The organism is uncultured Sulfitobacter sp., assembly GCF_947502895.1.
In the GTDB taxonomy this organism is placed as follows: domain Bacteria; phylum Pseudomonadota; class Alphaproteobacteria; order Rhodobacterales; family Rhodobacteraceae; genus Sulfitobacter.
This window is the reverse complement of the sequence record NZ_CANNBM010000002.1, coordinates 341,310-398,980: the sequence shown is the minus strand read 5'-3', so window position 1 is coordinate 398,980 and position 57,671 is coordinate 341,310. Positions and strand designations below refer to the sequence as shown.

The 57,671-nt window shown below is 57.1% G+C and carries 51 protein-coding genes (2 of these 51 cut by a window edge); 34 read left to right on the top strand and 17 right to left on the bottom strand.

The annotated features are described in order from the left end of the window. The 6 genes in view from Q0903_RS09925 to Q0903_RS09900 are tightly spaced (at most 12 nt apart) and all read left to right on the top strand, a layout consistent with a single transcriptional unit that may run on beyond the window. Nucleotides 1-1,178, top strand: partial view of a hydantoinase B/oxoprolinase family protein gene (locus tag Q0903_RS09925; RefSeq protein WP_299414942.1) — the 3' portion only. 532 nt of this gene lie to the left of the window's left edge; only the last 1,178 of its 1,710 coding nucleotides appear in the window; its start codon lies off the left edge, out of view; its stop codon occupies nt 1,176-1,178. Further along, entirely contained in the window at nt 1,178-2,395 is a 1,218-nt protein-coding gene (locus Q0903_RS09920) for an FAD-binding oxidoreductase (RefSeq protein WP_299414940.1), read from the top strand. Before Q0903_RS09925 ends, Q0903_RS09920 begins: the two co-directional genes overlap by 1 nt. Then, nucleotides 2,395-3,168: an aldolase/citrate lyase family protein gene (locus Q0903_RS09915; RefSeq protein WP_299414939.1), complete on the top strand. Its 774-nt coding sequence runs from the start codon at nt 2,395-2,397 to the stop codon at nt 3,166-3,168. The genes Q0903_RS09920 and Q0903_RS09915 overlap by 1 nt, the downstream gene beginning before the upstream one ends. Next, the gene (locus Q0903_RS09910; RefSeq protein WP_299414938.1) at nt 3,165-4,373 is read left to right on the top strand and encodes a pyridoxal phosphate-dependent aminotransferase; all 1,209 of its coding nucleotides are present in this window, start codon (nt 3,165-3,167) and stop codon (nt 4,371-4,373) included. Before Q0903_RS09915 ends, Q0903_RS09910 begins: the two co-directional genes overlap by 4 nt. Before the next feature lie 12 nt (nt 4,374-4,385). Then, nucleotides 4,386-5,222 carry an NAD(P)-dependent oxidoreductase gene (locus Q0903_RS09905; RefSeq protein ID WP_299414937.1) on the top strand — a complete coding sequence of 279 codons (837 nt, stop codon included), beginning with the start codon at nt 4,386-4,388 and terminating at the stop codon, nt 5,220-5,222. Between the two features lie 11 nt (nt 5,223-5,233). Next, on the top strand, nt 5,234-5,941 hold the full coding sequence (locus tag Q0903_RS09900; RefSeq protein ID WP_299414936.1) for an SDR family oxidoreductase: 708 nt from the start codon (nt 5,234-5,236) through the stop codon (nt 5,939-5,941). 20 nt (nt 5,942-5,961) lie between these two features. On the opposite strand, the gene Q0903_RS09895 is transcribed toward Q0903_RS09900, so the two are convergent. The 3 genes from Q0903_RS09895 to Q0903_RS09885 all read right to left on the bottom strand — a co-directional run bounded on the left by Q0903_RS09895 (nt 5,962) and on the right by Q0903_RS09885 (nt 10,508). After that, a complete protein-coding gene (locus Q0903_RS09895; RefSeq protein ID WP_299414934.1) occupies nt 5,962-7,533 on the bottom strand; it encodes a sulfatase-like hydrolase/transferase in 1,572 nt (523 codons plus the stop codon). After that, nucleotides 7,530-9,434 (bottom strand): TRAP transporter fused permease subunit, encoded by a 1,905-nt coding sequence (locus Q0903_RS09890; RefSeq protein ID WP_299414932.1) that lies wholly within the window; start codon nt 9,432-9,434, stop codon nt 7,530-7,532. Before Q0903_RS09890 ends, Q0903_RS09895 begins: the two co-directional genes overlap by 4 nt. A gap of 69 nt (nt 9,435-9,503) precedes the next feature. Then, entirely contained in the window at nt 9,504-10,508 is a 1,005-nt protein-coding gene (locus Q0903_RS09885; protein ID WP_299029396.1) for a TAXI family TRAP transporter solute-binding subunit, read from the bottom strand. A gap of 92 nt (nt 10,509-10,600) precedes the next feature. Between Q0903_RS09885 and Q0903_RS09880 the strand changes: the two genes are divergently transcribed. After that, nucleotides 10,601-11,524, top strand: a complete 924-nt coding sequence (locus Q0903_RS09880) for a LysR family transcriptional regulator (protein WP_299414930.1) — start codon at nt 10,601-10,603, stop codon at nt 11,522-11,524. Between the two features lie 172 nt (nt 11,525-11,696). Here the strand turns inward: Q0903_RS09880 and Q0903_RS09875 are convergent, their stop codons facing one another. The 4 genes from Q0903_RS09875 to Q0903_RS09860 are packed head-to-tail and all read right to left on the bottom strand — an operon-like array spanning nt 11,697 to nt 16,546. Continuing rightward, nucleotides 11,697-12,224, bottom strand: a complete 528-nt coding sequence (locus tag Q0903_RS09875) for a hypothetical protein (RefSeq protein WP_299414929.1) — start codon at nt 12,222-12,224, stop codon at nt 11,697-11,699. Further along, nucleotides 12,217-15,021 carry a 2Fe-2S iron-sulfur cluster-binding protein gene (locus Q0903_RS09870; protein ID WP_299414927.1) on the bottom strand — a complete coding sequence of 935 codons (2,805 nt, stop codon included), beginning with the start codon at nt 15,019-15,021 and terminating at the stop codon, nt 12,217-12,219. The genes Q0903_RS09875 and Q0903_RS09870 overlap by 8 nt, the downstream gene beginning before the upstream one ends. Beyond that, nucleotides 15,018-15,284, bottom strand: a complete 267-nt coding sequence (locus Q0903_RS09865; RefSeq protein ID WP_299414925.1) for a sarcosine oxidase subunit delta — start codon at nt 15,282-15,284, stop codon at nt 15,018-15,020. Before Q0903_RS09865 ends, Q0903_RS09870 begins: the two co-directional genes overlap by 4 nt. Nucleotides 15,285-15,295: 11 nt before the next feature. Then, nucleotides 15,296-16,546, bottom strand: a complete 1,251-nt coding sequence (locus Q0903_RS09860) for a sarcosine oxidase subunit beta family protein (RefSeq protein WP_299414923.1) — start codon at nt 16,544-16,546, stop codon at nt 15,296-15,298. A 126-nt stretch (nt 16,547-16,672) separates the two neighbouring features. Here Q0903_RS09860 and Q0903_RS09855 point away from each other — a divergent pair, with 126 nt between their 5' ends. From Q0903_RS09855 to Q0903_RS09820, 8 genes are all read left to right on the top strand, one after another. Further along, nucleotides 16,673-17,320 (top strand): TetR/AcrR family transcriptional regulator, encoded by a 648-nt coding sequence (locus tag Q0903_RS09855; RefSeq protein WP_299414922.1) that lies wholly within the window; start codon nt 16,673-16,675, stop codon nt 17,318-17,320. 128 nt (nt 17,321-17,448) lie between these two features. After that, the gene (locus Q0903_RS09850) at nt 17,449-19,851 is read left to right on the top strand and encodes an FAD-dependent oxidoreductase (RefSeq protein ID WP_299414920.1); all 2,403 of its coding nucleotides are present in this window, start codon (nt 17,449-17,451) and stop codon (nt 19,849-19,851) included. 13 nt (nt 19,852-19,864) lie between these two features. Then, nucleotides 19,865-21,412, top strand: a complete 1,548-nt coding sequence (locus Q0903_RS09845) for a trimethylamine methyltransferase family protein (protein WP_299414919.1) — start codon at nt 19,865-19,867, stop codon at nt 21,410-21,412. A gap of 29 nt (nt 21,413-21,441) precedes the next feature. Then, on the top strand, nt 21,442-23,079 hold the full coding sequence (locus Q0903_RS09840) for an ABC transporter substrate-binding protein (RefSeq protein ID WP_299414917.1): 1,638 nt from the start codon (nt 21,442-21,444) through the stop codon (nt 23,077-23,079). Nucleotides 23,080-23,486: 407 nt separating this feature from the next. Continuing rightward, nucleotides 23,487-24,512, top strand: a complete 1,026-nt coding sequence (gene dusA, locus Q0903_RS09835) for a tRNA dihydrouridine(20/20a) synthase DusA (protein WP_299416033.1) — start codon at nt 23,487-23,489, stop codon at nt 24,510-24,512. A gap of 31 nt (nt 24,513-24,543) precedes the next feature. Next, complete coding sequence (locus Q0903_RS09830; protein WP_299029428.1) at nt 24,544-25,368, top strand: sulfite exporter TauE/SafE family protein; 825 nt, start codon at nt 24,544-24,546, stop codon at nt 25,366-25,368. 2 nt (nt 25,369-25,370) lie between these two features. Then, the gene (locus Q0903_RS09825; RefSeq protein ID WP_299414915.1) at nt 25,371-26,126 is read left to right on the top strand and encodes a hypothetical protein; all 756 of its coding nucleotides are present in this window, start codon (nt 25,371-25,373) and stop codon (nt 26,124-26,126) included. Between the two features lie 145 nt (nt 26,127-26,271). Then, nucleotides 26,272-26,502: a hypothetical protein gene (locus Q0903_RS09820; protein WP_299029436.1), complete on the top strand. Its 231-nt coding sequence runs from the start codon at nt 26,272-26,274 to the stop codon at nt 26,500-26,502. A gap of 4 nt (nt 26,503-26,506) precedes the next feature. Here Q0903_RS09820 and Q0903_RS09815 read toward each other — a convergent pair whose 3' ends face one another. The 3 genes from Q0903_RS09815 to ccmI are packed head-to-tail and all read right to left on the bottom strand — an operon-like array spanning nt 26,507 to nt 28,455. Beyond that, complete coding sequence (locus Q0903_RS09815) at nt 26,507-26,743, bottom strand: DUF1289 domain-containing protein (protein WP_299029439.1); 237 nt, start codon at nt 26,741-26,743, stop codon at nt 26,507-26,509. 3 nt (nt 26,744-26,746) lie between these two features. Further along, nucleotides 26,747-27,232 (bottom strand): Holliday junction resolvase RuvX, encoded by a 486-nt coding sequence (gene ruvX / locus Q0903_RS09810; RefSeq protein ID WP_299414914.1) that lies wholly within the window; start codon nt 27,230-27,232, stop codon nt 26,747-26,749. Next, entirely contained in the window at nt 27,229-28,455 is a 1,227-nt protein-coding gene (ccmI, locus tag Q0903_RS09805) for a c-type cytochrome biogenesis protein CcmI (protein WP_366141491.1), read from the bottom strand. The genes ruvX and ccmI overlap by 4 nt, the downstream gene beginning before the upstream one ends. A 237-nt stretch (nt 28,456-28,692) precedes the next feature. Here ccmI and Q0903_RS09800 point away from each other — a divergent pair, with 237 nt between their 5' ends. Then, the gene (locus Q0903_RS09800) at nt 28,693-29,937 is read left to right on the top strand and encodes a sarcosine oxidase subunit beta family protein (RefSeq protein ID WP_299029444.1); all 1,245 of its coding nucleotides are present in this window, start codon (nt 28,693-28,695) and stop codon (nt 29,935-29,937) included. 5 nt (nt 29,938-29,942) lie between these two features. Here Q0903_RS09800 and Q0903_RS09795 read toward each other — a convergent pair whose 3' ends face one another. Then, entirely contained in the window at nt 29,943-30,143 is a 201-nt protein-coding gene (locus tag Q0903_RS09795; protein WP_299414913.1) for a hypothetical protein, read from the bottom strand. Nucleotides 30,144-30,187: 44 nt separating this feature from the next. Between Q0903_RS09795 and Q0903_RS09790 the strand changes: the two genes are divergently transcribed. From Q0903_RS09790 to Q0903_RS09770, 5 genes are all read left to right on the top strand, one after another. Next, entirely contained in the window at nt 30,188-30,508 is a 321-nt protein-coding gene (locus Q0903_RS09790) for a sarcosine oxidase subunit delta (protein WP_299029451.1), read from the top strand. Between the two features lie 64 nt (nt 30,509-30,572). Continuing rightward, nucleotides 30,573-33,590, top strand: a complete 3,018-nt coding sequence (locus Q0903_RS09785) for a sarcosine oxidase subunit alpha family protein (RefSeq protein ID WP_299414911.1) — start codon at nt 30,573-30,575, stop codon at nt 33,588-33,590. Then, entirely contained in the window at nt 33,583-34,158 is a 576-nt protein-coding gene (locus Q0903_RS09780; protein ID WP_299414910.1) for a sarcosine oxidase subunit gamma family protein, read from the top strand. Before Q0903_RS09785 ends, Q0903_RS09780 begins: the two co-directional genes overlap by 8 nt. A 201-nt stretch (nt 34,159-34,359) precedes the next feature. Continuing rightward, a complete protein-coding gene (locus Q0903_RS09775) occupies nt 34,360-34,647 on the top strand; it encodes a hypothetical protein (RefSeq protein WP_299414909.1) in 288 nt (95 codons plus the stop codon). Nucleotides 34,648-34,754: 107 nt separating this feature from the next. Then, nucleotides 34,755-35,354 carry a superoxide dismutase gene (locus Q0903_RS09770; RefSeq protein WP_299029463.1) on the top strand — a complete coding sequence of 200 codons (600 nt, stop codon included), beginning with the start codon at nt 34,755-34,757 and terminating at the stop codon, nt 35,352-35,354. Between the two features lie 152 nt (nt 35,355-35,506). Here the strand turns inward: Q0903_RS09770 and Q0903_RS09765 are convergent, their stop codons facing one another. Next, entirely contained in the window at nt 35,507-36,073 is a 567-nt protein-coding gene (locus Q0903_RS09765) for a TIGR00730 family Rossman fold protein (RefSeq protein ID WP_299414908.1), read from the bottom strand. A 123-nt stretch (nt 36,074-36,196) separates the two neighbouring features. On the opposite strand from Q0903_RS09765, the gene Q0903_RS09760 reads away from it, so the two are divergent. Beyond that, nucleotides 36,197-37,405 carry a LysM peptidoglycan-binding domain-containing protein gene (locus tag Q0903_RS09760; protein ID WP_299414907.1) on the top strand — a complete coding sequence of 403 codons (1,209 nt, stop codon included), beginning with the start codon at nt 36,197-36,199 and terminating at the stop codon, nt 37,403-37,405. Nucleotides 37,406-37,461: 56 nt separating this feature from the next. Then, complete coding sequence (locus tag Q0903_RS09755; protein ID WP_299029471.1) at nt 37,462-39,324, top strand: ABC transporter ATP-binding protein/permease; 1,863 nt, start codon at nt 37,462-37,464, stop codon at nt 39,322-39,324. 125 nt (nt 39,325-39,449) lie between these two features. On the opposite strand, the gene Q0903_RS09750 is transcribed toward Q0903_RS09755, so the two are convergent. The 3 genes from Q0903_RS09750 to Q0903_RS09740 all read right to left on the bottom strand — a co-directional run bounded on the left by Q0903_RS09750 (nt 39,450) and on the right by Q0903_RS09740 (nt 45,065). After that, entirely contained in the window at nt 39,450-39,911 is a 462-nt protein-coding gene (locus Q0903_RS09750; RefSeq protein WP_299414905.1) for a DUF302 domain-containing protein, read from the bottom strand. Between the two features lie 91 nt (nt 39,912-40,002). After that, complete coding sequence (locus Q0903_RS09745; protein ID WP_299414903.1) at nt 40,003-43,836, bottom strand: efflux RND transporter permease subunit; 3,834 nt, start codon at nt 43,834-43,836, stop codon at nt 40,003-40,005. Further along, nucleotides 43,833-45,065, bottom strand: a complete 1,233-nt coding sequence (locus tag Q0903_RS09740) for an efflux RND transporter periplasmic adaptor subunit (protein ID WP_299414901.1) — start codon at nt 45,063-45,065, stop codon at nt 43,833-43,835. Before Q0903_RS09740 ends, Q0903_RS09745 begins: the two co-directional genes overlap by 4 nt. Before the next feature lie 244 nt (nt 45,066-45,309). Between Q0903_RS09740 and Q0903_RS09735 the strand changes: the two genes are divergently transcribed. From Q0903_RS09735 to der, 3 genes are all read left to right on the top strand, one after another. Then, complete coding sequence (locus tag Q0903_RS09735) at nt 45,310-45,993, top strand: hypothetical protein (protein WP_299414900.1); 684 nt, start codon at nt 45,310-45,312, stop codon at nt 45,991-45,993. An 81-nt stretch (nt 45,994-46,074) separates the two neighbouring features. Beyond that, entirely contained in the window at nt 46,075-47,448 is a 1,374-nt protein-coding gene (locus Q0903_RS09730) for a PQQ-binding-like beta-propeller repeat protein (protein ID WP_366141490.1), read from the top strand. Nucleotides 47,449-47,527: 79 nt separating this feature from the next. Then, a complete protein-coding gene (gene der / locus Q0903_RS09725) occupies nt 47,528-49,000 on the top strand; it encodes a ribosome biogenesis GTPase Der (RefSeq protein WP_299414898.1) in 1,473 nt (490 codons plus the stop codon). Nucleotides 49,001-49,026: 26 nt separating this feature from the next. Here der and Q0903_RS09720 read toward each other — a convergent pair whose 3' ends face one another. Next, a complete protein-coding gene (locus Q0903_RS09720; RefSeq protein WP_299414896.1) occupies nt 49,027-49,743 on the bottom strand; it encodes a hypothetical protein in 717 nt (238 codons plus the stop codon). Nucleotides 49,744-49,806: 63 nt separating this feature from the next. Here Q0903_RS09720 and Q0903_RS09715 point away from each other — a divergent pair, with 63 nt between their 5' ends. Further along, nucleotides 49,807-51,003 (top strand): DUF2235 domain-containing protein, encoded by a 1,197-nt coding sequence (locus Q0903_RS09715; RefSeq protein ID WP_299414895.1) that lies wholly within the window; start codon nt 49,807-49,809, stop codon nt 51,001-51,003. A gap of 27 nt (nt 51,004-51,030) precedes the next feature. Here the strand turns inward: Q0903_RS09715 and serS are convergent, their stop codons facing one another. Then, nucleotides 51,031-52,323: a serine--tRNA ligase gene (serS, locus tag Q0903_RS09710; protein WP_299414893.1), complete on the bottom strand. Its 1,293-nt coding sequence runs from the start codon at nt 52,321-52,323 to the stop codon at nt 51,031-51,033. A 214-nt stretch (nt 52,324-52,537) separates the two neighbouring features. Between serS and yajC the strand changes: the two genes are divergently transcribed. The 7 genes in view from yajC to ccmB are tightly spaced (at most 32 nt apart) and all read left to right on the top strand, a layout consistent with a single transcriptional unit that may run on beyond the window. Continuing rightward, the gene (gene yajC, locus Q0903_RS09705; protein ID WP_299029499.1) at nt 52,538-52,816 is read left to right on the top strand and encodes a preprotein translocase subunit YajC; all 279 of its coding nucleotides are present in this window, start codon (nt 52,538-52,540) and stop codon (nt 52,814-52,816) included. Nucleotides 52,817-52,848: 32 nt separating this feature from the next. Beyond that, nucleotides 52,849-54,498, top strand: a complete 1,650-nt coding sequence (gene secD / locus Q0903_RS09700; RefSeq protein WP_299414891.1) for a protein translocase subunit SecD — start codon at nt 52,849-52,851, stop codon at nt 54,496-54,498. A gap of 1 nt (nt 54,499) precedes the next feature. Further along, nucleotides 54,500-55,468, top strand: coding sequence for a protein translocase subunit SecF (gene secF / locus Q0903_RS09695; RefSeq protein WP_299029505.1), 969 nt, complete (start codon nt 54,500-54,502; stop codon nt 55,466-55,468). Beyond that, nucleotides 55,461-56,216, top strand: a complete 756-nt coding sequence (locus Q0903_RS09690; RefSeq protein ID WP_299414889.1) for a sulfite exporter TauE/SafE family protein — start codon at nt 55,461-55,463, stop codon at nt 56,214-56,216. Before secF ends, Q0903_RS09690 begins: the two co-directional genes overlap by 8 nt. A gap of 3 nt (nt 56,217-56,219) precedes the next feature. Continuing rightward, nucleotides 56,220-56,573 (top strand): Mth938-like domain-containing protein, encoded by a 354-nt coding sequence (locus Q0903_RS09685; protein ID WP_299414887.1) that lies wholly within the window; start codon nt 56,220-56,222, stop codon nt 56,571-56,573. Between the two features lie 5 nt (nt 56,574-56,578). Continuing rightward, nucleotides 56,579-57,196 (top strand): heme ABC exporter ATP-binding protein CcmA, encoded by a 618-nt coding sequence (ccmA, locus tag Q0903_RS09680; RefSeq protein WP_299029513.1) that lies wholly within the window; start codon nt 56,579-56,581, stop codon nt 57,194-57,196. Further along, a protein-coding gene (gene ccmB / locus Q0903_RS09675) for a heme exporter protein CcmB (protein WP_299029515.1) crosses the window boundary here: on the top strand, nt 57,193-57,671 show its 5' portion. The gene runs 178 nt beyond the window's last position; the window shows 479 of its 657 coding nt (coding positions 1-479); its start codon is at nt 57,193-57,195; its stop codon lies beyond the right edge, outside the window. Before ccmA ends, ccmB begins: the two co-directional genes overlap by 4 nt.

Genomic DNA, 57,671 nt, shown 5'->3' with positions numbered 1-57,671 from the left:
AGTTGATCGGGGACATCTACGCGCTGGCAACTTGTAACGAGATTGGCCACCGCCGCCTGATCGAGATGATGACCGAGTTCGACCTCGACGATCTTGATGGCATCGCAGACTTTATCCTCGATAATTCCCGCCGTGCCACGATTGAGGCAATTGCCGCACTTCCCCGCATGTCTGCGGATGGCGAGATGACGGTGGACGGGTTCGACAAACCCATCACCTTGAAGGTAAAAGTAACGGTTCATGAGGACCGGATCGTGTCCGATTTCACGGGGTCCTCGGGGCTGGATAAAAAGGGCATCAATTGCCCGCTTGTCTATGCCAAGGCCTACGCATGTTATGCGCTCAAAGTCGCCATTGCGCCCGAAATTCCCAACAACGCTGCCTCGCTTGCGCCCTTCGAGATTGCAGCTCCGGTCAATTCTATCGTGAATGCCGTCCATCCTGCTCCGGTGGCGCTGCGCCATATCGTCGGACATTTTGTGCCGGATACGGTCTATGCCGCATTCGATAAAATCGTGCCTGGTCTGGTGCCTGCCGAAGGGGCAGGCTGCCTGTGCAACTTCCAAGTTTCGCTGCGCCCGCGCACCGATGCGCCTGCACCCGCAGATGCGCGGCGCTCCGAAGTGCTGACATTCAATTCTGGTGGATCAGGTGCGCGGCCCGCGTTTGACGGGCTGAACGCAACGGCCTTTCCCTCAGGTGTGATGACCATGCCGATTGAGGCGACGGAGCATGCAGGCCCCGTCATCATCTGGCGTAAAGAGCTGCGCCCCGACAGTGGCGGTGCGGGCAAGACGCGCGGCGGTCTGGGACAGTATATGGAAGTAGGCGCCATGGAAGGGCATGAGTTTGACATCCAAGCGATGTTTGACCGTGTGGATCATCCCGCACGGGGGCGGCGCGGGGGGATGGCAGGTGCGCGCACCACTATTGCCCAAGACGATGGCAGCGCCATGAACGGCAAGGGCAAGCAATTCGTGCCGCACGGGCGCCGCGTTGTCATGGCCTTCCCCGGGGGGGCTGGCTACGGCGATCCCGCCGAGCGATCCCGCGATCTGGTGCTGCGCGATCTGGCGCGGGGATACATCTCGGCCGAGACTGCGGCGCGTGACTACGGACTTGCGGCGGATGACATCAAAGCAGTGCAGGACGCTGTTGCAAAAGGGGAGGTTTCGTAATGTCGGGACACACACAAACACCGCAAAAGACCAGCTATGATGTTGTCATCGTGGGCGGGGCGATAATGGGAGCCTCGGCTGCGTGGTTTTTGTCGGATGACAAGGATTTCGATGGTTCTGTCTTGGTCATCGAGAAAGACACCAGCTATGAGCATTCTTCGACCATGCACACCAATTCTTGCATGCGGCAGCAGTTCTCAAGCGAGCTAAATGTCCGTATTTCGCAGTTTGCTGCGGATTTCGTCAAAAACCTGCCGCGGTACATGGGAAACGACGACCGCGTGCCCGATCTGAAAATCCAGAACTTCGGCTATATGTATCTGGCCGATAATAATGACTTTGCTGACGTTTTGCGCGAAAGCCATGCAACACAGATCGCGGCAGGTGCGGCGACACAGCTGATGACGCCCGAGCAGATCAAAGTGGCCTATCCGTTTTATAATGTCGATGACATTGTGCTTGGCTCGATCAATCTGGTGGACGAAGGGTTCTGGGACGCCACAGCGGTCTTTGACTGGTGGCGCAAATCCGCGCGGGAGCGCGGTGTGGAGTACGTGCAGAACGAAGTGGTCGCGATGACCAAAAACGCTTCAGGCACGCGGGTGGAAAGTGTCACGCTCAAATCAGGTGAGGTGATAGCCTGTGGTCAGGTGCTCAACGCTTCTGGTCCGCGCGCAATCGAGACGGCCAAGATGGCGGGGGTTACCGTGCCGGTTGAGCCGCGCAAGCGTTACTCATGGATATTTGCGGCGGAAACACCGCTGGACCGCGACCTGCCCCTGACGATTGATCCGTCAGGTGTTCACGTGCGCGAAAACGGCGGCGGCACTTATCAATGCGGGGGCCACTCCGCGATTGATCCAGCCGTGGACTACGATGATTTCCAGATGGATCATTCAATCTGGGAAGAACATGTCTGGCCCATTCTCGCCACGCGCATCCCGCAGTTCGAGGCGATCAAAGTGCAGTCTGAATGGGGCGGCCACTATGCCTATAACACCTTTGATCACAACGCGATTATGGGGCCGCACACGACTGTTGAGAACTTCTTTTTCCTCAACGGGTTCTCTGGTCACGGCTTGCAGCAATCGCCCGCGATGGGGCGCGGCACGGCCGAGATCATGGTGCATGGAGCTTACCGAACGCTAGACATGCGGCCCTTCAACTTTGAACGGATCGAGCTGAACAAACCAATCATCGAAAAGGCGATTATCTGATGAAACTGGCCTCAAACGCCTTCACAAAAGCAATTGCTGACAAGCAAAAGCAGATCGGTCTTTGGGTCTCGCTCTCCAGCCCCTTTGCCGCCGAGGTAACGGCACCTGCGGGATACGACTGGGCGTTGGTGGATATGGAACATTCGCCAAACGATTATTTCAGTGTGCTTGGCCAGTTGCAGGCGTTTGCCGCGACGGACACAACCGCCATCGTGCGCCCCGAGTGGAATAATCCGGTAATCGTGAAACGTCTGCTTGATCTTGGCGTTCCCGGCCTGTTGTTCCCGATGATCCAAAACGTCGAAGAGGCTGAGAAAGCCGTCGCCTCAACACGCTATCCACCCCACGGAATTCGCGGCGTGTCTGGTGGCACGCGTGCGACGAAGTTTGGGCGCGTCACTGATTATGTCGCGCGTGTCGAGGATGAGACAACGATCATCCTCCAACTTGAAACAGCGGCAGCTGTTGCGCAGGCCGAAGAGATTGGCGCAGTCGATGGTGTAAGCGGTATTTTCTTTGGTCCAGCGGATATTGCAGCTGATATCGGCCTTGTTGGACAGCCGATGCACGCGGATGTCTGGGCGCTGATAAAACCAGCAGCACAGGCTTTGATCGCCAAGGGTATGCCCGTTGGAACGCTGGTAATGGACACTGCGTTTGCGGCTGAATTGCTGAACGAGGGCTTCACATTTGTGGCTTGTGCTGCGGATACGTCCCTTCTTGCCAAAGCGTCTGATGCAGCTCTTGCTGCTGTCAAAGGCGCATTGAAATGAAGTTTGCCGCATCTCGGCTGGCGCAAGTAAAACCCTCAGCTTCGGCTTGGGTGTCGCAAGCGGCCAAGGCGGCAAAAGCGGCGGGGGAAGATGTGATTGACCTTGGGCTTGGTGAGCCCGATTTTGACACGCCCAGGCATATCATCGAGGCAGCACATCGAGCCGCATTGAACGGCGAAACACGCTATCCGCCGACAGATGGCACTGTGGCGCTAAAGCAGGCCATCGTGGATAAACTCGCCCGCGACAATAACCTGACCTACGCCCCTAACGAAGTGATCGTGTCGAATGGTGCAAAGCAAGTGCTGTTCAATGCGATGATGGCCACGTTGGAGCAGGGTGACGAGGTGCTGCTTTGTGCGCCTTACTTCGGTCAGTATAAAGATATTGTGCTGATTTTGGGCGGCACGCCTGTTACCTTGCCTTGTCCGGCCAGTGACGGCTTTCGCCTGCAACCAGATGCACTTGAGGCGGCAATCACGCCCAGGACGCGTTGGATCATACTGAACCTGCCGTCGAACCCTGCTGGTGCTGTCTTTTCGGATGACGATTTGCGCGCGCTTGGCAAAGTGCTGGCACGCCACCCTCATGTGCTGATCCTGTCGGATGAAATTTATGAGCATATCCTGTTTGACGGGCGCACATTCTTGTCGTTCGCAGCAGCCTGTCCTGACCTCAAGGACCGCACGCTGACGGTGAATGGCGTGTCAAAAGCCTATGCGATGACGGGCTGGCGGATTGGGTATGGTGCTGGACCCCAGCCCCTGATTGCGGCGATGACCAAGGTGCAAAGCCAGATTTCATCTGGCGCGTGTGCGATAGCTCAAGCTGCGGCCGCCGCTGCGTTGAATGGCCCGCAGGACGATGTACGCCGCTTTTGCGCGGCGTTTGAAGAACGTCGCAATCTGGTGGTGGATCGGATCGCACAGATTGAGGGGCTTACACTCGATCCGCCCGGGGGGGCCTTCTATGGCCTCATCGGATGTTCTGCGTTGATTGGGGCTGTGACCCCGAACGGTGAGACACTCAGCGATGATGCCGAAGTCACAGCCTATATCCTGCGTGAGGCGGGTATCGCTGCTGTTCCAGGTAGTGCTTATGAGCTGTCGCCCTTCTTTCGTATCTCAACTGCGGCGTCCACAGAGGTTTTATCCACAGCGATGGACCGGCTGGACGCTGCGATCCAAAAACTCACTTTGGCATAAAGGTCCAAACCGATGAAAAAACTTGTACTTACGGGCGCTGCGGGCCGGCTCGGCTCTTACCTGCGCGAACCTCTCTCGCAAATGTGTGATGAACTGGTCTCGACGGATATCGTCAATGAAATCGGTACGCTTTATGCAGGGGAGACATATGCCAAGGGCGATTTGGCAAGCCTCGATGACATGATGCGCGTGCTGGAAGGTGCAGATATGGTTGTCCATATGGGTGCTTATGCGGACGAAGGTCCATTTGAAAAGCTGCTCGGCCCGAACTTTGTCGGGGCTTATAACATCTGGGAGGCGGCATATCAAAACGGTCTAAAGCGGGTCGTTTATGGCAGCTCAATCCATGCGGTCGGTATGCATCCGAAAAACGAATTTATCGACACTGAGGTCCGCCACCGTCCTGATACGTTCTACGGATTGGCCAAGTGTTTTGCCGAAGACCTCGGCTCTATGTATTGGGACAAGCGCGGCCTTGAGAGCGTTCATATGCGGATCCTGTCTTGTGCGCAGGTCACCAATGCGCGCGCTTTGGGCTCGTGGTTGTCCTATGATGATCTGATCCAGCTGACACAGCGTTCGATCGAAACACCTGTAACGGGATTTTCCGTGGTTTACGGCGTTTCCAACAACGACCGCGTGCCTGTAGATAATGCCAAGGCGAGCTTTCTTGGCTACCGTCCCAAGGACAACGCTGAGCAATTTGCAGAGCAGATTCTGGCCGAGACAGCACCGATGGATAGTCAGGACCCCGGTAACATGTGCCACGGTGGGCCGTTCGCGGCAGTTGAGCTGGGCAATAGCGGCGTGGCCACGATGAACATCATCGACGATACCAAGAAAACCTGAGGGAGATAGATATGTCTGACGTAAAAGTAGCACTGATCACAGCAGGCGGCAGCGGCATGGGCGCAGATAGCGCGCGTGCCTTGGCCGCAGACGGGTTCAAAGTGGGCATATTGTCCTCCTCGGGCAAAGGTGAGGCCCTGGCGAAAGAGCTGGGTGGCGTCGGTATCACTGGTACGAACAAATCCGAGGCTGATATACAAAAGCTGGTGGATGCAGCGATGGATCACTGGGGGCGTGTGGACGTGCTGGTCAATTCTGCGGGCCATGGCCCGCGCGCGCCTGTACTGGAACTTACCGATGAAGACTGGCACGAGGGCATGGAGGTATATTTCCTCAATGCGGTTCGGGCTTCGCGTTTGGTTACGCCGATCATGCTCAAACAGGGCGGCGGCGCGATCATCAACATCTCGACCTTTGCAGCCTTTGAACCGAATGCTGTTTTCCCGACATCGGGTGTCATGCGCGCAGGGCTTGCTGCCTTTAGCAAGCTGTTTGCGGATAAATATGCCGCCGAAAACGTGCGCATGAACAATGTACTACCGGGTTTCATCGACAGCTTGCCCGAGAAGGACGAGTTTCGTGCGCTTATCCCGATGGGGCGCTATGGCAACTCCCTAACCGAGATCGCAAGCGTGGTTGCTTTCCTTGCCTCTAGTGGTGGTGCCTACATTACGGGGCAGAACATCCGCGTTGATGGTGGCATCACCCGCTCCGTCTGAAATACTTCTGCGCGCCCTTATCAGGCCCGATAGGCGGGTAGGGGCGCGCGGTCCTGTAGATCAATCATACGCCGTAACATGCGCTCTGTGACGTCCTTTTGCACGTCTTGTGCGGCTGGATCATCATAGAGATTGCGCAGCTCTTGCGGGTCTGCCTTCAGGTCATACAGCTCGTCCCAGTCCTCCGCCTGCCGCAGGGACATGCGGTGGGTTTGGGTTACGACGGTTCTGATCCGCTGCGGCCGCTCGAACCCAGTCATGGCACGTTGGCTGTCTTCCTCGACGATGATTGCTTCGGGCGGGTCGCTGGCAAAAAGATCGCGCCCTTGAATGCCGTTGAAGGCCTGAATACCCGCACGCGCCAATATGGTTGCGGAAATATCTATGCTGGAAGCCAAGCCACTGTCGACCTTGCCCTGCGCAGGCGCGCAAGGATCATGCCAGATGAATGGCACGCGAATGATGCCCTGATAGTGCAACAGGAGTTTCAGCATGAGGCCATGATCACCCATGTAATCACCGTGGTCCGTAGTGAATATCACGACGGTATTCTCGGCAAGGCCACTGGCCTCAAGCTGTGCCAAAACACGGCCAATCGCATCGTCGATCATGGTGATGGAGCCATAGGTCAGCGCAATAATGGCGCGTGCCTCGTCTTCGGTCACATAAAACGGGTTCTGGTTGTCACGTGGGTCAGTGCCCTTTTCCAAAGCCTCGCGCATTGCCTTGATGGGGGGCGTTTCGGATTTGCCAAAGCTGGGTGGAAGGGGGATGTTATCGGGCTCGTACATATCCCAGTACTTGCCTGGCGGGGTGAAGGGATGGTGTGGATCGGGGAAGGACATCTGCAGAAAAAACGGTGCCTCCCCTTTTGCTTGCTCTTGCAGAAATGCGCCTGCACGCTCGGCTATCCAGCTGGTCGAATACAGTTCCTCCGGTACGGCGGTGCGCCATGCCTGTGGCGCGTTGATGCGGTTGTCGGGGAGGGCGTTTTCGGGGCCAACGAGATTGTCAAAGTCGGGGTTCTTCTCCCGCGCCCAAAGCAGATAGTCGCCACTGGCCGCATCTGCGTGATCGGCTGCGATCTCGACATGGTCAAACCCGTAAAAATGGTTGTCCATACGCTCGGCCAGGGGCGTGTTCCACTTTGGCACGACCTCCAGATCATAGTCTGCTGTATGACGGTTGCGCTTGTAAGCATCCCGCAGGCCCTCGCTGGGCGTATGCAATGCGGGGTCAGGCGCGTATTGGTTCGTGGCTGGCAGGCCGGTAAAGCTCTGCAGGTGCGACTTGCCAATAAGTCCTGTGCTGTAGCCTGCGTCACGCAACAGCTCTACAAAAGTCGTGTGGTCATGCGAAAGCGGTATGCCGTTGTGGCGCGCACCGTGCAGGGAAGACATGCGACCTGTCATAATTGATGCGCGGTTTGGCATGCAGATCGGGTTGGCCACATAGAATTTGTCCCAACGGGTGCCTTTGGCTGCGATGCCATCGATGTTTGGTGTCTGCACAATCGGATTGCCGTAACAGCCCAGATGATCGGCACGATGCTGGTCGGTAATGATAAACAAAAAGTTCGGTCGCTTGCTCATGCGACGTCTCCCTTGTGCTGGTGTGGTGTTTCCCCACGCCGAATGTCCCGTGCAATCAGCAGCATGCCAGCCACGATGGCAGGGCCGTAGACAAGCGGATCAAGAAACAGGATCGCGAAGGCTGCGGTAAATCGCAGGATGACCTCGATCCATGTCAGTTTGCCTCGGTCATATGCCGAGAGGGCAGAGGAGAACAACCAGATGCAGAACAGCGTGCGTGCGACGATCCAGAGGAAAGTCGTCAAATGGAATTCTTCTACGATCAGTATGGTCGGGTAAAAGGCAAAGATGAACGGGATGATGAACTTTGCCATGCCAAGTCTGAAAGCCATAAAGGCCGTCATAAGTGGGTTTGATCCTGCGATTGGGGCGGCGGCATAGGCTGCAATAGCGACTGGTGGGGTGAGGGACGAAGCTACGCCGTAATAGAACACAAACATATGCGCGGTCAGCATAGAGATGCCGAGCGCCTGAATGGCAGGGCCCATGACGAGGATGATAATCAGGTAAGCGGGAAGCGTCGGCATCCCCATGCCCAAGATCAGCGCGCCGATCATTGCCACAAGCAGGGCCGAAAACAGGCTTTCGCCGCGCACGGATGCGATGACATTGGCAAGTTTGAGGCCAAGGCCCGTAGTGTCCAACGATCCAACTAGAATACCGATGGCAGCGATTGCGATCAGCAGTGTTGCACCCGACATGCTGCCCGAAATGAACGAGCGCCACACGCGCATCGGATCACGGCGGACTTCGGGGTTGATGACGGAGAGGGCGAGCAGCACGACAACCGCGTAGAACCCTGCGCGAGAGGTTGACAGGCCAGCGAGGAGAGAGGCGATAACCGTGATGATGGGGCCGACGAAGAGGATGGAGTTGATCATATCCACTTTTGTGATCTTGTCGTCGGTTTTGAGCGGTTGCACCTCGATGCCTTGGCGACGTGCCTCGACGGTGACGGCGCAGAACAAGCTGAAGTAATAAAACATCGCGGGGAAGAGGGCCGCGATGATAATATTGAGGTAACCCGCACCCGTAAGGTCCGCCATCACAAGTGCTGCTGCCCCCATGATAGGTGGCATAATCTGGCCGCCCGAAGATGCAGTCGCCTCGATCCCCGCTGCGAAGGTGGGGGAGAAGCCGCGCTTTTTGATCATGGGGATCGTGAAGGTGCCGGTGCCGACGATATTGGCGACAGTGCTGCCTGACATTGTGCCGAAAAGCGATGAGGCGAGGATTGCGGCATGTGCTGGGCCGCCACGCGTGCGGCGGGTGGCAAGGAAGGCGAATTTGAGCAGGGTGTCGCCCGCGCCTGTGCCTTCGAGCAAAGCACCGAAGATGATGAAGATGAAAACCGTGCTGAGAACGATATTCGTGATGGAGCCGAACACCCCTTTATTGGTGTTATACCATAGCGCCTCGGCTACTTCTTTTATGCTAAAGCCTGAATGCTCTAGGATGCCAGGCATGTCCTTGCCAAAAAGAAGATAGAGTACGGCGAGCGCACCCACGGTGAACAAGCCCCAGCCCCAAAGGCGGCGGGTCAACTCAAGAAAAACAACCAGTCCCGCCAGAGCGGGCCAAGCATCTTTGTTGGTGACATCATACAGCGCCGTCTCCATCTCGTTTTGCACAAAATGAAATGACCAGATCGACCACATACCAAGCGCAATGAGCGCCAGATCAATGCCTGTGTGAAGCGGCCCTGACTGCGCCCGTTTTGCCCGCGCAGCTGCGACACCGACAACCAGAGCCAATGCAAACCCGCCCGCTCGGTGCAGCTTGGCATCCAGCAACCCCATACCGGAGGTATAAAGTGCTATGGCCCCAAGGGCGGCGCAGGCCAGAACCGATACCATACTGAACACTGCATTCGTTTTGGACGAGAGGGCTTGTTCGGTCATGACCGGCTCCTGAATTGGTGAAAGACGGGCGAGGGCAGGGCGGATATTTTGCCGCCCTGCGTAGGTGCATCAGTTGCGCAAAGCGTCCGGCACAACAAATCCAGCTTCGTCATAGTAGCGCAGTGCACCGGGGTGCAGTGGCACGTTGACAGAAGTGAAGGCACTTTCCTTGGTCACTTCGCGCAGGAAGAAGGCGGTGGCTTGCACTTCTTCGATATTCTCCCAGAAGGCTTTGGTTGCGGCATAGACTGTGTCATCCGACACCCCTGCGTGGGTACCGATGAACTGTGTGAAGCCAAGTGCGGTAATCTCGCCCGTGGTCAGCTGCCCTTTGTACACACTGCCGTCAAACGCTATCATCCCACGGCCAGGACGCCCGAAAAGAGATTGCATTGCGTCACTGTCAACCTTGTCAGCAGGGATCGACAGCACACGAAATTCGCCAGACAGGCCGAACTGTTCGATATTGGCAGAGCCAACCTCGGCGGGGCGGACCATCATGTCGATCTTGCCATCAGCCAATGCAGCATAACCTTCACCCCACGACAGGCGAACTGCGTTATAGTCTGTGCCTGCTTCGTAGCCAGTTATGATCTTGATAAGCGCTTCGGATGTTGCCGAAGCGGAACCCGCGGGTGGGCCTGTGAAAATCGTTTTACCTTTGAGATCGCCCCAGTTTTCGATGCCCGAGCTGGCAAGTGTGACCGGATGATAGGCACCCGCCTTGAACCCGATGATTGCGCGCAGGTTCTTGGACAGTTCTGGCGCATCATCAATGTTTTCGTACATGCGTTTCTGGCCTGCCATCAGGTTGACCAGTGACGGCACGGAGGAAAAGAAGTCGATATCTCCCTTGGCCCCTTTGAGCATGGACTTGGTCAGGGTCTGGCCTGCGTTGACTTGAATAGTCACATCCGCCTTGCCGGCCTGATTGGCAAAAGCCACAAACATGGTGTGTACCGGATCACCGACACCAGCGGTTTCGCCCTTGAAAACCTGCGCTGTCGCGCCGCTTGCAACGCTGACTGCCAATGATAGCGCGGCCGTAAATGCTAATTTACCAAAGTTGAACATATCGTCCTCCCAAACTGATTGTTTGGGAGAACATAAGATCAAATGATGATAATAAATAATGCAAACAGGCTCTATTTACATTACAAAATGGTATGAGAATTGATCCAAGACATCTCGCGCAACTGTCGATGATTGTCGAAACAGGTTCGTTCAAAGGTGCCGCTGACCGACTTGGGTTGACGCAACCCGCGCTGAGCAGGAACATCAAAACCCTCGAAGCGCGTATTGGTGCGCCTGTTTTTGACCGCAGTGCGCGCAGGGCAGTGCCAACCGAGATCGGATTGAAGCTCGCCCAGAACGGGATTGCTGTGCGCGATGCAGAAGAGCAGGCATCCGCGCTCTCACAACTTGCCTCTTCAGGTGCTGTCGGAGAGTTGCGGATCGGGGCGCCCCCGATCATAGCAGGGCAATTTTTGACGTCCCGCATATCGGCTTTCATTCAGAACAGGCCGGACTGCAAAGTCACCCTGCGGGTAGGGCTGGTGCATGAGCTGCGGTCGATGTTGGATCGTGGCCAGATTGATATCGTCGTCGGCCCCCGAAATCTGGCAGATATTGCCGCCGAGACGCAGTTTTTGCCGCTCACGGATGATCGTGTCGGGGTGCTGTGCCGCAGGGGGCATCCGCTGACGCAGTCTAGCGCGCTTACGGCAGCTGACTTTGACGGGCAGCTTTGGGTGGCTCATTCTCGCGGCAGCATGTTGCGCCAGCAAACCGAAAGTGCGCTGCTTGCACTGGGGATCGAGCGCCTTCAGATTATGGTTGAAACGGATTCAATTCAATCTGTTCTGGAGATCGTGGGTGCGACCAATCTAATCTCTACAATGCCCATCGAGACATCCCGTTCTTACCTGAAGGATGATCTTGAATTTCTGGATTTCAGCCATGAACTGTTCTCGCGTCCTATTGGTGCAATATCGCGCAAGGCAGGGCCTGAGAATCGTATTCTGGATGCGTTTTTGACAGAGTTAGCGGCGGGCGTTGCGCATAAATCCAACGGCGAAGTTGCGCCGTAATTTCTCTGATGACGCCAGCAAAGAGCGCGCCGCGGTATTAATATATGACAGCGTGTTTGGCCGTCAGGTGGCGGTGGCGCGGGCCGGATGCTTGCAAACAAGCAACCTGAAACGCGGGCAATGTGGTGCTGGTCAGTTTGTCAGCGTGATGCGGTATATCTCGCGAAGCGGTCTATGGGCCGAACATCTGGTCTGCATATGATTGAAGCATCAACCACGCCGCGTGCTGCTGCGCTACATTTACATGGAGCCTTACACAATTCGCATTTTCGAAGTGATAGAGGATCACGCCGAGTTCTCCAAACCTGCGCGCAGCGGAACGCGACGGGAGGTCCGGATTGATTTCAGCACCCCGTTTCAAGACATCCTGCACACCGACGCCCGACAGCTCGATCACAGCGTATCCGCCCGTCATGTCCGATACGGCATGACCTGTTGTATCATCCCAGCCTTCTTGCAGTGCAGGGCCGTTAACCAGCAAGACGCGGTCCCGTCTGAGAGCCACTGCATAAGACGCTCCCTGCGCCACATCCGGCCAGCCGATAGCGGGGCCGCACGATTTCTCGAATGCCCGAAGAACGCCTGCGCCGCTAATTACTGTTTGGCGGGCAACTGCGCGTGATTGAATCGTTATGCCTGACGCGGTGACCAATGGCCCGCCGATATCAAACATGTCCCAATTGTCATTATCGTTACGCATGCAGGCGTTCTCCTTTCGGGTCAAAGAAGGTCGCACTGCACACCTCGGCCTGTCGGGTGCTACTGTTGTGCCAGACCGTAACCTGCTCTCCCAGACGGGTGGCACCGCCTGCGAGCAGCGCCAAAGCAATCGGATGACCAAGGGTTGGACTATGGTAACTCGAGGTGACAAAACCGACCGAGCTTTGCTTGCCCTGACTTTCCTCCACGATATGCGCGCCGATGGGCAGCGGCTTGGTATCTGCGGGAATACGAAGCCCGACCAGCTGTTTGCGATTTGGGTCATTGGCAACCGATGTGTGTAGTCCGCGATCTCCTACAAAGGCTGTGGTTTTTTTGAGCCTTGGCGCGGAAAAGCCCAGATCGTGGGGCATTGTCTCGCCGTCGGTATCTTTGCCGACCATGATATACCCTTTCTCTGCACGCAACACCGATAGGGCCTCGATCCCGACGGGGCCAGCGCTCAGAGGTCTGCCCGCCGCGTTCACTGCATCCCAAAGGGCTTCGATACGCGCTATGCTTGTGGAAATTTCATAACTGACATCACCGGTAAAGCTGACCCGCGCAATGCGCGCAGGTGCGCCTTTGAAGGACCCTGTTTGCAGGCTCATGTGTGGAAAGGCCTGCGCTGACAGATCAACTCCCAGATCAAGTGTACCCACAATTTCGCGCGCTTTGGGGCCTGCGATAGTGACCGTTGGCCAGTTTTGAGTGGTGTCGTGGATGAAAATGCGATCAGGATCGTTCCCGTCCTGCCGCCATGCCTCAAGCATGCCAAAGACGCCATCCACATGGCTGGAAGAACACGAGATGATAAATCGGTTCTGGTCCATGCGGGCGATTACGCCGTCGTCATAAACCACGCCTTGTTCTGTCAACATAAACCCATAGCGGATGTTGCCGGATTTCAGGGTTTTAATGGTGTTGTAATAGATGAAGTTCACAAAGGCTTCGGCGTCTGGGCCCATGACTTCGATCTTGCCCAAGGGAGAGGCATCGATGATCGCGGCGGCGTTGCGCGCGGTGGACACCTCATCAAAAATTGCCTCACTTGCGGGTTTCGTCCCGTACCAACCGGGGCGCAACCAGCCGCCGTATTCGCCTAACGCAGCCCCCGCTGCGCGGTGGCGTTCTTCCAAGGCGAGACGTTTGAGGGGATGGAACAGCTGGCCGCTGTTGCTTCCTTTGTACAAAGACATCGACACAGGCACGAAGGGGGGGCGGAATGTAGTCGTGCCGACCTCGGGGATCGGTTTGCCTTGCAACGCGGCCATAGCTGCAAGCCCTGCCATGTTCGATGTTTTGCCCTGATCTATCGCCATGCCCAGTGTGGTATAGCGTTTGAGATGCTCGACAGAGACGAAATTCTCCTTTGACGCGATCTCGATATCCTTGAGGGTAACATCGTGTTGAAAATCAATCCATTGCCGCCCTTTGCTGTGCGGTTTCGGCCAGATTGGAGCCATATGGTAGCTGCCGGGGCGAGGCTCATACCTCTTGTTCAATCCTGCGGCAGTGCCTTCCGCGATTGCGTGGTCGAGATCAAATGTACCGTTTGCAGCACCCACCGCAGTCATCCCGTCAGGGGCCGCGGAGGGCAGAAAAGCCGCTTTTCCCGCGTCCCACGCGAGTTTGCCGCCCGCATGTCGCCACAGATGTACGATGGGTGTCAGCCCGCCAGAGGCGAGCAATGTGTCGCAACGATGTTGTGATGTACCATAGGAGATGGCTGTGATGCCTTTGTGGCCGACCCCTCGTGCTGTTACCTTAGCGGCATCAAGATAACGTAATTTCGCGCCTGCGATCTCAAGCTGCGCGGCTGCTTGTTGTGCGACTGTATTGTTGCTTAGAACAGTGATTTCATCACCCGCCAGTACGCCATATCGCCCGAGATATTCAGCCGCTGCACAGGCCGACATAATACCGGGCAGGTCATTGTTTTCAAACGTGATGGGGCGGTCAAGCGCCCCTGTCGCCATAATGATCCGGCCTGCGCGCATGCGCCAAAGGCGCGGCGCCTTTCCGAATCCGAGATCCTGGGCCAGCGCCACCATCATGTGATCGTAGACGCCAATCGCCGTGGTTTTGGCCAGAACACGCCCGCCTGCTGCGATGATCGCATCCTTTTGCGTCGCTACCCACTTTGCAGGGGCGCACCCGTCTACGTCCAGACCCATCGCATATAGGCCACCACCAAGCGTTGCATGGTCTTCGACCAGCACAACCGATTGTCCGTTCTGTGCTGCGCTGCGCGCGGCTGCCAGCCCGGCAGCACCGCCACCGACAACCAGAACATCGCAATGATCGCTGACTTGGTCAGAAGAAAACGCGTCGGGCGCTTTGCCTTCAAGGCTGCCAAGCCCCGCCATTTTACGAATGCTCGGTTCAAACAAATGCCAGTCGGGCCAGATGAAGGTTTTGTAGTAGAATCCCGCGCCGAGGAAGCGGTGGAACAGGTCCAGTCCGCGTTTGACATCAAATTGTGCCGAGGGCCATGCATTGACCGCTCGCGCCTGCATCCCGTCTTCGAGCGGTGTGGTCGTAGCAGGGCAGTTGGGAAAAGATATGCCATTCAGCTTTACGTCAAATATTGCATTCGGATCATCGAACCACGCGCCCCAAACGCCGCGTGGGCGGTGATATTTGAAACTGCGCCCCATGATTTGTACGCCATTGGCCAACAAGGCAGACGCCAGCGTATCACCCTCGAAACCGGTGTAGGGTTTGCCATCAAAGGTAAAGCTGAGCGGCTTCGTGCGGTCTATCAGGCCTGCGCCTGCAATTCTGCGGCTGTTCATGGCGCATCCTTTCGCAAGGCGCGTGTTTCCAGCACCGTCATCGTCACGGTGTCGCGGCGCAGAATGAACATCTCGCGGCAGGTCAGGTGCATCCAGACTTCCGATGCCGCGCCTTTATCATTGCGACGCGAGAACAGGTATGCCCCCCAGTCCGCATCTGAAACAGGCTGGGTTGTGTCAGGGCGCTCTTTGCCTGCTTCGCCCGCAAAGTGGAATTCACGTTCGTTTCGGGGGCCGCAGAAGGGGCAGGTGAAAATTTGCATGGGTGCTGCTCCTAATGTGCGATGCCAGAGGCGGCACCCTCGTCGATCAACGCGCCGCTGGTGAAACGGAACAGATCGAATGGTGCGCTGATGGGGTGATGGCTGCCCTCGGCCAAGCAATGCGCAAACAGGTAACCGCCTGCGGGGATCGCTTTGAAACCGCCTGTGCCCCAGCCACAATTGACGTAAATTCCAGGCACAGATGTAGGCCCGATAATAGGAGAGCTGTCGGGCGTCACATCAACGATGCCTGCCCAATGGCGCAACAGTTTGACCTTTGCAATCGCTGGGATGTACTCGATCAGGCCGCCCAGTACGGCCTCTTGCATGGGCAGGTTCCCGCGCTGCCCGTAAGATGGCACACGGTCCAGCCCGCCGCCCATGACCAACCCGCCTTTGTCAGACTGGCTGACATAACTGCCATGCGCGGGGGAAAAGGCCACCGTGTCGATCATGGGCTTCAGCGGTTCGGAGACAAAAGCCTGCAAGGCATATGACTCAATGGGCAGACTGTAACCGCCGAGGGTGGCCATCTGCGAGGAATGGCCCGCAACAGCGACGCCAACGCGGCCGGCACGGATCGGCCCCTGGCTGGTTTCAACACCTTTGCACACGCCGCCCTCGGTGATGAAACCCGTGACCTCGCAGTTCTGGATAATGTCCACGCCCAGACGGTCGGCCGCACGCGCATACCCCCAAGCAACCGCATCATGTCGGCCTGTACCTGCGCGCCCTTGCCAGACGGCACTTTCAATCGGATAGCGCGCATCGCGGCCGAAGTTGAGCAGGGGGGCCTTTTTGCGGATCTGCGAACGGTCGAGTATTTCAGCGTCCACCCCGTTGAGGCGCATCGCGTTCACCGCTCGGGCGGCAAGCTCGCTTTCATGTTCGGAATGGTTAAGGATCAACATGCCACGTTGCGAGAACATGACATTATAGTTCAGTTCTTTGGACAGCCCTTCATAGAGCCTGACGGATAAATCATACAATGCCGTGCTTTCGGGATAAAAGTAATTGGATCGGATCACGGTCGTATTGCGACCGGTGTTCCCGCCACCCAGCCAGCCTTTTTCAATCAGGGCCACGCGTTTGATGCCATGGCGTTTTGCCAGATAATAAGCGGTGGCGAGGCCGTGCCCGCCGCCCCCTACGATGACAACGTCATATTCCGCCTGCGGTTTCGGACTGCGCCATGCAGGGCCCCAACCCGATTGGCCGCGCAATCCTTCGCGGAAAACTCGAAATGCGGAGTAGGTGCCCATCTTTGAGAAAATCCCGATCTTGTTGTTGGCCAAAGGGCGTTTTTACACGCTACAGTCGGTGCGTGACCCGTCGCGCTCGATTAAGTACATAGATGTACATGAGGGCGAAAAGCAAGCAATGGATAAATGATGGCGCAGCCAGACAGCTTTATGAAAAAGAACCCCAAAGGGCGTGGCCCCCAGCGCCATACCAAAGAGGACTGGATCCAGATCGCGCTTGATACGCTGATTTCGGAAGGGGTCGAGAATGTAAAAGTCATGCTGCTGTCTGCCAAGCTGGAGACTGCGCGATCCAGTTTTTATTGGTATTTCGAGAACCGTGAGGACTTGTTGGATAACCTGCTGGAACACTGGCGGGCGACCAATACCAAAGCGATTGTCGAAAGCTCCAAGCAGCCTGCCGATACAATCACGCAAGCTGTCGTCAATGTCTTTGCGTCTTGGGTGGGCAAGGGCCAGTTCAACACGCGGCTGGATTTTGCAGTGCGCGACTGGGCGCGGCGCTCGGGCTCGGTCCGGCGCGCATTAGACGATTCTGATGCAGAGAGGTTGCTGGCATTGACCCAGATGTTCGCGCGGTTCGGGTTTGTTCAGGGCGAGGCAGAGGTGCGCGCCCGCATCCTCTATTATACCCAGATCGGATATGAGGCACTGGATCAGCGCGAAAACTGGGAGACACGCATAAGCCGCGCACGTGACTATTTGTTTTGCATCACAGGACACATGCCTTGTGATGCCGAAGTGGCCCAACTGCACAATTTGCGCGAACGCTGATACAGATGTCCATGTTGCAATGGGGAAAGACGTGGCGCACCAGAAATTAAATACACCTGTGTATTTAATTATGGACAGTACTGAACTTTTTGTGTGACCTTCTGGAAAAGCCTGTTGGGAGTATTCAGATGAAATCGACATATAGAGCAGTAGTCATTGGTGGCGGGGTCGTCGGGGTTTCGGTGTTGTACCACCTTGCAAAATTCGGCTGGACCGATGTTGCCTTGATCGAGCGTGCAGAGCTGACTGCAGGTTCTACGTGGCACGCGGCAGCGGGGTTCCATGCGCTGAATGCTGATCCCAACATTGCGTCACTTCAGGACTACACGATCAATCTTTACAAAGAGATCGAGCGCGAAAGCGGCGTGAATGTTGGGCTGCATATGACTGGTGGTGTGAACATCGCCGCAGACCAGCAACGCTGGGAAATGCTAAAGGCTGGGTGGTCGACTTTTCAGGCAATCGGGATCGAAAGCTCCAAGCTGCTGACCCCTGAGGAGGTTCAAGAGCTAACCCGCGGGTTGATTAAGACGGACGATATCAAGGGCGGCCTTTACGATGTGAACGAAGGGCATCTGGACCCCAACGGCGCAACCTACGCCTATGCGGGTGCTGCGAAAAAGCTGGGTGCGGATGTAATTGTGCGCAACCGCGTGCTGGAGCTGAAGCAGCGCGGCGACGGCACATGGGATGTAATCACCGAGCAAGGCACAATCCACACCGAAAACGTGGTGAACGCGGGCGGTTTGTGGGCCAAGCAATGTGGCCATATGGCGGGTGTCGATCTGCCCGTCACACCTATGGAGCATCACTATCTGCTAACCGACGACATCCCCGAGATTGAGGCGATGGACGAGATGATGCCGCTGATCCTTGATCTGGATGGCTTTGTCTACACCCGCCAAGAGCGCAACGGCCTGCTTATGGGTGTGTACGAGTTGAACCCCAAGCACTGGCAGATGGACGGCGCCCCGTGGGACTACGGGATGGAGCTGATCCCCGAAGATGTCGAACGTATCTCGCCCGAGTTGATGAAAGGGTTTGAACGTTTCCCGTGCCTTGAGCGGACTGGCATCAAGAAATGGGTGAACGGTGCATTCACCTTTGCGCCAGACGGCAATCCACTGGTCGGTCCTGTTGGTCCGCGCGGATATTGGGTGGCCTGCGGCGTGATGGCGGGCTTTAGCCAAGGGGGCGGTGTTGGTAAATCGCTGGCCGAGTGGATGATCCACGGCCAACCCGAGGCAGATATTTACGGCATGGATATCGGCCGTTTCGGGATGCACCAATCGAACAAGGAATACATCCGACAGACCACTGGCCAGTTCTACAAACGCCGCTTCGTGATGACCTTCCCCAATGAGGAGCTGCCTGCGGGACGCGTATTACGGGTGTCTGGTGCACATGCGGATATGACAGCAGCAGGGGCGCGTTGGACCAATTCTTGGGGGCTTGAAGTACCGTCTTATTTCGCGCCATCCCCCGACTTTGAAGAACCGGGTGAGTTGCGCCGCAGCACGGCTTTCCCGCTGGTGGATGCGGAGTGCAAAGCGGTGGAGAAAGCCGCGGGTCTTCTCGATATCACAGGTTTCTCACGGTATGAGATCAGTGGAGCTGGCGCCGAGGCCTTCCTCGACAATCTGTTGGCGTGCAAACTGCCTGCCGCAGGGAAGGTCAAGCTCGCACCACTGTTGGCAGAAGACGGCCGTCTCAAAGGCGACCTGACCTGCTTTAACTGGGGTGATGGTACCTATTGGCTGATGGGCAGTTATTATCTGCGTGAATTCCACATGCGTTGGTTCCGCGATCACAATGAGGCGGGCGCCCTTGTGCGTGATGTGTCCGACGACATCGGGGGCTTTTCGGTCAACGGGCCAAAAGCGCGTGAGATTCTGGAGAGCGTAGCGCATACGGACCTGTCCGATCTAAAGATGATGAATTGTAAGACGGCCGATCTGGGTCTGTTCCGTGTCAAAATCGCTCGCCTTTCGCTGTCAGGGGAAATGGCGTTCGAGATTAACTGCCTTGCGGCAGAACACGCCCCCCTGCGCAAGCTGCTGCTAGAGGCAGGGGCCGCGCACGGGATGAAAGAGATCGGGTTCCGTGCCATGTTGTCACTGCGTCTGGAAAAGAGCATTGGCATTTGGAACGGTGAATTTACGCAAACCTACACGCCTGCGATGACGGGTCTGGACCGTTGGATTGCGTGGGATAAGGGGGACTTTGTCGGCAAGGGTGCCGCACAGGCCGCCCCTGCGCCCACACGCGTGCTGCGGATGCTGGAAGTGGCGGCCACAGACGCCGATTGCGTGGGGTTTGAGCCAGTATGGTTTAATGATACGCTGATCGGGATTACGACAACGGGCGGCTATGGTCACCGCACTGCGCGCAGCTTTGCCATGGCGCTGGTTGACGTGGCCTATGCGGATATCGGCACAGAACTTAGCGTGCATGTCATGGGCGAAAGCCGCGCCGCCAAGATCATTGAAATGTCGCCTTACGATCCCGCGGGATCGAAAATGCGCGCCTGATTGGATAATCAAAATGCTTGAGAACACAGCCGGAGACAAACCACGAAGGCGCGGTCGTAGCCAACGCACAGGTGCAACAAAAGCTGCCCGCCAGCCCAACTACCGACAGCTGAAACATCCGTTTGCCCAACAAATCATGTTCTCGGAGGATGAAATACATTCGATCCACGAGACAGCCCTTCGGGTGTTGGAGGAATTAGGCGTAAAGGTTCTGCTACCCGAGGCGCGCCAAATTTTTGCTGCCGCTGGGGCGCGGGTAGATGATGATGATATGGTTTTTATTGGCCGCGATATCGTGCAGGCCGCCCTTGCATCCGCGCCGCGCTCGATCCGCATGCGTGCGGTCAATCCCCTGCGTGAGCAGGATTATGAACTGGGTTCGATGATCTTTATGCCCGGTGTCGGCTGTCCTAACGCAAACGATGCCGAGCGGGGACGCAGACCGGGGTCACTGCGGGATTTTGAAGAAGCAATCAAGCTGGTCCAAAGCTATGATGTGATGCATACATTCGGGCCTCTGACCGAACCGCAGGATGTACCGATCCATCTGCGCCACTATGCCACCATGCGCACGCAGCTGGAGTTCGGCGACAAGCCGATGTTTCTTTTTGCGCGGGGCCGTGGGCAGGTTGAACAAGGGTTCGAGCTGATGCAAACGGCGCTGAATCTGTCGGCAGATGATTTTGAAGACGGCGTCTGGCTCACAACAGTAATCAACACCAATAGCCCGCGCATGCTGGATAACCCCATGGCGCAGGGGATCATCGATTTTGCGCGCGCTGGGCAGTTGTCGATTATCACGCCATTCTGTCTGGCGGGGGCTATGGCACCGATTACGCCTGCCGGCGCGCTGACGCTTCAGCATGCGGAATGTATGATGGGAATCACCCTGTCGCAGCTTGCACGTCCCGGCGCGCCCGTCAGCTATGGGGGGTTCAGCTCGAACGTGGATATGAAATCAGGCTCACCTGCTTTTGGCACGCCGGATCATTTGAAAATGCAGATCGGCGGGGGGCAGTTGGCCAAGCTTGTTGATCTGCCATGGCGCACGGCATCAGGGTCGGCTGCGAATACGCCGGACATGCAAGCAGGGCTGGAAACGGTCATGGGCCTGTGGGGCGGCTCGCTGGCCCATGGAACGCTGCTGGTGCATACGGCAGGCTGGCTCGAAGGTGGGCTGACATTTGGATATGAGAAATTCATCAATGATATAGAGGGCTTGCAGATTTTTGCAGAACTGTGCACCAGACCTATCGCGGATGACGCCGAGATCGGGTTCGAGGCCTTAGCCGATGTGCAGCCAGGCGGGCATTTCTTTGCGACACAGCATACAATGGACCGCTTCAATACTGCATTTTATGAACCGATCGTCGCAGATCTGAATAATTTCGGTTCATGGACCGAGGCAGGCGGGCTTACATCGGCACAGCGCGCAACCGCGGTATGGAAAAACAAGCTGAACGAGTTTGTAGCCCCTCCGACAGCGGCTGACGCAGTTGAACGGATGATACCATTTATCGAAAAAGCAACGGCAGACGGAGGCGCGCCGCCGCTTGATTAAACCAAGCCTCTAAAACTGGGAGAGAAAGAATGAATTCACCAAAGAATGATGTGCGGCCCATCGTGGCCGACCTTGCCAAACAGACCCGCGAAGGAAAGATGAGCCGTCGCGAATTCATCGCAACAGCCAGCACATTCGGTGCTAGCGCTGCCGTCGCTTACGGCTTGATCGGTGCTGCGCTGCCCACACCTGCAGCGGCGGATGGCCACGCAAAAAAGGGTGGCACGTTGAAAGTCGGGATGCGGATACTTGATCTCAAGGATCCTCGTACTTTCGACTGGACAGAGCCAGCCAACGTCGCGCGTCAATTTGTAGAGCCGCTTGTCCGTTGGGACATGGATTTCTCCTTCAAGGGCATGCTGCTGGAAAGCTGGGAGGTCAGCGACGATGCAAAAACCTATACACTCAACCTGCGCAAAAATGCCGTGTGGAACAACGGTGATGCCTTCACCGCAGATGATGTAATCTTTAATTTCAACCGCTGGTGCGAAAAAGACGCCGAGGGCAACTCTATGGCGGGGCGCATGACATCGCTGATTGATGCAGAGACAGGCGTTGCGCGGGAAGGCGCGATTGAACGTGTGGATGACCACACTGTGCGTCTGAACCTTGAGCAATCCGACATCACCTTGATTGCAGGCATGTCGGACTATCCTGCGTTGATCCTGCACCGCAGCTATACCCCCGAAGCTGGACTGAAAGACAACCCCATTGGCACTGGTCCCTTTGTTCTGGGTGATTATGAAGTAGGCACGCGTGCGACGGTAACGCGCCGTGACGGCGGCTGGTGGGGAGGGGAAGTCTTCCTTGATGCGGTTGAGTTCATTGATTATGGCACGGACCCCTCGGCAATGGTTGCTGCCTTCGATTCAGAAGAAATTCACGTCAACGACGAAACAAATGCAGACTTTGTCGAAGTTCTTGACGGGTTGGGTCTGGTGCGCAAAGAGAAAGAGACGGCCAGTACAATCGTCGCGCGCATGCGCGCAGATTCAGCACCCTTCGACAACGCGGATGTGCGCCGCGCAGTGCAGATGGCAGTCGACAATAACATCGTGCTGGAACTTGGCCTGAACGGTTTGGGTAAGCCTGCCGAAAACCACCATGTCGGCCCGATGCACCCTGAATATGCCAAATTGCCAGCGCAAAAAGTTGATCCCGCTGCCGCCAAGGCGATGTTGGACAGCGCAGGCCATGGGGACACAGAAATGGAGCTTATTTCCATTGATGGCGATTGGCGGACCGTCACGACAGATGCAATCGCAGGCCAGCTTCGCGATGCGGGTTTCAATGTCAAACGCACGATCATTCCCGGCTCGTCGTTCTGGAATGACTGGACGAAATACCCGTTCTCGACAACCAACTGGGGTGCGCGGCCTTTGGGCGTGCAGGTTCTTGGTCTGGCATATCGTTCAGGCGAGGCGTGGAACGAATCTGGTCATGCCAACCCTGAGTTCGACGCAAAACTGGCCGAGGCATCTGGTGTTGCGGATGCGGATAAGCGCGCTGTATTGATGGCTGAAATTCAGGAAATGCTGCAATCCAGCGGTGCGATTATCCAGCCGTTCTGGCAAAACCTCTTCTTGCATCATGTGGAGGCGGTCAAAGGCTATGAGCGTCATCAGTTCCGCGAAATGCATCTTGAGAAGGTCTGGATCGACGCATGATCTGATCTGCAAGCGGGACCGGTCTTATGTGTTCATAAATCGGTCCCGTTTTACCCGTTTGGACAAGCAGCTATTGATGGCTAGCCTGCCAAGCAGACATTCGTATCGTTGATAGCAAGTGCGGTTTTGTCCGCAGCTCGGACGCAAACCCAATCGCGTGATCCTGACTGGCGTATCAACCACAATGCCTTACAGTGATACGCAGCCCACTTCAAAACTACTAGACTGTCAGATGAAGCATAGTCTCTGCTCGGTCATGCCGTTTACGTCTTTTGCAAAATGGCCTATTCCACGCCTCACAAAGCCTGACCTCACCAGTCTGGGCGTCATAGATGACAAGAGCGAGAGTATTTCGGTATATGTCTGATGTAAGACACCCGGCAGGGCAGACGGGCTCCCACGAAAGAATGGGCAAATCCATGGTCACCCGGGCCGCCCGCCTGTCGGTCGCACCCATGATGGACTGGACGGATCGCCATTGCCGCTATCTGCACCGTTTGATGAGCGCGCATACGCTGCTGTACACCGAAATGGTGACTGCGCCTGCACTGGTGCGCGGTGGCGCGCTGCATCTGCTGGCGCATAGCGCCGCCGAACATCCTGTCGCATTGCAACTGGGTGGTTCCGACCCTGCTGAACTGGCTGAGGCCGCGCGTCTGGGGGCGCAAGCGGGTTACGACGAGATAAACCTGAATGTAGGCTGCCCGTCCGATCGCGTGCAATCCGGGGCATTTGGTGCCGTATTGATGAAGGATGCGGCATTGGTTGCGCGCTGTGTAACCGCGATGCGCCGCGCGGTGGATGTGGATGTGACCGTTAAATGTCGCATTGGTGTGGACGATCAGGATCCGAACGCGGTTTTGCCCGAATTTCTGAGCCGAATGGTTGGCGCAGGGGTCGAGAGGATGACAGTGCACGCCCGCATGGCATGGCTGGACGGTCTCAGCCCGAAAGAAAACCGGGATATTCCACCACTTGATTACCCGTTGGTTCACCAGATGAAAGAGCTGTTCCCAAACCTGCATCTATCCCTCAACGGCGGTGTTGCCACATTGGATGCGGCGATTGCTGCACTGGATGCAGGGATGGATGGGGTAATGATCGGGCGTGCAGCCTATCATCAACCAAGCGATATTCTGTGTCAGGCGGATCGGCGTGTTTATGGCGCGGGTGCAGATACCTCACCCGAAGAGGTCGTGCTTGCCATGCTGCCCTATATTGAAGCGCATCTGGCGACTGGGGGGAAACTTGCCTCGGTCACGCGACACATGTTGGGGCTGTTCGCGGGCCGTCCCGGTGCGCGTATCTGGCGGCGTGTTTTGTCAGAAGGCGCGCACAAGGATGGGGTGGGTCCTTCCTTGGTTCGTGACGCGTTGGAGCAGGTGCAGGTGCAGGCGCAATCTGCGCTGGCAGCGCAGGCGCGCGCGGTGTAGCACTCTCGCATCTTTCAGGAAGGGTGGGCGCATGCCAGATACGATATTGCTGATACAGATGGCAGGATTGCTGTTGGTTATCGGGGCGTTTGCGGGCGTGCTTGCAGGGCTTTTGGGGGTCGGGGGAGGCATTGTTCTGGTGCCTGCGTTTTTCTACGCCTTCCAGACACTGGGATATGGTGGCGATCAATTGATGCAGATGTGTCTGGCCACCTCCCTTGCGACGATTATTGTCACGTCGGTCAGATCGGTCATGTCGCACAATAAAAAAGGTGCCGTGGACTGGGATATTTTGCGATCCTGGGCGCCTGGAATTGTGATTGGAGCAGTGATCGGGATGTTGGTTGTTTCGGGCCTGCGGTCCTCTACTTTGCAGGCGATATTTGGCGTTCTGGCATTGATTGTCGGGTTGTATATGGGATTTGGCCGCGCGGATTGGCGGTTGGGGCAGGCGATGCCGCGCGGCGTTGCTCGTGCAGGGCTGTCGCCAGCCGTGGGCTTTCTTTCTGTCTTGATGGGGATTGGCGGGGGAAGTTTCGGTGTGCCATTGATGAGCTTGTTTAACACGCCGATCCACCGCGCTGTCGCTACTGCTGCGGGTTTTGGCGTGGTAATTGCGGTGCCTTCCGTTATCGGATTTTTGTTCGTTGCGGTTGACCCTGCAACGCGCCCGCCCTTTACCATTGGTGCAGTCAATCTGGTGGCATTTGTACTGGTGATCGCGATGACGCTTATCACCGCGCCGATGGGCGCGCGGCTTGCGCATGCGATGGACCCCAAGCCGTTGAAGCGTGTGTTTGCTGTGTTTTTGGTGCTGGTTGCCCTTAACATGCTGCGCAAGGTTTGGCTCGGCTGAGCATGCAGACAGATGCGGCAGGATTTCGGATATTCGACTATGATCCCGATACGGCTGCATGGGCAAAAGCAGCTATTGGTGTGGCGCGTGGTATCGCCGATGATCCTGCGAATAAAGGGCCGGACAATCTACGCCACGGGCGTACGTGGTTTGTCGGGGTAGATGCATTGCCCAATGATGCCAATGGCGCCATTGCAGGTGTTTCGCTGAAAGGACCGTGGCAAGCCTGTGTGCCCGATATACCGCTGCATCGGGCACAATTGTCGATCGTTTATGCGGGTTACCCACGCCAAGACACCGCAGAGAGTGACGCAAACCATCGCTACCGCCATAGACGCGCGGCGGCGCATGTGGACGGTTTATTGCCCGTGGGGCCAGAGCGGCGCCGCTTTGCCCAGGAGTTTCATGCATATATTCTATCCATCCCGCTGAACGATCAGCCTGCCGCACCTACTGTCGTCTGGCCAGGCAGTCAGCGGATCATGCAAGCCGCTTTGCGTGAGGCATACGGCAGAAATGACCCCGCGCAGGTCGATATCACCGATGTCTATCAAGCGGCTCGCAGACAGGTGTTCGAGACCTGTGAACCTGTTCCGTTAAGCATTGGTATCGGGCAGAGCGCGCTATTGCATCCGTTTGTCTTGCACGGGACGGCCCCTTGGGGCGATGCGCCTGATCCCACGGGCGAGGGGCGAATGATTGCGTTTTTCCGTCCCGAATGTATCGGTGGTGCGGCGGCTTGGCTGTCCATGCCATAGTGCATTTGATAAATTCTGCGTACCTGTCACCGTTTCGCCTCGCCCTACAATTATCTTGAGGTTGCCATATTGTTGCCCGAACTGATTGGCATCACAGTCGCACAAGTGCCCCCGCAAGAGGGGCTAACCGAGCGAAGAGGCAGACATGAATCAGATCATCACAGGACCGTTCGGGCGGCTTGCATATTTTGGCGCGGATGAAGGCGCATCAGGCCAGTATCCTGCACTTAATGCGCCATCGGTTGCATTTGCGCAGGGCCATGACCTGATCGGGGCCAATATGATTTACGCGCCAAATGTCGTGAGCTTGCCACGTCAGATGCGCACCCGCGCTGCCGAAGCAATGTTCGGCGTGCCCGCCAAGCGCGAAAGCTGAAAGTTTAACTGCCTCGGGCCAGTCGTGCCGCCCGTCCGCCACGCCTTTTTGAAAACTCCCCCGCGCGTGCAGGCAGTTCCTGCATCACAGCGCGCCGCACTTCGGGCGTCATCCGCGACCAAGCACCGATTTCGTCGATCGAGCGCAGGCATCCTGTGCACAGACGGCTTTCAGGATGGATCACGCAGATTTTGATACAGGGGCTTTCGATTTCCGCACGTTTCCAGACATCATCGCTCATTTTTCAATTCCCTTGTGTGCGGCGCAATACGTGCAGCCTGTCCAGAACTCCCTGCAAGATATAGCTTGCTGCGACGTGATCAATGACCTCGGCGCGACGCTTGCGTGACGTATCCGCCTCTAACAGCGCGCGTTCGGCGGCCACTGTTGATAAACGCTCGTCCCAATATCCGATGGGCAACTCGGGGTGAAGTCTGTCAAAATTTCGCGCGAACGCACGGGTTGACTGACAGCGCGGTCCTTCGGATCCATCCATATTAAAAGGTAACCCGAGGATAAGACCGCCGATCAAGCGGCCCGAAATGATCTCGCCCAAGCGTGCGGCATCCAATCCGAATTTACGCCGCTTCACTGTTTCCAGCGGGGTGGCAACCGATAGGAAACTGTCGGTGACGGCCACGCCAATTGTCTTTTCTCCCAGATCCAGCCCGATCAGCGCCCGCATGTCGGGCAAGGCATCGGAAAAATCATCGATGGTTTCAAATATCAATCGACCACCCCTGCATTGCGACCCGCATCGTTCAGCAGATCAATCGCAGCCAAATCACCGGCAAAGACTTCCATTGCGTTCGCGTGAATGGCTTGTGCCCGCTCCCATTCGCCCAACACGCCGAGAGAGGAGATCAAGCGCGCCCAGTCACGCGCAGGCCCGCCTTCGGTGGCCAAACGCTGCGACAGGCCGCTGACCATGCTGCCAATCATCTCCATCCGCTCGGCAGGGGTCATATCCCGTGCATTATCAATATCTTCGGCACTCGGTCCGCGTACACTACTTCCAATCTCTGGGATCGCGTAGCGGACACCCGCCAGACCGGCGAGTTCTTCTATCTGAGCAACAATGGGGGATATCCACGGCGCTTCCTCCGGCCCTTGGCGCAACAAGCTGTCCCAGATGCGGAACGCCTGATCGGGGCGACCTGTTTGCGCCAGCATCAGTCCGACGTAGTAACGCGCGGCTCCATTGCCAGGCTCTTGCGCCAGCGCGGCGCGCAAGCTCATCTCCGCCTCGGGGGATACATAGCCACCTGCGGCCAGAACCTGCAGCTCGCCCAGATCAGCAAGGTCTTGTGCGGTCACGCCATCGCCCTTCAACTCTACAATACGGGCCTGTGCTGTTCTGGCGGCTGGGAAATTGCCGATGCGGCGTTCTTGCTGGACCAGCAACTCATGGCCCTGGATGTCGTCGGGACGGTTTGCCACGGTATTGCGCAACTGGTCCAGCAGCGTCTGGTAACGCGGGTCCAGATCAGCAGGGTCAGCATGGGGCGGCAGTGAGTTTTCGGCAACCGATTGTGCGGGGCGGGACAGACGCACTTCCTCGGCAAAGGCAATCCGGTCTTTCAATGCCATATCACCATAGCCCGGTGCGCCTAGCCAGATGTAGCTGCCGACACTGGCCAGCAGGCCAAACGCGATAACAGCCATTGCCAATGTAGCAGGCGCGGTTTTTGATGCAGCGGTCTCAGCGGATTGGGCCTTGTCAGCTGCAATCAGGCGGCGCGCTACTTCGGCATGCACACGATCTGCGTCTGCTTGCTCGATTACGCCGCGGGCGACATCGCGTGCTACCTCGTCCAGCTGCGCACGGTACACATCTACGTCCGAACCTGCGCGCGATCCGATATCGCGCTGGGCGCCACGCACCACCGCGCGTGCCAGAACCGCACCCACCATGATGGTTATCGCCGTGGCCACAATCCAGAAACTCAACATGTCGGTCACTCTCCTCGTTTTTACCGATGTAATACGCGCAAGCGGCCGACAAAAGGGGGCATTGCCATCGGCGCGACGAATAGCCCTCCACATCCGGTGTCGGTTGTGGCCTATGTCGCAAAGATGATAAAGAGTGCCGCGCGGAGTATCCTCTTTTCCGGCTATTCCCCCATGAAGAAGTCAACGGGGCGCTTGCGCCACCGAATCCACGCCTCAGCCAGTTCAGGGAAACCCGTGATGAAAAAATACTCCGTATTTGCAGTGGCACGCGAAGCCATGCGCCACCACACAGGGTGGACCCGCGCATGGCGCGATGCGGCCCCCAAAAAGCGCTATGATGCAATCATCATCGGGGCAGGCGGGCACGGGCTGGCCACGGCCTATTATCTGGGCAAGAATTTCGGGATCACCAATGTTGCCATCCTTGAAAAAGGTTGGTTGGGCGGCGGTAATACAGGGCGCAACACAACGATCATCCGCTCAAATTATTTGCAGGATCCGTCGGCTGCGATCTATGAAAAATCCCGCTCTCTTTATGAGACGATGTCACAGGATCTCAACTATAATGTCATGTTCTCCCCGCGCGGGGTTATCATGCTTGCACAAACCGAACATGAGGTGCGCGGATACAAGCGCACGGCGCATGCCAACATGCTGCAAGGTGTCACAACCGAATTCATCAGCCCCGCAAAGGTAAAAGAGCTGGTTCCAATCATCAATCTGGCGGGGCCGCGTTACCCTGTTCTTGGTGGTCTGTGGCAAGCCCGCGGCGGCACTGCACGGCACGACGCGGTGGCATGGGGCTATGCGCGCGCGTGCTCCGACATGGGGATGGATGTGATCCAGCGGTGCGAGGTGACGGGCATCCAGTCCGAGGGCGGCAAGGTAACAGGCGTCACCACCACGCGTGGCGATATCGCGTGCGACAAACTCGGCATGGTCGTCGCGGGTCACTCGGGCCACTTGGCCGATATGGCAGGTTTTCGTCTTCCCATCGAGTCTGTGGCGCTCCAAGCGCTTGTGTCAGAGCCGATCAAGCCCTGCATGGACGTGGTTGTTATGGCCAACACAGTCCACGGCTACATGAGCCAGTCTGACAAGGGCGAGATGGTCATCGGCGGCGGCACCGACGGCTACAACAACTACACACAACGCGGCAGCTTCCACCATATCGAGGAAACCGTGCGCGCTCTGATCGAAACGTTCCCTATGGTGAGCCGCCTAAAGATGCTGCGCCAATGGGGCGGGATCGTGGACGTCACGGGCGACCGCTCTCCGATCCTGAGCAAAACACCCGTCGATGGAATTTTTATCAACTGCGGTTGGGGGACGGGCGGCTTCAAGGCCATCCCCGGTTCAGGCTGGGCCATGGCAGAACTGATGGCCAAAGGCCGCTCGCCGCTCACCGACGCCTTTGGCCTCGAGCGGTTCAACGAAGGACGGTTCATTGACGAAAGCGTTGCAGCAGGGGTGGCCCACTGATGCAATCAGCGATCAAATCCCGAAATTCTGTGTGCAATGACGTCTTCGGCGTGAACCTTTGCAGCGTGGGTATGCGGGTTGCCACAAGCCTGAAGATTCAGGTCGTGCTGCAAAAGCGTCCGCTTCTTTTTCCATTCGTAGATTGTCGCGGCTATGCCGATGACAGTCACCGCTGCGATAACGATAATAATGAATTCCATACGCATAACATACGCACTTTCCCCGAAATTTTCAAGCTTGGAGCGCTGCCATGCTGATCGTGTCCTGCCCCTGTTGCGGCGTTACGGCCGAGGAAACTGAATTCCACGCCCACGGCGAAGCACATATCACCCGCCACACCGTAGGCTCCTCCGATGATCAGATGGAGACCTATCTGTTCATGCGTAAAAACCCTAAGGGCGTGCATTTTGAACGCTGGCGCCACCAGAACGGCTGCGGCAAGTGGTTCCATATGGCGCGGGACACGATGACCCTCGAGGTCTTTGGTACCTATAGCGCGCAAACCTACGATCCGCCCGAGGAATTGCTACAGAAGATTGACGCGAAACGCCCCGGATGGCGCGACGCGTGATGGCCTTCTTTATTTTTCCCCTAAACTCAATCCCGCCCTTACACCCCGCGCCGGAGCATAGATCATGAGTACCCGTCTCGCCACAGGTGGCCGCCTCCTGAACAAATCCAAAACTGTCAAGTTTCGCTTTAACGGCAAACACATGAGCGGGTATGAAGGCGACACGCTTGCCTCGGCTCTGCTGGCAAATGACCAGATGCTGGTGGGCCGCTCGTTCAAATACCACCGCCCGCGCGGTATTGTAGCTGCTGGACCCGAAGAGCCGAACGCACTGGTTAATCTGGGCCGTGAGGGCAAGTTTGAGCCAAACGCTCGCGTGACCACGACCGAGTTGTTCGACGGGCTTCGCGCTGAAAGCCAGAACCACTGGCCCAGCCTTGAATTTGACGTTGGGGCTATCAACAAACACCTCAGCCGCTTTTTGCCTGCTGGCTTTTATTACAAGATGTTCATTCACCCGCGGCCCATGTGGAAACACGTCTATGAGCCGATTATCCGTCATTCTGCGGGCCTTGGTCGTGCGCCAAAAGCGCAGGACGAGGATACTTATGAGCATTTCTACGCTTTTTGTGACGTGCTGGTTATCGGTGGCGGTGTCGCGGGGCTGGAAGCGGCCCGCGCAACGGCTTTGTCAGGTGCGCGCGTTATCGTTTTGGAGCAGACGGCCCATTGGGGCGGCCGCACCCCTGTAGACGGCGGCGAGATTAACGGCGCACCCGCACAGCAATGGATCGACCAGACACTGGCTGAATTGGCCGCAATGGAAAACGTAACCCTGCGTACACGTACCATGGGCGCAGGTGTTTATGACCACGGATATGTGCTGGGTTATGAGCAACTGACCGACCATGAGCCGGAAAAGACAGGACCGCGTCACCGTTTGTGGCGTATCCGTGCGGGTCACATCATCACCGCGACTGGCGCAATCGAACGCCCGCTCAGCTTTGCGGGTAACGACATTCCCGGTGTGATGCTGGCGGCGGCTGTGCGTGATTACGTTGTGAACTTTGGTGTTTCAGCAGGGGACCGCACAGTTGTAGTTACCAACAATGACGATGCCTATTTGACGGCCATTGCGCTTAAACACGCAGGGCTGGACGTTCCAGCCATTCTGGACGCCCGTGTGCTGCCGCAAGACAGCGATGCAATGGCGCAGGCCAAGGCCCTGGGTATCCGCGTGCTGATGGGCCATGCTGTTTCCTCTGTCAAAGGGGGCAAGCGCGTAACAGGCGTTGCGATCTGTAGTCAGGCCGGCGAGGGCGCTGTACTGGAAGAGATCGACTGCGATGCGGTTGCCATGTCAGGTGGCTGGTCGCCGGTTGTGCATTTGTGGTCGCACTGTGGCGGCAAGCTGACGTGGGACACAACGCATGCGTGTTTCAGTCCAGATCCCGACCGCGCACCACAGGGTGCCGATGGCGCACAGTTTGTGTCCACAGCCGGGGCGGCCTCTGGTGCTTTTGCCCTTGATGATCTGCTCAATGATGCCTTCGCCTCCGCTGATGGCGTTTTGCGGTGTCTGGGTAAGAAGCTGCCCAAAGGCACCACTGCCCCCAAAGGCGAGCGTCGCGAAGAAGCGCCGATGGCACCCGTATGGCTGATGCCACAAGGGGCCACCGTCAAGCTGCGTGAGAAAGCATGGCTGGATTATCAAAACGATGTAAAAGTCTCGGATGTGCGGCTGGCCGCGCAGGAGGGATTTGTCTCTGTTGAGCATGCCAAACGCTATACCACTTTGGGTATGGCGACAGATCAGGGAAAATTGAGCAATATCAACGGACTTGCGACGCTTGCTAATGCGTTGGGTGAGGAAATTCCCGCCGTTGGGACGACTACTTTCCGCCCGCCGTATCACCCCATTTCGATGGCCTCTATCGGGGGCGAGGCGCGTGGCGATGCGTTTCAGCCGATCCGCCGCACACCCATGCACAACTGGCATGACACGCATGGCGCTGAATGGGAGCCTGTCGGTCAATGGCGTCGCCCTTATGCCTATAAAAACGGCAGCGAGAGCACCCATGACGCAGTGATGCGAGAAGTGACAAATACACGCAATAACATGGGGTTATTGGACGCTTCTACACTTGGTAAATTGGTGGTGAAGGGCCCTGACGCGGGCAAGTTCCTCGATATGCTCTACACCAATATGATGAGCAACCTGAAGATCGGCAAATGCCGCTATGGCCTGATGTGTAACGACAACGGATTCTTGGTTGATGACGGTGTTGTTGCACGCATCGATGACGACACATGGTTGTGCCATACCACCACAGGCGGAGCCGAGAGCATCCACGCCCACATGGAAGAATGGCTACAGACCGAATGGTGGGACTGGAAAGTCTACGTGGCCAATGTAACCGAGCAGTATGCCCAGATCGCTGTGGTCGGCCCCAATGCCCGCAAGGCGCTTGAAAAGCTTGGCGGTATGGACGTGAGCAAAGAAGCCTTGGGCTTTATGGAGTGGGCGGACGGCGAGATCGGCGGCTTCAAGGTCAGGGTCTATCGTATCTCCTTCTCGGGTGAGCTGTCATACGAGATCGCGGTAGATGCCAATCACGGGCAGGCCTTCTGGGATGCGCTGATGGCTGTCGGGGCCGACCTTGGCGTGATGCCATATGGGACCGAATGTCTGCACATCCTGCGTGCCGAAAAAGGCTTTATCATGATCGGGGATGAGACGGACGGGACCGTGATCCCTCAGGATCTTAACCTGAACTGGGCGCTGTCCAAAAAGAAAGAAGACTATTTGGGCAAGCGCGCGCATCAGCGCAGCCATATGGCCGACCCTGAGCGTTGGAAGCTGGTCGGTCTAGAGACAACGGATGGATCGACCCTGCCGGACGGTGCTTATGCGGTAGGCGAAGGCAAAAACGCAAACGGTCAGCGCAATGTGATCGGGCGTGTAACATCTAGCTATCACTCGCCAACCTTGGACAAGGGCATTGCGATGGGTCTGGTACACCACGGTCCTGATCGCATGGGTGAAGTGCTGGAATTCCCTGGCACGGATGGCAAAACCTACAGCGCGCGGATCGTCGATCCGGTGTTTTATGACAAAGAGGGGGCCAAGCAGAATGTCTGATCCGGTATCCGCATTGAAGAACGCATCATTTGCCGCTGGCATCGCCGAAATATCCGAAATGGGTGCTGTCGGCATGATCACGCTGCGTGGTGATCTGGGCGATAAGACCCTGCAGAAGGCGGCTGTGGCTGCTGCGGGTGTCAACATGCCCGACCAGCGTCACTGCCTGACCCAGGGGGCAGGCGGCATGGCGTGGATGTCACCCGATGAGCTGTTGATTATGTGTGCTTACGGGGATGCCCCCGCGAAACTCGCAGATCTGCAGAGCAAGCTGTCGAAATCTCATGCATTAGCCGTCAATGTCTCGGACGCGCGTGCGGTGTTCAAGGTGAGCGGCCCCAGAGCGCGTGAAGTGATGGCAAAGCTGGCCCCCGTTGATCTGGCGCCGCAACAGTTCACGCCGGGTATGTTCCGTCGGACACGCATCGCGCAGGTTCCGGCCGCATTCTGGATGCCAAGCGAGGACGTCTTTCACGTGGTTTGCTTCCGCTCGGTGGCTCAGTATGTGTTCGATGTATTGAGCGTGGCGGCGCAGGCAGGCTCCGAGGTCGGGGCGTTCGGCAGCTAACTGGCTGATCAAATTGACAAGCTGGGACGTACCACGCATGCTGGTGCGCTAAATGATCACGATTGGATTGCCGTTATGCTACGCCGTGCCTTGCTTGCCTCGTTTCTTGTTTCGACTCTTGCTGCTCCTGTCGCGGCAAAAGGGGTGCTTTATGATTGTGACTTGAAAGCCAATCGGGCCATGGGGTGGGTTTCAAACAAAATGGCGTTTGTTTTTGATGGCAAAGGCGATGTGCAGATCGTGGATAGCGTGGTGCTGCATTATGTCGGCAATCCTGTTCCCGCGCGGGTGCGGCGGACAGGCGATGTGGCGCGCTTGAACTGGACGCTTTCAGGAGCGGTCGACAGGGTAGGGCAGATCATTCCGACAATCAGCTATAGTGCCAAGTTGGATCTGAAAAAGCTGACGGTCGAGGTTTTGGCAAAGCCAGCAAGGTTTCCACAGCGTTTCACTGGCAAAGGGCGCTGCACCCAGCGCAAGAACCGCTAGACCTTCCACACACTTCGGCGGAATAATGCACATGCCAGCACTTGACGCGGCCGCTTTGCGCGCTTCATGTGCAACAGACCAATTCAACTTTTGAGGAGACATCCGAGATGGCTTTTGAACTTCCCGATCTTCCATATGCCCACGACGCCCTTGCATCCAAAGGGATGAGCGCCGAGACGCTGGAATTCCACCATGACAAGCACCACAACGCCTATGTCGTAAACGGCAACAAGGCGATTGAGGGCACCGAATGGGCGGGCAAATCTCTCGAAGAGATCATCAAAGGCACGTATGATGCATCAAGTGTTGCGCAGAACGGTATCTTTAACAACATCAGCCAGCTGTGGAACCACAACCAGTTCTGGGAAATGATGGGGCCAGGCGCGTCTTCTATGCCAAGCGAGTTGGAAAAAGCGCTGGTCGAGAGCTTTGGCTCGGTCGACAAATTCAAGGATGAGTTCAAGGCAGCGGGCGCAGGTCAGTTCGGCTCTGGTTGGGCATGGCTGGTAAAAGATGCAGATGGTGGTTTGAAAGTGACCAAAACAGAGAACGGCGTAAACCCGCTCTGCTTTGGCCAGACAACACTGTTGGGCTGCGATGTGTGGGAGCATTCCTATTACATTGATTTCCGCAACGCGCGCCCTGACTATCTGACCAACTTCCTCGACAACCTCGTAAACTGGGAAAACGTCGCCTCGCGTATGTAATGCTCAGAGGGGCTTTTCCAGCACAATACGCAAGCCGGGAAAGTCCTATGACGCAGACAGCGGGCGAAAGCTCACTTAGACGGCACTGATATGAAAAGCCCCGCAGGATAGTCCAGCGGGGCTTTTTCGTGTCAGCACGCTATCGCGTTCTCTTATGTGGACCGATTGCTGTCCAACACGGTTAGAACGCTCTGCGCATCGGGAACCCATGTTAAAAAATCCAACAGGCTTTTATCTGCAAACCCGTGGTCTGCAACATGATTCAACAATTGTTGTAGAGGATCCCAATAACCGTTGATGTTGAGAATGATGATGGGTTTGTCGTGCAGGCCCAACTGCCGCCAAGTGAGCACTTCGAACAGCTCGTCCAGTGATCCGGCCCCACCTGGGAGAACCACTACAGCGTCGCAGTTCATGAACATTACCTTTTTGCGCTCGTGCATGGTTTCGGTGACGATATAGGTCGTCAGGTCGGTTTTACCGACTTCCCAATCCACCAGATGTTGCGGGATAACGCCAAAGGTATCGCCGCCTGCATCTTGTGCTGCCCGCGCGACATTTCCCATCAGGCCCACATCTCCGGCACCGTAGACCAAACGCCAGCCGTTCGCGGCGATACCTTTGCCTACAGCATGGGCAGCTTTTGTGAATTCGGGATCATCGCCCGCGCGTGATCCGCAAAAGACGCAGACAGATTTCAGGGGGGTAGGTGCCGACATAGGGAACTCCTGCATCACATTTGAGAAAAGATGGTCTTCACGGATTGGTATTTTGACCCCTGTTACAGCCTTCGCTACAAAGGCTCAACGCGGGTGATGGCCGTGGCTATAGGGATTTTCGGCATGAGCAAGATTTTGGCAAGTCTTGGAGGGAACACAGGCGCGGTTGTCGCGGGGGGCGGCATGGTCGTAGCGTTGGCGGTTGGCGCGTATATCGGGTTCGGTTCGCAAAGCGGTACAGCACCTGCTGACGCCATACCAGAGCCGCTCACAGCTACAGCGCTAACGCAGCAATCGACAAGTGAGCCTTTGACCAAAGCAGAGCCCGAGACCGAGCCCCAGCCCGAGGCCGCAGTTGCGATCGCGCCTCAAGCTCCTAAATTTGATGAGCTACGCCGCGAAACGGACGGGACGACAATTATCGCTGGCCGCGCCGAGCCGTTGAGCGAAGTTGCGATAATCGTTGACGGAACAGAAGTCGCGACGACGACTGCAGACAGCAGCGGCGGCTTTGCCGCGATTACAACGCTGCCACCCAAAGACACGGCACAGATCGTCAGCCTGTCATCGCAAAACCTTGATGAGGGCGAGCAAGCTACTGTATCTTTGGACGAAATTATTCTCGCTCCTTCTGTCGTGCCTAGTGTAACGCCCCAACCGCAAGAGGTTGAGCCTGCGCCGCCGGCTGTCACTACTGAAACCGACGACGCCACGGAAGCTGATGAGGCCAGCGAAATTGCCGAAGCACCGACCAAGGCAGTTGCGGAGCCAGAGGCGGCGCCGACTGTCGCACAAGAGCCCGCGCGTATCGCGGTTCTGAAATCCGACGAAGACGGCGTGCGCCTGCTCAATGCGCCCAAGCCCGAGGCGATGACATCTGTCGCGCTGGATACAATCGGATATTCCGAAGCGGGTGATGTGCAGCTGTCAGGGCGTGCCCAGCCCGATACGGCGCGGGTGCGGGTTTATCTGGACAACCGCTCTGTCATTACGCTGCCGGTTGATGCGCAGGGCCGCTGGCGCGGTGATCTGCCCGATGTGGACGAAGGGGTGTATACGCTGCGTGTGGACGAGGTAAGCAGCGGTGGTGATGTGAGCAGCCGTGTCGAGACGCCGTTCAAACGCGAATCTGCCGAAACGCTGGCGCAAGCGGCCAGCAATGAAGGCCCGATTAAATCAATCACTGTGCAGGCGGGTGCAACACTCTGGGCTATTGCGCGGGACCGTTATGGCGATGGGACGCTGTATCTGCGGGTGGTCGAAGCGAATGCCGCGAGTATTCGGGACCCCGATCTGATTTATCCCGGACAGGTGTTTGATTTGCCGAACTAAGGTGGCCCTTTGCGGGCAATCGTCCTATATCAAGGGACTACCGCATAGGAATACACATGTCTGCCGAAACACCTGCCTCTGCCGCCAAGTCCAGCGGCGAAACTGCATCCGGAAAACCAGCACTGACCGAAGAAGAGATCGCGACCGAGCAGGAGCGGCAATCCTCCATGCGGGTGCTGCGCAAAGTCGCGCCCTATCTATGGCCTGATGATATGCCATGGGTGCGCAAGCGGGTTGTCTGGGCGCTGATTGTGCTTGTGTTGTCCAAGGTTGTTGTTGTTGCCACGCCGCAATTTTATCGTGGTGCAGTTGATGCGCTGGCAGAAGAGGGCGTCTCGATGCTGGCGCTGGGGGCCATTGGCCTAACGGTTGCCTACGGAATGGCGCGTCTGATGGGGGTTGGTTTTCAACAGCTACGTGACGCGATCTTTACCCGCGTGGCACAGCGTGCCCTGCGTATGCTGGCGCTGGAAACATTCAACCACATCCATCACTTATCCATGCGCTATCACATTACCCGCAAGACAGGCGGGTTGAGCCGGATCATCGAGCGGGGCGTAAAGGGTGTGGAGTTTCTGCTGCGGTTTTTGCTGTTCAGTATCGGGCCCCTGATACTGGAGCTTTTGCTGATCGGGATCATCCTGACCATCCAGTTCAACGCAAGCTACATGCTGGTGGTTGCAGTAACGATTGCCTTCTACGTCTGGTTTACCTTTGCCGTGACCGAATGGCGGGTCAAACTGCGCCGCCAGATGAACGATCAGGACACGGATGCGAACCAAAAAGCCATCGACAGCCTGCTAAACTATGAAACCGTAAAGTATTTCGGCGCCGAAGCCCGCGAGGCTGCGCGCTATGACAAGGCGATGGAAGGGTATGAGGAAGCTGCGATCAAGACCAATTATTCGCTCGCTTTCCTGAACTTTGGCCAAGCGGTGATTATCACCTGTGGTCTCATCGCAGTAATGATCATGGCAGCTGTTGGCGTGCAGAATGGCACACTGACCGTAGGCGAATTTGTTATGATCAACGCCTACATGATCCAGATCACTGTGCCGCTGAACTTCCTTGGCACGGTCTACCGCGAAATCCGCCAAGCACTTGTCGACATGGGTCAAATGTTTGACCTGCTCGAACAGCCGTCCGAGATATCAGACAAGCCAAACGCGCCTGATCTGAATGTCACTGGTGGCGAAATCAAGCTGGAGAATGTTCGTTTTGGCTATAACCCTGACCGCGAAATCCTCAAAGGCGTGACCCTGACGGCCAAGCCGGGCGAGATGATTGCGATTGTAGGATCAACAGGGTCGGGTAAATCAACGATCGGGCGGTTGTTGTTCCGGTTTTATGATGTGCAGGCGGGCAGTCTTTCGATTGACGGGCAGGACGTGCGGGATGTTACTCAAAATTCGCTTCACCGTCAGATCGGCGTGGTGCCGCAGGATACGGTACTGTTCAATGATACCATCGGCTATAACATCGCCTATGGCCGCGATGGCGCGACCCAAGCGGATATCGAGGGCGCTGCAAAGGCCGCTCAAATCCATGATTTCATCGCGGCGCTGCCAGAAGGGTATGACACGGCGGTGGGCGAGCGGGGACTGAAGCTGTCAGGGGGAGAAAAGCAGCGGGTCGGCATTGCTCGGACACTGCTCAAAGATCCGCCGATCTTGTTGTTGGACGAGGCGACGAGCGCGCTGGATAGTGAGACAGAGCATGAAATACAGGATGCGCTGCGCCGTGCGGGCCAAGGACGCACAGTGTTGACGATTGCCCATAGGCTGAGCACGGTAGCCGAGGCAGACCTGATTGTGGTGCTGGAAAAAGGTGAGGTGGTCGAGCAGGGCACCCATGATGATCTGCTGCTTAAGGATGGCCGCTATGCCCAACTGTGGCATCGCCAGCAAGCGGAAGAATAAGCACTGCAAAACCGTGACTGATCTGAATGACAGGCAGGCCCTTCGGGACCTGCCTGATTTCGTTTTTCTGGGCGCGATTGCCGCCCTGCCGCGGCATTGGACGCCACGTAGATGCGGCCTTGCCGTTACTCGGCGGCGATGGCTTTGCTGGTGAGTTTGTCTAATGCGCCTGTCATCATCTGGAGATATTTCGCTTCTTCAGGGAGGCTGTGTTCTTGGGCGAGGTTGGCAGGCGCGTGATAGGTCACATGCACGACGCCTTCACTATCTGCATAGGCCAGAACCCGCAGCGGCAGATCAAGGCCAGCTGTTTGCGCGTCTTGCATCGCGGGTGTTCCAAGTTTGGGATTGCCAAAGATCAAAAGCTGGGTAGGGCGCAGCTCCATCTCCACTGACTTTGCCCCTGCTGCATGATCTACACGCGCAAATACGGTTGCACCGGCACCTGTGACAGCCGCTTCGAGCCGGTCCATTGTGACCGAAACGGAATGGGGGCTGGTTTTCTCGACCATATCGGCAAGTGCTGCCATAGGGGTGGCGGCTGTAAGGGCGGCGGCAGTTGTAAGGCTCAGGATGTGGCGCAACATTCGGGTATTCCTTTGATTTGACATATGCATAGCATAAGGCCCCCCGCACAGGATACGAGGGGCCAAATTCTCACAAGGGAGTGATGCGGCGTTACTCTGCCGGTGTGGGGGCAGGTGCTTGCCTGTCCAGCATCTCTTCGCTCCAGATCAGCTCTCCCGTGCCAGAGCGGCGGGCGTTGCGTTGCAGGGCCCAATCCCGTGCAGCACGGCTTGCTCGGCCCATAGACATGCGCGCCAGAAGGCGGGCAATCCACATGGCATAGGTCGCAGCCCAAACGCGAATGGCCAACAAGGAAGGGGTCACGATGAGGGTCAGCACCGTTGCCACGCCAAGCCCGAACACAACCGCAGTCGCCAGCTGTTTCCACCACAAGGCAGTCGGGCTGTCGATTGTATAGCCGCCTTCGGCAAAGTTGAGCGACAATCCGAACATCATGGGCGCGAGCCCCGCCATTGTGGTGATCGTGGTCAGCAAAACAGGCCGTATGCGCGCTTGTGCGGTGCGGATGATCGCTTCGATCCGCGGCATGTACTGGCTGAACTCCTGATAGGTATCGATCAGGATGATGTTATTGTTCACCACAATGCCCGCAAGCGCCACAATCCCTGTCCCTGTCATGATGATCGAGAAGGTCTGATCCATGACAAGCATCCCGATCAGGACACCCGTAGTGGAAAGTACTACAGCAATCAAAACCAGAACCGCATTGTAGAAAGAATTGAACTGCGCCAGCAAGATGATGAACATCAAGCCCAAAGCGGCAGTGAAGGCTGAACTCAGGAAAGCTTGGCTTTCGGCCTGATCCTCCTGATCGCCTGTCCATTCATATGTGACGCCATCGGGCAATTCAGCCGTATCTACCCATTTTGAGATCTCGGCAATCCGCTCGTTTGCGTTGACGGGCACCAGTCGCAGGGCTAGCTGGTCGTATTCGGCCTGAATGTTCAAACCATCAGCCAGTTCAGTGCGGTCAGTCAGTTTGAACTTTTCGCCGTCGATGGTGGTGAAATCTGCATCCTGTCCAGCGGGGCGCAGGGTGGCAACTGTTTGATCCACCATTTCACCCGCGTCGTTGCGTGTGCTTTTCACAACCTTCATCAAGCCCGGCGTCACGTCTGCCTTCACGTCCATATAGCGCTTTTGATCGATGCGGCTGATCTCGGCAAGTTTGGGAACGGGGGTTCGCGTGATAAAGTTTGACAGCGGTACCAGCCCGTCGCGGGTGCGAACCTTTAGCGTGTCGAGCGTGGAGAGCAGTCTGTCTTCCTCTGGCAGACGCACGCGGATTTCAATCTCTTCGTCAGAGCTGTCAACGCGCATTGTATCCAGCAACAGGCCACGTGTGACCAGCTGTACCATGGCACCCACACTAAGAACATCAGCGCCGTACTGGCCTGCTTTTTCCACGTCTACGTCGATCTGCCAATCAATGCCGGGCAGGGGGCGCGTGTCTTCGATCAGGGTCAGGCCAGGTACGGTATCAAATTTCGCGCGCGCGATTGCCGTGGCCTCTACGAGGTCATCAAACCGGTCCGATTTGAAGCGAAGGTGTACGGGCTTGCCCGACGCAGGGCCGCGATCAAGCGAGAGAACTTCAATGCGTATCCCCGGAATTGCGATGAGCTGCTCTGTCAACTCGGCAATGACAATATCACCGTCAAGCTCGGGTTGGAGGGCGCGATCCTCCCAAGGGATTGTCTCGAACTGGATCTGCCCGATCAGATCCTTGGGGGCCTGGGACCCGCCGGTGTTGCTGTCCAGCCCGCCCTCACCAGCAAACGCAAACGCGGTGGCAATGCCGGGGTGGTCCAGCACCACCTGTTCAGCCTGACGCAATATATCGTCTTTTTCGTTCAACGACATGTTCCCGCGCGCCAGCACATAGACAATCGCCTGTTCGGGCTCTGATTCCACAAAGAACTCGACACCTTTCGAGTTGTTGGAAAAGAAAATAAGCGTGGTGCCAACGAACACAAACACAACGCCGCACATGACCAGCGGCATAACAGGATTGCCTGTAATCGCTTCAATCACGCGGCCAAAGGCGGAGCGTTGATACCCCGAAAAGATGCGGTCGGGGGCGCGGCGAAACAGGCGTGACGCAAGCCAGCGACCGAATTTGCCCATACGCGTTAACACTGCAAAAAGCGCCAGCAAAAACAGCATGAAGCCGGCCAGCGCCAAGAGCAGCACAGCAATCGCAATCAATACAAGCCCGAATACGGTCGCGAACGTCGGAATGACCGACGTCAGCAGGTCAAGCCCGTCCATCGCGCCGAATTGCATACCGATCCAGCCAAAAAGCGGTGCGGAGACACCCGGCGCAGGCGGGGCCAACAGGGACAGCGCAGGAAAGATCATCACAAAAGCAGCGGGGAACAATAGCAGGTGCAGATACCATGGCAGAGAGGCAATCCGCTCCATATTTGCTGCCATCCATTGCTCCAGCCGCCCTGTGACGCCGCCCATTACGGGCAGGTACACCAATGCGACCACCAGCGAAGCAGAGAGAACGAAGATCAGCGTCACTGGCAGCATGCCCATAAACTGTCCGGGCACGCCGGGCCAGAAAAGCATCGGCAGGAAGGCGCACAGCGTTGTTGCGGTGGAGGAAATCACGGGCCAGAACATGCGTTTCGCGGCCTCGACGTAAGCCTGCATCGGGCCAGATCCCTTTTGCTGCTGCTGGTCTGCGTATTCGACCACAACAATCGCGCTGTCTACCAACATGCCGACGGCCAGAATGAGGCCGAACATCACAATGTTCGAAATCGAGATACCCATGAGCGCAAGGAAGGCAAAACACAAAAGAAACGAAGTGGGGATCGCAAAGCCGACCAACAATGCCGCACGGATACCCAAAGCGGCCAATACCACAATCATAACAAGTGCAATCGCGGTAAACACAGAGCCCAAGAGCTGCTGCACCATACTGTCAACAACGCGGCTTTGGTCGTTGGAGGTACCGACTTTTACAGCTGTTTTCAATTCTTCCGGCCATTGGGAGGCGCGTTCTTCAACGAGAATTTTTACAGCGCTTGCTGTCTCGATCAGGTTAAACCCCTTTCGCTTGACCACCTGTAAAGCGACCGAAGACTGGCCGTCAAAACGGGCAGTGCCAAGCCGATCTTCGAATGTGAGGTGGATCTCAGCAAGATCACCAAGCGTCACAACGCGGTCGCCGTTTGTTTTCACAGGCAGGTTGTAGACATCGCGTGGCTCGTCAAAGCTCGACGGGATTTTCACGGCGAAAGAGCCGTTGTTGCTTTCTATCTCACCCGCAGCAATCAGCTGGTTGTTGTTCTGTACGGTGGTGATCAGCTCGTTCGCCGTCACGTCGTAGGCTTCAAGCTTGAGCGGGTCGATCAAAACCTCCAGCATCTCGTCACGGTTGCCCGCGATACCTGCCTCCAGCACGGCGTCTAGACCTTCCAGATCATCCTGCAACTGCTTGGCGTACCGCGCCATTGTCCGTTCCGGCACAGGACCCGTAAGGTTCACGATAATAATCGGAAATTCGGAAAAGTTGATCTCGTTGATCGAGTAGGTCTCGGCGCCTTCGGGGAACTGCGCCTCTGCGGTGCCCATAGCATCGCGCACATCGGCGATGATAGCGGTCTTGTCCCAACCAAATTCGAATTCCAGCGCCAGACCTGCATAGTTTTCTGCAGCAGTGCCGGTCATGGTTTTTAAACCGTCCAGATCGCTAAGCTCTGTCTCCATGGGTTTGAGCAGGAGTGTCTCGGAATCTGCCGCAGAAATACCGGGGAAAGGAACAGAGACAAACAATGCCGGAATTTCGATGTCGGGCTCACCCTCTTTCGGCAGGGTGGTATACGCATATGCGCCGACAATCAGGCTGAGCAGAATGAACGCCAGAACCATGCGGGCGCGTGATGCTGCCCAGTCAACGATACCCGTCATTGTGTTACCTCACGCTGCGTCGGGGCCACTTCGACGCCCTCGACCACATATTCCTGACCCACGACAATCACATTCGCCTCCGCAGGAAGGCCGGTCACCCAAACACCCTGCACGGTATCGCGTACCAATTGCACTTCGGCGAATTGTACGATGTTTCCTTCACCTACCAGACGCAGGCCCAACGTGCCCTCGTCATCCAGCGTTAGTGCGCTCTGCGGCACCAGATGTGCCTGTGCGCCATCCGCCGCGATGAGTATTTCTGCGGTCTGGCCATCACGAATTTTCAAATCGGGGTTCGGGACTTCGATTTCGACCAAAAAGGTGCGTGTCTGCGGATCGGCAGATCGCGACAGGAATGTAACCCGTCCTTGTACATCACCGCCTCCAGCAGCCAAGCGCGCTCCGGCTGTGGCGCCGACCTCGACACGGTTGACGTCAGTTTCGGGAACATATCCTACAATCTTTATGGGGTTCAGCTGGATAACAGTCGCGCAAAGCGCGCCTGGTTGTAAAAGAGACCCCAGTTCTGCGGTGTCACTTTCCAGCAATCCGTCAAATGGTGCTTTGATGACCAAACGCTCAAGCTCGGCTTGCGCGCCAGCAACCGCTGCCTGCGCAGCCTCGATGCCAGAGCGCGCGGCGTTCAGCCCCGATAGAGCCGAGCTTACACCCGCTTCGGCTGTCGCAACAGCGGCGTCCGAGCTTGCCAGACGGGTGGTAGAGGCGAACCCGTCCGCGTTGAGCCGGGAAGACGCGTTTTGGTTGATCTTCGCTTCATCCAGCCTTGCGCGGGCTTCTTGCACCCGCGCTTCGGCCTCTGGCACGCGCGATTGTGCTTCGGTTTGCTGCGCACGGGCCTGTTCAAGTGCTGCGCGGCGGGTGCCTTCGTCAAGGCGGCACATGATCTGGCCTGCCTCGATCCTCGCGCCCTTGCGCAGCGGCTCTGACACAACAACAGCCGATGTTTCAGCGCGCACATCGACTTGTCTGGCGGCAGCCGTTTGTCCGCGTAACAGCACAGCACTGTCGATCCCTTGGGCTGTCAGTTTTTGCGCAACCACTTTGACTTTGCGATCGGAAACAGGTGCTGCAACCGTGGGCGTTTCAGGTACGGTTTCCGCTGCTGACGCATCTACGCCAAACCAACCCAGCAGGGTAGGCCGCTCCAGAATTGCCATGTACATAAACGCCGCAAGCGCGATCGCAGCCAGAATTGGGAAAATACGCATATTGTGCCTCGTCAAAAGAGCGTGGTCGCGCAACACAAGCGGAGCGCCGATGGACCGTCACGTGTGTATGTAGTGCATCAAAAGTGAACTGCCCAGTTCAGAATTGAAATTTTTTGCTAACTCACACTGGTATTTTGCCTATCTGCGATCTTGTTGGGTAGCACGGGGCAGGCGGCTTGGGTCTTGGCTTGCTCCTACTGCTTCGTTAAGAGGGGGAAAACCCATTGGCAAAGGCCCCATCCCGATGAGCAATAGCGACGGATTTATCGAAGAAGTCACAGAAGAGCTGCGCCGCGATCAGATGCTGGCGAAGCTTAGGAAATATGGCTGGATTGCTGTTTTGGCGGTTTTGTTGCTGGTTGGTGGCGCTGCGTTCTCCGAGTACCGCAAGGCACAGGCGCGCGCGCAGGCCGAAGGGTTGGGCGATGCGATGCTAGGCGCACTGGAAAGCGATGATCCCGCAGCCCGTGTTGCAGCCTTGGAGGCGATTGAGGCACCATCGACCCAGACCGCATCCGTTCTGGCGCTGCTCACCGCATCCGAGCAGTTGGCCGCCGATGATCTGGAAGGCGCGGTCGCGAACCTTGATGCTGTGGCCGTTAACGGTGATATTCCGCAGGTCTACCGCCAGATTGCGCAATTCAAATCATTGACCCTGCAAGCCGAGACACTGGATGCAAATGCACGCAAGCAGGGGTTTGAGGCGTTGGGCGCCGCAGGCGGTAGCTTGCGCCTTATGGCGCAAGAACAACTGGCGCTGATCGCTATTCAGGAAGGCGACGTTCCCGCCGCGATTGGTATCTATCAGGGTGTGTTGGACGATGCACAGGTCACACCGGACTTGCAACAGCGTGCATTGCAGGTGATTGTAGCATTGGGTGGAGAGCCTGACCTGTCAGGTGCTCTACTGGATGACAGTGACGGATAAAGATGCCGCCCGAACAGGCACCGCACAGACGGGTATTCGAGAATAACCTTCGGGTAAGATGCAGACCAGAGTGAGCAGGCAATGACACATATGACCCTCCCGACCGATGCAAAGCGCGTAGTGCGCCCGCGCATGATGCTGCTGGGCCTTTTGGGCGCCGCCACGTTTTTGACGGCCTGCGCTGAGCCTGATATTATTCTCCCTGGTCAGCGTGAAGATGTCCGCTCGGTCCTGCAAGACCCGTTTGAGGCTGAGACAGATCAGGCAGCCTTCGCAGGAAACCAGAGCCGCGCAATCTCTCTCCCTGCGGCGCGGGCGAACACGAATTGGACCCACACCACCGGCAGCCCTGCAACACGCGTAAGCCACCCTGCATTGGGTGGCACGCTCACGCTGGCGTGGTCTGCCGATATTGGCGAGGGCGACAGCCGCAAGCACCGGATCACCGCCGACCCTGTTGTATCGGGGAGCCGCATTTTCACGCTTGATGCCCAGTCCCTTGTTACGGCGACATCTACGTCGGGTGCCACGCTTTGGCAGGTCAATGTGCGTCCTGCCCGCGATCAGGCTGGCGACGCCACGGGCGGCGGGCTGGTTGTGGCGGGGGACACTGTTTATGTCTCGCTCGGGTTTGGTGTCTTGGCTGCCTTGGATGCCAGTACAGGGGCCACACGCTGGACCCAGCAATTGGATGCAAGCGGTTCGGGTACGCCAACGGTTTCGGGTGGTTTGGTCTATGTAACTGCAGGCGATAACACGGGCTGGGCCGTCAATCGCAAAGACGGCACTGTCGAATGGCAGGTCGGCTCGTCAGGCGACACAAACAACGTGCTGGGTGCGCCTGCACCAGCTTTGACAGACGATCTTGCGATTTTCGCCTTCGGTTCTGGTGAAGTGCAGGCGGTTTTCCGCCAAGGCGGATTGAACCGGTGGGACGCATCCGTGCTGGGCAAACGCGCCGGTCGCGCGCTGAGCAATGTGTCGGATGTGACAGCACCACCAGTCGTTTCTGGCAACCGTGTTTATGTTGGCAATCAGTCGGGTCGCATCGCAGCACTCGATCTCGCATCTGGCGCACGTATCTGGTCGGCCCGCGAAGGGGCAATTGGGCCTGTATGGCCTGTCGGAGGCAGTGTATTCGCTGTAAGTGATCTGAACGAGCTGATGCGCCTTGATGCGTCGGACGGCTCGAAAATATGGGGTGTGGCCCTGCCAAACTTCACCGAGCGCAAACCGAAAAGGCAAAGCCGCGTTGTGCCACACCACGGCCCGATCGTGGCTGGCGGCCGTGTGATTGTCGCGTCCGGTGACGGAGCATTGCGCAGCTATAGCCCGACCAATGGCGCGCTCACCGCGTCGGTCGAGATACCGGGTGGCGCAACTTCCGCGCCCGTCGTGGCTGGTCGGACGCTCTATGTTGTCTCGGCAAAAGGCCAATTGCTGGCCTACCGCTAGGGCGCAGACGCGACAGGGCTTTCGCCGCAGCGCAGTTTGCGTTATGGCGCGTGTCTAACGCTGTCTCCGGAGCCTTTGCATGTCTTTCACCCTCGCCATTGTGGGCCGCCCTAATGTGGGCAAATCCACGCTGTTCAACCGTCTTGTGGGCAAACGTCTTGCCCTTGTGGACGATCAGCCCGGTGTAACGCGCGATCTGCGCGAAGGGGCCGCGCGGCTGGCCGATCTACGCTTTACTGTCATTGACACGGCCGGTCTGGAAGAAGTCACAGATGACAGCCTTCAAGGTCGTATGCGCCGCTTGACCGAGCGCGCGGTGGATATGGCCGACATATGTTTGTTTATGGTGGATGCCCGCGTGGGTATTACGCCGTCTGATCTGGTATTCGCTGAAATTCTGCGCAAACGCTCTGCCCATGTGATCCTAGCGGCGAACAAAGCCGAAGGTAACGCTGCCGAAGCGGGTGTGCTTGAGGCCTATTCGTTAGGTCTTGGGGAGCCAGTGCGCCTTTCGGCCGAGCATGGCGAGGGTTTGACCGATCTCTATTCGATCCTCATGCCGCTGGCTGATGGTTTTGCCGAGCAGCGCGAAGACGACTCACCCGAGGTTGATGTCGATCTTAGTGAAGAAGAAGGCGATGACATGGAGGCTGTGCCCGTCCCGACGCGCGCAAGGCCCATGCAGGTTGCTGTTGTCGGGCGTCCGAATGCGGGTAAATCCACGCTGATCAACCAGATCGTCAAGGAAGACCGGCTGTTGACGGGCCCCGAAGCCGGCATCACCCGCGATGCGATCTCGCTTATCACTGAATGGGAAGACGTCCCGATGCGTATCTTTGATACGGCGGGTATGCGCAAAAAGGCCAAAGTTCAGGAAAAGCTGGAGAAACTCAGCGTTAGCGATGGTTTGCGTGCGGTGAAATTCGCGGAAGTTGTTGTGGTTCTGCTGGATGCGGAAATTCCTTTTGAACAACAAGATTTGCGCATCGCTGATCTGGCCGAGCGTGAGGGCCGTGCAGTCGTGATTGCTGTCAACAAGTGGGACGTGGAAGAAGACCGTCAAGGCAAGCTGAAAGAACTCAAAGAGAGTTTTGAACGCTTGCTGCCGCAGTTGCGTGGCGCGCCGCTGATTACGGTATCAGCCAAAACGGGCAGGGGGCTGGACCGCTTGCACCAAGCGATCATGCGCGCCTATGAAATGTGGAACCGCCGCGTGACCACGGCTCAACTGAACCGTTGGCTTGCAGGTATGATGGAGGCGCATCCGCCCCCCGCGCCGCAGGGCAAGCGCATTAAGATGCGCTACATGACCCAAGCAAAAACACGGCCCCCCGGATTTGTGGTAATGTGTAGCCACCCTGATAAGGTGCCAGCCAGCTACAGCCGCTATCTGGTGAACGGTTTGCGCATTGATTTCGACATGCCCGGCACACCTATCCGATTGTGGATGCGCGGCCAGTCGGATGCCAACCCCTACAAGGGACGCAAGAAGGCGGCCCCGTCAAAGCTGCGCAAACACATTGGCAGTAATCGCAATGACGGTAGCCGCTGAGCGCGAGTTTTTCGGAAAAAATTCTGTTACCCGCTCTGGTCTGCGCGCCAAGCTTTGAATGTTGGCATCAGCAGTGCAAGCGCGCCGCCAGCTGCCAGGGCAGCGACCGTGCTGTTGCTGCCCAGATTATGCACCACCACAGCCACCAGCGCCCAGATGACAGCAATACCGTATGTCGGTGTGCGGGCCAGTTGGCTCTGCACTGCGGAGGCGATGACCAGCGCAAGGAACACAGCCGCCAGCGCGGCCGTGCTTGCATCCATATAACCATAGCCTGCTGCCAGTAGCCCAAGCGAAACACAAGACGCGGCACTCAGCCAACCGGCGTAGAGGCCCAAAGGCAGCGCCGCGAACCAGTTGTCCTCTCGCGGACTGCGAAACAGCGCGATCAAGGCGCTGATCAACATGACCCAGATCAAAACCGATGCCCAGACGGGGCTGACCAAAGCGACACTAAGCCAAGCTGTGCCAACGCCAAGCGATACGATCAACGGCAAACGCATGGGGTGCCAGGTCGCCTCTGCGCGCCGCGCCCAGAGGCCAAAGCCCATACCGACCAGTAGCCACAGATAGATTATTCCCCAGATCGCAAAGGCATAGCCTGCGGGTTGCACGGGTGGGTCCACCTGAGGGACAGGAAACTGCTCTGGGTCAAAGCCGCCAAATTCATCCGCCAGAAACGGCGAGACGGCAAAGGTGACTGTCAGAATAAACACGAAAATTGCGGCTGCGGTACGTGACATGGGGACCTTTCTGGTCAAAACTGGTTCTCCATCCGCGAGGTATTGCACAAAGGAATTTTGCCAATGGCACGGATCGCTATTTTTTGCGACGGTACATGGAACAGTCCGACAATAAAACAGCCCACCCACGTGGTTCGCCTGTTTGAAAAGACCAACAGCACGAATGCCCAACACACCCGTTATTTCGAAGGGGTTGGCACAGGCGTAAACACCGCAGGCTTCTTTGGGAAATCCCTGATGAAGATTGGTGGCGGTGCATTTGGTTGGGGGCTCAATGACAATATCAAGCACGCCTATGCCGCGCTGTGCGAGCAGTACGAGGCGGGCGACGAGATTTTCATTTTCGGATTTTCGCGTGGTGCCTACACCGCACGCTCTCTCGCAGGAATGATCCGTAAATGCGGGATTGTTGCAGATCCTACCCCCGAGGCCCTGAACACGGCGTTCAGGCTTTATCGCAAGCCGGGGCTTGAAAACCATCCTGACGCGCTGCACATCTTGCAAGCCCGCCGCAGGCTCAGCCCCCGCTTTGCCACATCGCGCGCTGATATGGATTGGCGGACTGTGACGCCTTGGCAGAACGACCCCGCCCAAATGCACCGCATTGATATCGCTTATCTTGGCATCTGGGACACGGTAGGCTCGCTGGGGATACCTGCGCCTTTGCTGGGGCCCGTCGCGAACCTCTGGAACAGCAAATATCGTTTTCACGACACGATGCTCAGCTCGATGGTGCGGGCAGCGCGGCACGCGGTGGCGTTGGATGAACGGCGGGTGTTCTACCGCCCCGCGCTATGGGATAATCTGGAGGCGTCGCGCGATGACGAGGGGCTGAACAAGGGCGACAGGACCGAGGCGCGGCCTTATCAACAGGTCTGGTTCACAGGTACCCATGCCATCGTTGGTGGCTCCGCGCCCAAAGCGCGGGCGCTCACGGGGCAGTCCTTGCAGTGGATCGCCGAGGGCGCACAGGCTGCGGGGCTGGAGATTGATATGGATGATCTGCTGGATCGCGCACCCGATCCCATGGCAAACAGCCATACGCTAAACCAGCCACCGTGGCTTTATACTGTTGCAGGTAATCTGCTGAAATGGCGCAAGGGGCCAGGCCACCCGATTGATCTGCACCCCAGTGCGGATCAGCGCGTCAAAGGGCGCAGGGATTATCGCCCCCGTTCACTCCGGAACTTGATGCCTGATTTGTTTGGCGACACGCCACCGCCACAACCGCCGCGCCCAAGGGAAGAGCCGGGGCGCTAGCCCCGACCCCCATTCTGCTGCGTCCTATCAGGCCAGTATTCCACCTGCAGTAAGTGTTGTCTTGCCGCCCAAGTAGGGTGCAAGCACCTCGGGAAGTACAACGCTGCCGTCTTCTTGTTGTCCGTTCTCAAGCACGGCGATCAGGCAGCGCCCTACGGCAAGACCCGACCCGTTGAGCGTATGCACGAACTGCGGCTTGCCGCCGCCTTCGGGCTTGAACCGCGCATTCATGCGGCGGGCCTGAAAATCACCAGTGGTCGAGACCGAACTGATCTCGCGGTAGGCGTTCTGGCCAGGCAGCCAAGCCTCGATGTCATAGGTGCGCCGTGCGCCAAAGCCCATATCGCCAGTGCATAGAATGACAGTGCGGTAGGGGATGCCGAGCTTTTCCAATATCCCCTCGGCACAGGCCAGCATGCGCTTTTGTTCTGCGTCCGATTCCTCGGGCAGGGTGATGGAGACCATTTCGACCTTTTCGAACTGGTGCTGGCGCAGCATGCCCGATGTGTCGCGGCCCGCGCTACCCGCCTCTGAGCGAAAGCAAAGCGTGTGCGCGGTCATGCGGCGGGGCAGGTCAGACGCATCAAGCGTATCGCCTGCAACTGTATAGGTCAGCGGCACTTCAGAGGTCGGGACCAGCCACATGCCTTCTTCCGTGCGGTAGCTGTCTTCGCCGAATTTAGGCAACTTGTCCGTGCCATACATCGCCTCGTCACGAACAAGCACGGGAGAGTTCACTTCCGTCAGGCCGTTTTCATCTACATGGGTGTCCAGCATGAATTGCGCCAATGCGCGGTGGATGCGGGCCACACCGCGCTTGAGCATAACAAATCGTGCGCCCGATGTTTTGGCCGCCGTTTCGAAATCCATCGAGGCTGCTACACTGTCGAGATCGAAATGCTCTTTCGGGGCGAAAGCAAAGTTGGGCACATTGCCCCAACGCTTCACTTCGATGTTGTCGGCTTCGTCTGCGCCGTCTGGCACATCATCCGCAGGGCTGTTGGGAATACGGGCAAGCATATCGGTAAGCTGTGCATCCAGTTCCTTCGCTTCGGCCTGCATGGCGGCGACTTCGGCTTTTTTGTCGGACACGAGTGCGCGCAAACGCTCGAATTCAGCATCATCGCCTTTGGCTTTCGCCGCGCCCACCTGTTTCGAGGCGGCGTTCTGATCAGCCTGAGCAACCTCTGCCGCCTGGATTTTGGCGCGCCGCGCTGTATCGAGCGTCAAAATCTGGGAGGACAAAGCCGCATCGCCGCGCCGCGCAAGGGCGGCGTCAAAAGCATCGGGGTTATCGCGTATGGCACGAATGTCATGCATCTGTCTGTCCTCATTTAGATGAATCGCTGACGCGTTATGGCCGATTATTCGCGCGCCCGATAGTGGGTCGTCGGGGAGGGGCGCAAAACTTGCCAGAAGGAGCCGTTTTGCGCAGTGGGGTGCCTTGCAAACCTGCGGTGCCGCGCATAGGTTCTGCCAAAATCAGAGCTCGGGTGAACGTCCCCGCGCTGCGCACATTAAAGGACCACACCCCATGTCAGGCATCGAGCAATTCATCCCGCTGATCCTTATCTTCGCGATCATGTATTTCCTGCTGATCCGTCCGCAGCAAAAAAAGCTCAAGGATCATCAGGCGATGGTCGCAGCTTTGCGTCGTGGCGATCAGGTGATTACCCAAGGTGGTATTGTCGGCAAGGTTGTCAAAGTCAAAGATGACGGCGAGCTTGAAGTCGAGATCGCTGATGGCGTGAAAATTCGCGTGATCCAGTCCACGATCGCCACCGTGATCAACAAGACCGAACCAGCCAAGTAACCCTCTCTACGGCTAAGACAAAGGCGGGCGATATGCTCCAGATATCCATATGGAAACGCATCGCCATCTGGCTGACCTGCGCGGTTGGCCTGTTCTTGGCTATGCCCAATGGCTTTTACACAGTGGTCGAAGGCCACAATGACGCGGTCAAAGAGATCGAGCTGTCCGGCTCCACGCCCGAGTTGGAAGCGCAGCGGGCGTTGTGGCCCGATTTTCTGCCGAATGGCTTGGTCAATCTAGGCCTTGATCTGCGCGGCGGTGCGCATCTGCTGGCCGAAGTGCGTGTTGAGGACGTTTATGCCGCCCGCCTTGAGGCGATGTGGCCCGAAGTGCGCGATAGCCTGCGCGGTCTGACTGCTGTTCGCCGCCAAGATGCGGTTGCAGGTGAGTTGAAAGTCAGGCTGAACGATGCAGACAAGATGGGCGAAGCGATGCAGATCGTGCGCGGTCTTGCGCAACCCGTGCAAACCCTGACAGGGGCAGGGGCCAATGACATCGAAGTGTCGGGTGATAGTGGTATCATTACCGTTGTGCTGTCCGAGGCTGAGAAAAGCGCCACTGACGAGCGGACGATGCAGCAATCGCTGGAGATTATCCGCCGCCGTATCGATGAGGTCGGCACGCGTGAGCCGACGATCCAGCGACAAGGTACCAAACGTATCCTCATTCAGGTGCCCGGCATCGGATCTGCCGCCGAACTGAAAGAGATTATCGGGACCACGGCGCAATTGACATTCAACCCTGTGGTGCGCCGCACCACAGACGGGGCCGCCAGCCCCGGTATCGGCAACAAATCCGTTCCTTCGCTGGACGAGCCAGGCCTTTTTTACGTGATTGAGAGCGCGCCCGTTGTCACGGGTGAAGAACTGGTCGACGCGCAGCCCAGCTTTGACCAGAACGGCGGGCCTGCGGTCAGTTTCCGGTTTAACACTACGGGTGCACGGAAATTTGGGGACTATACAGCTGAAAACATCGGTTCACCGTTCGCCATCATTCTGGATGACGAGGTTGTCAGCGCGCCTACTATCCAAAGCCATATTCCAGGTGGCTCGGGCATCATCACAGGCAATTTCAACGTCGAGGACTCTACACGTCTTGCGGTGCTGCTGCGCGCCGGTGCTTTGCCCGCCAAACTGGACTTTCTCGAAGAGCGCACAATCGGACCAGAACTGGGTCAGGACAGCATTGATGCAGGCAAGATCGCGACGATCGTTGCCTTCTCGCTTGTGCTGTTTTTCATGTTCGCCAGCTATGGCTTGTTTGGCCTGTTCGCCAATATCGCCCTTGTCATTAACGTGGCCCTGCTGTTCGGATTGCTTAGCCTAATTGGCGCCACGCTGACCCTACCGGGGATTGCGGGGATTGTCCTGACGGTCGGTATGGCTGTTGACGCCAACGTACTGATCTTTGAGCGTATTCGCGAGGAGTTGCGTACTGCCAAAGGGCCTGCGCGCGCCATCCAGCTCGGATATGAAAAGGCACTCTCTGCGATTCTGGACGCAAATATCACCACTTTCATTACAGCGGTGATCTTGTTTGCCATGGGGTCGGGTCCTGTGCGGGGCTTTGCGATCACGCTGGGCCTTGGTATTCTCACGTCGGTCTTTACGGCGATCTTTGTAACACGTCTGATTGTGGTGATCTGGTTCGAACGCCGCCGTCCCAAAACGATTGAGCTTTGATATGCGCCTGAGACTTGTCAAACAGGATACGAATTTTGATTTCTTCACCCGTTGGAAGATGTGGTTGGGTATTTCGGCCGTCATGGTTGTCGTGGCACTGGCATCGTTTATGTATCAGGGCCTGAATTTCGGCATCGACTTTCGCGGCGGCACGACCATCCGTACAGAAAGCCCGCTGCCTGTAGATGTGGCGCAATACCGCGATGCAATCGCTGTTCTGGAGCTCGGAGATATCTCGATCACCGAAGTGTTCGATCCGCAGTTCCGTGAGGACCAGAATGTTGCAATGATCCGTATTCAGGCCCAAGACGGACAGGAAGCGGTGACCACGCAGGTGATCGAAACGGTGGAAGGCGCGCTGAAAGAAGTGCGACCTGATATCAAGTTCATCTCGGTCGAATCTGTCGGGCCAAAGGTGTCGGGAGAACTGATCAATACCGCGATCATTGCCGTTGTTCTGGCGATTGGGGCTGTGCTGATCTACATTTGGTTGCGGTTTGAATGGCAATTCGCTGCGGGTGCCGTGCTCGCCTTGATCCACGACGTTGTCCTGACCATCGGTGTTTTTTCGGAGCTGCAAATCAGGTTTGATCTGGCAATCATTGCGGCTTTGCTCACCATCGTTGGATATTCGTTGAACGATACCGTGGTGGTTTTTGACCGGGTGCGTGAGAACCTGCGAAAATACAAAAAACGCCCGTTGAAAGAAGTGCTCAACATCTCGATCAATGAAACGCTAAGCCGGACCTTCATGACATCTGTAACCACTTTGCTGGCGCTGATTGCTTTGTTTGTGCTCGGCGGGGATGTGATCCGTGGATTTGTTTTTGCGATGATCTGGGGCGTTATCGTGGGCACTTACTCCTCGATCTTTGTGGCAACAGCCGCATTGCTGTATTTCGGCGTTAAACGTGATTGGTCCAAGCCTGATGCAAATGCAGGCAATCAATACGCAAACATAGATGCCTGATATACTGGCGTCGGCCCTCGACACCGATGGGCTGATTTGGTTGGTGGCAGCGGTGTTTGTTGCAGGACTGGTGCGCGGTTTCGCGGGCTTCGGCTCGGCCATGATTATCATGCCTGTGGCCAGTACGGTTTTGTCACCTGTAGAGGCGGTTATTTTTCTGATCTGCGCGGAGCTGGTAGGACCGTTACCCAATGCGCCCGCCGCATGGCGCGACGGCGAACCGCGTGAGGTTGGCCTGCTCGTTTTGGGGGCAATCATCGCTTTGCCACTGGGTATCTGGGCGCTCACAACCATGGATGCAACGGTATTTGGCTGGGTTGTCTCAATCGCGGTGATTACTTTGCTTGCACTCACCGTTTCGGGGTGGCGCCTCAAAGGGGCGCTGACAAGGCGCTTGACGGTAACGGCAGGGGCCTTGGGCGGCTTCATGACAGGATTTGCGGGCATTCCAGGGCCGCCTGTCATCATGCTATATATGGCAAGCATGCTGCCTGTTTCTGTGATCCGCGCAAATTTCCTCCTCTATCTTGTGGCACTAGATTTTCTGCTGTTTCCGATGCTCTGGGCACTTGGGCTGATGAATTGGCCAATCGCGTTTCTTGGATTACTCGTGGGTATTCCGAACCTTGTAGCCAATATGCTGGGTGCGCGTCTTTTTGACCCAAACAGAGAGCGTCTTTTTCGCACTGTGGCCTATCTCGTAATCGCGGCATCGGCTATTGTTGGCTTGCCGTTGTGGAAAGGTTAGATCATGCGCCTGAACGAGATTGTGTTTAACGATGCCAAACCAGTTGAGGGATATGGCCCCGGCTTCTTTCGCATTGGTGGTCATGTCATTCAGGGGGCCGTGATTACGTCTCCTTCCGGGACATGCACGTGGTCGGGCTTTGATGATATCACCGCGTTGGAGGAACTTGCTGCCGAGAGCGATGTGATCTTTATCGGTACAGGGGCCGAGATTGCACATCTGCCACGGGGTTTGAGAGAGCAGTTGGAAGCGGCTGGTGTGGGGATCGAGGCGATGGCATCACCCGCAGCCGCACGTACCTACAACGTATTGCTTAGCGAAGGTCGCCGTGTGGCCCTCGCCATGTTGCCGATCTAGCGCTCATGAACCTGCGCCTGACAGACGTTGCCGTGGCACGCGGCGGTATTCCGGTGCTGAGCGATGTGTCGTTCACGCTGGATGCTGGTCATGCGTTGGTGTTGCGCGGGCCGAACGGGTCGGGCAAGACCACGCTATTGCGGACGATTGCAGGCCTGCAACCCGCCCTGTCAGGGCAGATCGATGGTGCCACTGATACTGTGGCTTACGCGGGCCACGCTGACGGGCTAAAGGCGATGTTGTCAGTCTCCGAGAATCTGGGCTTTTGGGCATCGGTATACGGTCAGCGTGCGATTGCTCCTGCACTTGCGGCCTATAAGTTGGACGGGCTGGCTGACCGCCTGACAGGGACACTATCTGCGGGGCAAAAGCGGCGCGCAGGGCTTGCACGGCTTATGGTTACGGGTCGGCCTGTCTGGATTCTGGACGAGCCGACAGTCTCACTTGATACGGACGCAGTAACACTTTTTGCTGATGCAGTGCGCGCGCATCTGGCAGCGGGCGGAATGGCGCTTTTGGCGACACATATTGACTTGGGGCTTGACGCGCAGGTGCTTGATGTCGGACCGCTGCGCGCGCAGTCGGATGCGCTGCATGGTGCCAGTGACGAGGCCTTTCTGTGATCGCGTTGTTGATCCGCGATCTGCGGCTCGCCTTCAGGGCGGGTGGAGGCTTTGGTCTCGGACTTGCGTTTTTCCTGATCCTGGTGGTGCTTGTGCCCTTTAGTGTAGGGCCGCAGAGTGCGCTTTTGGGTACCATTGCACCCGGTATACTTTGGTTGGGTGCGCTTTTGGCCTGTCTCTTGTCACTTGATCGTTTGCTTGCGTTGGATTTTGAGGATGGAACGCTGGACGTGCTTGCCACCGCGCCGCTCCCGCTAGAGGCCGCCTTGGCGGTCAAGGGCCTTGCGCACTGGATCACGACAGGGCTGCCGCTGGTGATTGCTGCCCCGTTTCTGGGGGTGCTCTTGAACCTGCCTCCGGCGGGTTTCGGATGGCTGGTGGTTTCGTTGTTGCTCGGCACGCCTGCTCTGTCGATGATTGGCTGTTTTGGTGCTGCGCTGACAGTCGGGATCAAACGCGGCGGGCTGCTTATGTC

Excerpts from the sequence above, each read along its gene's own strand:
- Q0903_RS09915 (WP_299414939.1), top strand. The coding sequence starts at position 2,395 with ATGAAACTGGCCTCAAACGCCTTCACAAAAGCAATTGCTGACAAGCAA.
- Q0903_RS09735 (WP_299414900.1), top strand. The coding sequence starts at position 45,310 with ATGAGCAATAGCGACGGATTTATCGAAGAAGTCACAGAAGAGCTGCGC.
- Q0903_RS09690 (WP_299414889.1), top strand. The coding sequence starts at position 55,461 with ATGCCTGATATACTGGCGTCGGCCCTCGACACCGATGGGCTGATTTGG.
- ccmI (WP_366141491.1), bottom strand. The coding sequence starts at position 28,455 with ATGTTGAGTTTCTGGATTGTGGCCACGGCGATAACCATCATGGTGGGT.
- Q0903_RS09745 (WP_299414903.1), bottom strand. The coding sequence starts at position 43,836 with ATGACGGGTATCGTTGACTGGGCAGCATCACGCGCCCGCATGGTTCTG.
- Q0903_RS09800 (WP_299029444.1), top strand. The coding sequence starts at position 28,693 with ATGAAAAAATACTCCGTATTTGCAGTGGCACGCGAAGCCATGCGCCAC.
- Q0903_RS09720 (WP_299414896.1), bottom strand. The coding sequence starts at position 49,743 with ATGTCACGTACCGCAGCCGCAATTTTCGTGTTTATTCTGACAGTCACC.
- Q0903_RS09840 (WP_299414917.1), top strand. The coding sequence starts at position 21,442 with ATGAATTCACCAAAGAATGATGTGCGGCCCATCGTGGCCGACCTTGCC.
- Q0903_RS09795 (WP_299414913.1), bottom strand. The coding sequence starts at position 30,143 with ATGCGTATGGAATTCATTATTATCGTTATCGCAGCGGTGACTGTCATC.
- ccmA (WP_299029513.1), top strand. The coding sequence starts at position 56,579 with ATGAACCTGCGCCTGACAGACGTTGCCGTGGCACGCGGCGGTATTCCG.
- Q0903_RS09885 (WP_299029396.1), bottom strand. The coding sequence starts at position 10,508 with ATGTTCAACTTTGGTAAATTAGCATTTACGGCCGCGCTATCATTGGCA.
- der (WP_299414898.1), top strand. The coding sequence starts at position 47,528 with ATGTCTTTCACCCTCGCCATTGTGGGCCGCCCTAATGTGGGCAAATCC.
- Q0903_RS09820 (WP_299029436.1), top strand. The coding sequence starts at position 26,272 with ATGAATCAGATCATCACAGGACCGTTCGGGCGGCTTGCATATTTTGGC.
- Q0903_RS09845 (WP_299414919.1), top strand. The coding sequence starts at position 19,865 with ATGCTTGAGAACACAGCCGGAGACAAACCACGAAGGCGCGGTCGTAGC.
- Q0903_RS09860 (WP_299414923.1), bottom strand. The coding sequence starts at position 16,546 with ATGGGCACCTACTCCGCATTTCGAGTTTTCCGCGAAGGATTGCGCGGC.
- Q0903_RS09895 (WP_299414934.1), bottom strand. The coding sequence starts at position 7,533 with ATGAGCAAGCGACCGAACTTTTTGTTTATCATTACCGACCAGCATCGT.
- Q0903_RS09905 (WP_299414937.1), top strand. The coding sequence starts at position 4,386 with ATGAAAAAACTTGTACTTACGGGCGCTGCGGGCCGGCTCGGCTCTTAC.
- yajC (WP_299029499.1), top strand. The coding sequence starts at position 52,538 with ATGTCAGGCATCGAGCAATTCATCCCGCTGATCCTTATCTTCGCGATC.
- Q0903_RS09880 (WP_299414930.1), top strand. The coding sequence starts at position 10,601 with ATGAGAATTGATCCAAGACATCTCGCGCAACTGTCGATGATTGTCGAA.
- serS (WP_299414893.1), bottom strand. The coding sequence starts at position 52,323 with ATGCATGACATTCGTGCCATACGCGATAACCCCGATGCTTTTGACGCC.
- secF (WP_299029505.1), top strand. The coding sequence starts at position 54,500 with ATGCGCCTGAGACTTGTCAAACAGGATACGAATTTTGATTTCTTCACC.
- Q0903_RS09920 (WP_299414940.1), top strand. The coding sequence starts at position 1,178 with ATGTCGGGACACACACAAACACCGCAAAAGACCAGCTATGATGTTGTC.
- Q0903_RS09870 (WP_299414927.1), bottom strand. The coding sequence starts at position 15,021 with ATGAACAGCCGCAGAATTGCAGGCGCAGGCCTGATAGACCGCACGAAG.
- Q0903_RS09815 (WP_299029439.1), bottom strand. The coding sequence starts at position 26,743 with ATGAGCGATGATGTCTGGAAACGTGCGGAAATCGAAAGCCCCTGTATC.
- Q0903_RS09910 (WP_299414938.1), top strand. The coding sequence starts at position 3,165 with ATGAAGTTTGCCGCATCTCGGCTGGCGCAAGTAAAACCCTCAGCTTCG.
- Q0903_RS09785 (WP_299414911.1), top strand. The coding sequence starts at position 30,573 with ATGAGTACCCGTCTCGCCACAGGTGGCCGCCTCCTGAACAAATCCAAA.
- Q0903_RS09830 (WP_299029428.1), top strand. The coding sequence starts at position 24,544 with ATGCCAGATACGATATTGCTGATACAGATGGCAGGATTGCTGTTGGTT.
- Q0903_RS09775 (WP_299414909.1), top strand. The coding sequence starts at position 34,360 with ATGGCGTTTGTTTTTGATGGCAAAGGCGATGTGCAGATCGTGGATAGC.
- Q0903_RS09750 (WP_299414905.1), bottom strand. The coding sequence starts at position 39,911 with ATGTTGCGCCACATCCTGAGCCTTACAACTGCCGCCGCCCTTACAGCC.
- Q0903_RS09865 (WP_299414925.1), bottom strand. The coding sequence starts at position 15,284 with ATGCAAATTTTCACCTGCCCCTTCTGCGGCCCCCGAAACGAACGTGAA.
- Q0903_RS09770 (WP_299029463.1), top strand. The coding sequence starts at position 34,755 with ATGGCTTTTGAACTTCCCGATCTTCCATATGCCCACGACGCCCTTGCA.
- Q0903_RS09765 (WP_299414908.1), bottom strand. The coding sequence starts at position 36,073 with ATGTCGGCACCTACCCCCCTGAAATCTGTCTGCGTCTTTTGCGGATCA.
- Q0903_RS09825 (WP_299414915.1), top strand. The coding sequence starts at position 25,371 with ATGCAGACAGATGCGGCAGGATTTCGGATATTCGACTATGATCCCGAT.
- Q0903_RS09855 (WP_299414922.1), top strand. The coding sequence starts at position 16,673 with ATGATGGCGCAGCCAGACAGCTTTATGAAAAAGAACCCCAAAGGGCGT.
- Q0903_RS09875 (WP_299414929.1), bottom strand. The coding sequence starts at position 12,224 with ATGCGTAACGATAATGACAATTGGGACATGTTTGATATCGGCGGGCCA.
- Q0903_RS09780 (WP_299414910.1), top strand. The coding sequence starts at position 33,583 with ATGTCTGATCCGGTATCCGCATTGAAGAACGCATCATTTGCCGCTGGC.
- Q0903_RS09730 (WP_366141490.1), top strand. The coding sequence starts at position 46,075 with ATGACACATATGACCCTCCCGACCGATGCAAAGCGCGTAGTGCGCCCG.
- Q0903_RS09755 (WP_299029471.1), top strand. The coding sequence starts at position 37,462 with ATGTCTGCCGAAACACCTGCCTCTGCCGCCAAGTCCAGCGGCGAAACT.
- Q0903_RS09685 (WP_299414887.1), top strand. The coding sequence starts at position 56,220 with ATGCGCCTGAACGAGATTGTGTTTAACGATGCCAAACCAGTTGAGGGA.
- Q0903_RS09740 (WP_299414901.1), bottom strand. The coding sequence starts at position 45,065 with ATGCGTATTTTCCCAATTCTGGCTGCGATCGCGCTTGCGGCGTTTATG.
- Q0903_RS09760 (WP_299414907.1), top strand. The coding sequence starts at position 36,197 with ATGAGCAAGATTTTGGCAAGTCTTGGAGGGAACACAGGCGCGGTTGTC.
- Q0903_RS09850 (WP_299414920.1), top strand. The coding sequence starts at position 17,449 with ATGAAATCGACATATAGAGCAGTAGTCATTGGTGGCGGGGTCGTCGGG.
- dusA (WP_299416033.1), top strand. The coding sequence starts at position 23,487 with ATGGGCAAATCCATGGTCACCCGGGCCGCCCGCCTGTCGGTCGCACCC.
- Q0903_RS09790 (WP_299029451.1), top strand. The coding sequence starts at position 30,188 with ATGCTGATCGTGTCCTGCCCCTGTTGCGGCGTTACGGCCGAGGAAACT.
- Q0903_RS09890 (WP_299414932.1), bottom strand. The coding sequence starts at position 9,434 with ATGACCGAACAAGCCCTCTCGTCCAAAACGAATGCAGTGTTCAGTATG.
- Q0903_RS09715 (WP_299414895.1), top strand. The coding sequence starts at position 49,807 with ATGGCACGGATCGCTATTTTTTGCGACGGTACATGGAACAGTCCGACA.
- Q0903_RS09900 (WP_299414936.1), top strand. The coding sequence starts at position 5,234 with ATGTCTGACGTAAAAGTAGCACTGATCACAGCAGGCGGCAGCGGCATG.
- secD (WP_299414891.1), top strand. The coding sequence starts at position 52,849 with ATGCTCCAGATATCCATATGGAAACGCATCGCCATCTGGCTGACCTGC.